Source organism: Kutzneria kofuensis (assembly GCF_014203355.1).
Taxonomy (GTDB): domain Bacteria; phylum Actinomycetota; class Actinomycetes; order Mycobacteriales; family Pseudonocardiaceae; genus Kutzneria; species Kutzneria kofuensis.
The window spans coordinates 5547767-5603243 of record NZ_JACHIR010000001.1; the positions used below are offsets into that span (position 1 = coordinate 5547767).

Sequence of the window (55477 nt, forward strand, 5' to 3'; positions counted from 1 at the left end):
CGCTGGGCGGCGGCGATCACCTGCCGCACGTCCCAACCGGCGCCGGCGGCCTGGGCGGCGGCCAGCGCCGCGTACCCGAGGCTCATGCTGATCGCCGAGGTGTCCACGACGTGCACGGGCACGCTGGCCTGTGCCGCCGCCTGTCTGGCCACCTCGCACGTCTGCGACATCTTCTCCGAGATGTGCAGCGACACCACGGCATCCACGCCCTGCGCGGCGGCGTCCTGGTAGGTCCAGAAGAACGCGCCGGGATCCGGTGGCGAGGTGGACACCGCCCTCCCGGCCTGCATGGCCTTGATCAAGTCCTCTGGCGCGACCCACGCCTCCTCGTCGAACCGATCTCCCACCTGGAGCTGTAACTGAACAACGGCCACTCCCGATGTAGCAGCCAGTTGCGGCGGAAGACAGGCGCTGGAGTCGGTCACGACGGCTACACGACGCCTCATGGGCTAGCAGGCTATCCGGGCTCACGCATGCCTGCATATGGGTGACGTCCGTTCGGACGTGTCGCCGTTCCCCGCGCACGCCCGTGTAGTGCGAGGATGCGCGTGAGAACTCTCACGCCACCGGAGTGCTTGCCCGCGTTTGCACCTGTGCTACCCGTCGGTAACATTCTGGGGGTTGAACAGCCCAGCGCTCAGGAGGTCGAAGGAGACCGATGAACATCGTCGTCCTGGTCAAGCAGGTGCCCGACACCTACTCCGAGCGCAAGCTCGCCGACTCCGACCACACCCTGGACCGCGAGTCGGCCGACGCGGTGCTCGACGAGATCAACGAGCGCGCCGTCGAAGAGGCGCTGCAGCTCCAGTCCGCGCACGGCGGCGAGGTCACCGTCGTCAGCGTCGGCCCGGACCGCGCCACCGACGCCATCCGCAAGGCGCTGTCCATGGGCGCCGACAAGGCCGTCCACGTCAGCGACGAGGCGCTGCACGGCACCGACGCGATCGGCACCGCCAAGGTGCTGGCCAAGGCCGTCGGCACGATCGAGGGCGTCGACCTGGTGCTGGCCGGCAACGAGGCGACCGACGGCCGCGTCGGCGCGGTGCCGGCGATGGTCGCCGAGCTGCTCGGCCTGCCCGCGCTCACCCACGCCCGCAAGGTCGAGGTGGACGGCGCAGTCGTCAAGGTCGAGCGCGAGACCGACGAGGGCGTGCTGCACCTGCAGGCCTCCCTGCCCGCGGTGATCAGCGTCAACGAGAAGATCAACGAGCCGCGCTACCCGTCCTTCAAGGGCATCATGGCCGCCAAGAAGAAGCCGGTCAGCACGCTGACCGTCGCCGACCTCGGGGTGGACACCGCCGACCTGGGCATCGACGGCGCCTGGACCAAGGTGCTGGAGTCCGCGCCGAAGCCGCCGCGCTCGGCCGGCCAGCGCGTCGAGGACGAGGGCGACGGCGGCACGAAGGTCGCCGAGTACCTCGTCGGCCAGAAGCTGATCTGACGAGACTGACGAGGAGGAAACAGACATGGCAGAGGTCCTGGTCCTCGTCGACCACGTCGACGGCGAGGTCAAGAAGGTCACCAACGAGCTGCTCACCGCCGCCCGCCGCATCGGCGAGGCCAGCGCGGTCGTCGTCGGCGCCCCCGGCACCGCGGCGAAGCTGAAGGACGCCCTGGCCGCGCACGGCGCCGCCAAGGTGTACGTCGCCGAGTCCGAGGACGCGGCCAACCAGCTCGTCACCCCCGAGGTGGACGTGCTCGCCGCGCTGGTGGCGCAGGCGTCGCCGGCGGCCGTGCTGGTCGCCGCGTCGGCCACCGGCAAGGAGATCGCCGGCCGGCTGGCCATCCGCGTCGGCTCCGGCGTGCTCGTGGACGCCACCGAGGTCAACGCCGACGGCACCGTCGGCCAGTCCATCTTCGGCGGCGCGTACAACGTCAAGGCGCAGGCCAGCAAGGGCGTGCCGGTGATCTCGGTGCGGCCGGGCGCGATCGAGGCGGAGAACGTCGAGGGCGCGGCGGCCGAGGAGGCCGTGGCGGTGCCGGCGGCGGCCAACGCGGCCGCGGTCGTCACGATCACCAGCCGCGAGCCGCTGGCCGCGGGCGACCGCCCCGAGCTGACCGAGGCCTCGGTGGTCGTCTCCGGCGGCCGCGGCGTGGCCAGCGCGGAGAACTTCGCTGTGGTGGAGAAGCTGGCCGACGCCCTGGGCGGCGCGGTCGGCGCGTCCCGCGCGGCCGTCGACTCCGGCTACTACCCGCACCAGTTCCAGGTCGGCCAGACCGGCAAGACGGTGTCCCCGCAGCTGTACATCGCGCTGGGCATCTCCGGCGCCATCCAGCACCGGGCCGGCATGCAGACGTCCAAGACGATCGTCGCGGTGAACAAGGACCCGGAGGCGCCGATCTTCGAGATCGCCGACTTCGGCGTGGTCGGCGACCTGTTCAAGGTCGCCCCGCAGCTCACCGAGGAAGTCGCCAAGCGTAAGGGCTGAGATGTTTTCCGAGTCGGGGGCGGTTCCCATTAACACGGGAATTGCCGGGCTCTGGGCGACGTGTGTCCGCGGAACACGCGGACCACGTCGCCCGTTCACTCAACTGGGGGACGACCCCCAGACCCCCGAGATTCATATCTGCTTCACGCTGAATTCACGTCGACCGGCAATTAGCGCAACCGTCATTTTCGTGTAAACGGACATACCCTTCGGAGTAGGGGGCGCCCCGGGTACACCAGAACCCATGACGCGGTCGCAACTGCTGGTCAGCAGCCCGGAAACGGCTCCGGGCACGCCTCGTTACTCCCTTCTCGTGGCACGCGACAACGAGGAGGTGCGCGCCGCACAACGGCTGCGGCACCTGGTTTTCGCCGAGGAAATGGGCGCCACGCTGCATTCCATCGCCGACGGAGTGGACGCCGACGAGTTCGACGAGCGCTGCGACCACCTGGTCGTCCGCGAGGACGAGACCGGCGAGATCGTCGGCACCTACCGGATGCTGCCGCCGGAGTACGCCGACGGCGGCCTGTACTCCGAGACCGAGTTCGACCTGCGCAACCTGGCCGCGCTGCGGCCGGCTCTGGTCGAGACCGGTCGCTCCTGCGTGCACCCGGACCACCGCAACGGCTCGGTGGTCGGCCTGGTCTGGGCCGGCATCGCCCGCTACATGCTGCTCTCCGGCCACAAGTGGCTCGCCGGCTGCGCCTCGGTGCCGCTGGCCGACGGCGGCTCGTACGCCGCGGGCGTCTGGACCGCGGTCTCCGCGAAGTACATCTCGCCGGAGGAGTACCGCGTCAGGCCGCTCAACCCGTGGGACCCGGAGTCGGTCGAGGCCCCGCAGCGCACGGTGATTCCGCCGCTGCTGAAGGGCTACCTGCGGCTGGGCGCCTGGATCTGCGGCCGCCCCGCCCACGACCCGGACTTCGGCGTCGCCGACCTGTTCGTGCTGCTCTCCATGGAGCGCGTCGACCAGCGGTACCTCAAGTTCTTCCTGGGCCAGACGGCATGAGCGCGCACCCCTGGATGCCGCAGTCGCCGTGCGGCCCGAGCTGTGTCACCGGCGGGCAGTTCCGCCGGGTGTCGATCGTGCGCGTGGCGCTGCGCGTGCTGTCGGCATTGGCGGTGCTGTTGTCCGGGCTGCTGGTCGTCGCGGCGAAGCCGGTGCTGCGGGCCAACACCCGGCTCGTCGTGCGCCGCTGGTTCGCCTCGCTGGTGCGGGCCTTCGGCGTCCGCATCGAGGTGCACGGCGAGCCGAAGTTCCAGGCCACGCCCGGCCGTGGCGTGCTGGTGGTCAGCAACCACGTGTCCTGGCTGGACTCGCTGGTGCTCAACGCCGTGCAGCCGATGGCGATGGTGGCCAAGCTGGACATCAAGGGCTGGCCGCTGCTCGGCGGCCTGATCTCCGCCGCCGGTTCGGTGTTCATCGACCGGGAACGGCTGTCCCGGCTGCCGCGCACGGTGTCGGAGCTGAGCGAGGCGCTGCGGGCCGGCCTGGCCATCGGCGCCAACCCCGAGGGCACCACCTGGTGCGGCATCTCGTCGGGACGGTTCCGTCCGGCGCTGCTGCAGTCCGCCTTGGACGCCGGCGTTCCCGTGCGCCCGGTGGCGATCCGCTACCGCGTCGTCGACGGCACGACCGCCCGTCCCGCGGCTTTTGTCGGAACCGAGGACCTCGTGACCGCCATGCGACGGGCGCTCAGGCTCCGTGGGCTGGTCGTCGAGGTGCACGTGCTGCCGGAGATCGCCCCCGGCCGCGCGGACAATCGGCGTGACCTGGCCGGACTGGCCGAGGCCGAGGTGGCGGGGGCGCTCGGCACCACAGTTGCCTCGCACACCGTGCCTGTTGGAAATGGACTGGACTTTCAGCGTGCTTGAGGTTGCACAGTAGACGGGTGACCGTTGTAGGGGAGACGACGAAGAAGCCGAGCGTGCTGTGGGCGCCGGACCGTCGAGCAGCCACCACCGGCCTGCTGTTGCTGGTGACGCTGGCCGCATTCGAGCAGATGGGCGTGAGCACGGCTCTGCCGACGCTGGTGCACGACCTGCACGGCGAGTCGCTGTACTCGTGGCCGTTCACCATGTTCCTGGCGACCGAGGTGGTCGGGAACGTGCTGGGCGGCCGCTTGTGCGACCGCCGTGGGCCGGCGCTGGTGCTGATGACCGGGCCGCTGTTGTTCGCGCTGGGACTGGTGGTGGCCGGCAGCGCGCAGGAGATGACGCAGCTGCTGATCGGCCGTGCGTTGCAGGGCGTGGGCGGCGGGGCGCAGGTCGTCGCGCTGTACGTGATGATCGCGATGGTGTTCCCGGAGCGCGACCGGCCGGTCGCCTTCGGCGCGCTGTCCGCGGCCTGGGTGGTGCCGTCGCTGGTGGGGCCGACCATCGCCGGCCTGATCACCCAGTACCTGAACTGGCGGTGGATCTTCCTCGGCCTGGCGCCGCTGGTGCTGATCGGCTGGGGACTGGTGGTGCTCGTGCTGCGCCGGCTGCCGGCGTTCGAACCGGCGGAATCGGGGCGGCGCCGCCGCGGGCTGACCCTCGCCGCCGTGGCCGCCGCGATCGGACTGGCCGTGCTGAGCTGGGCCGGCGACCACCCGAACGCCGTCGGCATCGTGGTTGTCGTGCTGGGGCTGGCCCTGCTCGTGCCGGCGCTGCTGGTGCTGCTGCCGAAGGGGACGCTGGTCGTCCGCGCCGGCCTGCCCAGCGTGGTGCTGGCCCGGAGCCTGCTGTCCGGCGCGTTCTTCGGCAGCCAGATCTTCCTGCCGCTGGTGTTGCAGCAGGTGCACGGCTTCACGCCGGCACTGGCCGGCGTGCCGCTGACGGTCTCGGCACTGGGCTGGTCGGCGGCATCGTGGTGGCAGGCCCGGCACCCGGACCTGTTCCGGCCGCTGCTGATGCGACGCGGGTTCCTGCTCATCACTCTGGGGCTGGTGCTGGTGACGTTCGTCGCACCCGTTTGGGGGCCGCCGTGGCTGGCCGCGCCGGCCTGGGTGTTCGCCGGCATGGGCATGGGGCTGGCCGTGTCCAGCGCGTCCGTGCTGGTGCTGGGTCTGTCAGCGGAGGCCGACCGCGGCTTCAACTCGGCGGCGCTGCAGCTGTCCGACCTGTTCGGGCAGTCCGTGTTCGTCGGGCTCGGCGGCGTGCTGGTGGCGCTGCTGGGACCGACCCTGGGCTGGTCGCCGCTGAACGCCGTGCTGGCCGCGTGCACTCTGTTCGGGGCGCTGGTGGTGAGCCGTCGGGCCGCAAGCCATTCGTGAACAGTCACGCGGACGGGCTACCCTGGTGACCGCGATGGCTTATCTCGACCATGCCGCCACCACTCCCATGCTTCCGCAGGCAGTGGCGGCGATGACCGAGGCGTTGTCCACCCTGGGCAACGCCTCGTCGCTGCACACCTCCGGCCGCCGCGCCCGGCGCGCCGTCGAGGAGGCCCGGGAGGACATCGCCGACGCGCTGGGCGCCCGGCCGTCCGAGGTGATCTTCACCGCCGGCGGCACCGAGAGCGACAACCTGGCTGTCAAGGGCATCTACTGGGCCCGGGAGAAGCCCCGTGTGCTGGCCTCGACCGTGGAGCACCACGCGGTGCTGGACGCCGTGCAGTGGCTCGGCGAGGACGCAGTCGGGTGGCTCGAGGTCGACTCGGTCGGCCGGGTGCAGCCCTCGGTTCTGGAGGCGGCGCTGGACGACGGCGTGGGTCTCGTGACGGTGATGTGGGCCAACAACGAGGTCGGCACCGTCAACCCGATCCCCGAGCTGGCCGAGATCGCCGCCGGCCGTGGCGTGCCGCTGCACACCGACGCCGTGCAGGCGGTCGGGTCGGTGCCGGTGAACTTCGCCGAGTCGGGGGCGTCCGCGCTGACGCTGACCGGGCACAAGCTGGGCGGCCCGTACGGGGTCGGCGCGCTGCTGCTGAAGCGGGACGTCAAGTGCACGCCGCTGCTGCACGGCGGCGGGCAGGAGCGGGACGTGCACTCCGGGACGTTGAACGTGCCGGCGATCGTCGGTTTCGCCGCCGCGGTGCGGGCGTCGGTCGAGGACGACTCGGCTCGGGTTCGGGCGTTGCGGGACGAGCTGATCGCGGCCGTGCGGCAGGTCGTGCCCGACGCCGTGCTGAACGGCGACCCGGTGAACCGGCTGCCCGGCAACGCGCACTTCACGTTCCCCGGCTGCGAGGGCGACAGTCTGCTGATGTTGTTGGACGCCAAGGGAATCGAGTGTTCCACTGGTTCGGCGTGCACGGCCGGTGTCGCGCAGCCCAGCCACGTGCTGCTGGCGATGGGCGTGGACCCCGCGGCCGCCCGTGGCTCCTTGCGGTTCTCCCTCGGGCACACCTCGACCGCCGCCGATGTCGCCGCTCTGGCGGAGGCGATCGGACCGGCGGTGGAGCGGGCCCGGAACGCGGGGATCGCCGGCATGCGGCGGCGTGCCACGGCTTCCAGGGTGAGGATGTGACGATGCGGGTACTTGCGGCGATGAGCGGCGGCGTGGATTCCGCCGTGGCCGCGGCGCGGGCCGTGGCCGCCGGGCACGAGGTCGTCGGCGTGCACCTGGCGCTGTCGGCCAAGCCGGGGACGCTGCGCACCGGCGCTCGGGGCTGCTGCACCGTCGAGGACGCCCACGACGCTCGGCGGGCCGCCGACGTGCTCGGGATTCCGTTCTACGTCTGGGACTTCGCCGAGCGGTTCACCGAGGACGTGATCGAGGACTTCGTCGCCGAGTACGCCGCCGGGCGGACGCCCAACCCGTGCCTGCGCTGCAACGAGAAGATCAAGTTCGAGGCGCTGCTGGACAAGGCCATCGCCCTGGGCTTCGACGCCGTCTGCACCGGCCACTACGCCCAGCTGTCCACTGTGGATGGCCGACCGGAGCTGCGTCGGGCCGTCGACGCCGGCAAGGACCAGTCGTACGTGCTGGCGTCCCTGACCGAGGACCAGTTGGCGCACGCCATGTTCCCGCTCGGCGACACCGTCAAGGAACAGGTCCGGGAAGAGGCCGCCGCTCGCGGGCTGGCCGTCGCCGCCAAGCCCGACAGCCACGACATCTGCTTCATTCCCGACGGCGACACCCGGTCGTTCCTGACCAAGCGCCTAGGTGAGCAGGCCGGCGAGCTCGTCGACGCCGAGACCGGCGCCGTGCTCGGTCGGCACACCGGCGTGCACGGTTTCACCGTCGGACAGCGGCACGGTCTCGGCATCGACGCCCCCGCCCCCGACGGCCGGCCCCGCTATGTGCTGTCCCTGGAGCCCGTCAGCGGCACCGTCCGTGTCGGCTCCTCCGACAAGCTCGCCGTGACGGGGATCGACGCCTCCCGCCCGGTCGTTCACGCCCCTTGGTCCGGCCTCGTCGAGTGCACCGCCCAGGTCCGCGCCCATGGCGGCGTCGCCCCCGCTGTCGCCGAGTTCGTCGACGGTTCCGTGCAGGTCACCCTCCGGGAGCCCCTCCGCGGCGTCGCCCCCGGCCAGGCCGTCGTGCTCTACCGCGACGATGTCGTTCTCGCCAGCGCCACCATCACCAGGACCCACTGATGCGCCGCATCTGCTTCCTCCTCCGCGTCCGCCCCGACCGGCTGGCGGAGTACCGCGAACGCCACGCCAACGTCTGGCCCGAGATGCGCCAGGCCCTTCGCGAGACCGGGTGGGGCAACTACACCCTGTTCCTCGCCGAGGACGGCCTCCTCGTCGGCTACCTCGAGACCGACGACTTCGACGCCGCCCGCGCCGGCATGGAAGCCCGCGAGGTCAACGCCCGCTGGCAAGCCGAAATGGCCGAGTTCTTCGTGGCGCTGGACGGCTCCCGCCCCGACGAGGCCATGAAGCCGCTGGACGAGGTCTTCCACCTCGACTGAGTTTTCGGCGCGCGTTCCGCGCGCGGCTCGGCCTCGCGACTCCGACTCACCGGGCATCTCCTCGGCTCAGCCAGTAGCCCACTTCTCCCAGGTCTCCAGCCACACCTTGGTGTCCTCGGCCCGGCCGTCCAGGGTCACCCGTTCCCACGCCAGCTGGGCGTCCCGGCTGGACACCGGCTGGTTGAGCACCGAATACCGGATGGTCTCGTCGACGGCGAGGTCGGCCAGCCGCTTGTCGGCGAACCACTCCGCCCGGTCGGCGAGCCGGGTCAGCTGGTTGACCATGGAGGTCACGGTCCGGTTGGCGGCCTCCCGGCTGAGCCGGCCGGTCCGCTCCAGCTCCCGCACGGCCCGCTGCCACATCGGCCCGTACAGCCGGCCGTCGCCGACGCGGCGGCGGGGCAGCCGGCCCTCGCGGGCGGCCTCCCGGTGCCGGGACTGGAAGCCGAGAAGCTCTCCGATCAGCGACCGGTACACGTCGAGGCCGGTGGCGGCCGGCAGCTCGGGCACGGGGCGGCGGCGGTGCGCCTCGATCAGCCGGGCGATCCACTCGCTACGCCGTTCGAGGTACGGCCGAAGGTCACCGACGGTGGCCAGGCGCAGGGAGGTGGGCTCCACGCCGCGGGCGACGACGGTGACGACGACGTCGGAGACGGTGAACCGGGCGGTCCACAGCGGACCCTCCCGGTAGATGGGGCCGGTGAGCTCGACGCCGTCGACGGTGGTGATGGTGTCCGACAGCTCGGCGGGCACGTCGTCGGGGTCCTCGACGCCGGCGTGGTCGACGATCCGGTTGTGCTCGTCGTCGAGCATCCGGCGCAGCGCCCCGGCGGCCTCCTCGTCGACCGGCAGCGCGGTGTTGATCGACAGGTGCGGCCCGCCCTGGGCCAGCGGGTCGCCGTAGGCGAGGGTGATCTCCTCGGCGGACGAGTCGCTCAGCGAGGTCAGCACGCCGAGGCCGAGCTCCGGCTCGGCCAGGCCGAACACGGGGAAGGACGGTCTCGGCGCGATCTCCTCGGCATCTCGCAGTGCCGTGCGCCGCAGCCGTGCGATCCACTCCTCGTCCGACTCCATGCGTCCATCCAACACGCAGGACCGGCCATCTCGCGACGAAAAAGTGGCAATCGTTCGCTTCATCCGCCGAACGGACGCCGGATCGGACCGTCGGACACGAGAGCGTCACGATGTGTAAGTCACTCGAGCAAGGTGCTCCCGCCGGACTGTGAGGGGCGTTACGGTCACTGGTCTGGACCGGGTCGGGGCCGGTTCAACCAGGACCAACCGTCCACCTGACCAGCAGGGGGAAGATCCAATGCCTAACCCATCGGGTTCCGAAATCTCCCGTCGACAGCTGCTTCAGCGTGCCGCCGCGCTCGCGGTGCTGGCCGGCCCCGCGGCCGGTGTGCTCAGTGCCTGCGCGGGCGGCGGAGGCGGCGCCACCGGCCCGACCGGAACCAAGAGCGCGACCAACCCGTTCGGCGTCGCCGAGGACGCCCCGCTGGACGTGGTGATCTTCGACGGCGGCTTCGGCCAGGACTACGCCAAGTACGACATCAACCTGTACAAGAAGGCGTTCCCCAAGGCCAACGCGGCCTTCAAGGCCACCCAGAAGATCTCGGACACGCTGCAGCCCCGGTTCGCCAACGGCACGCCGCCGGACGTGATCGACGACTCCGGCGACAACCAGATCAAGCCGGGCACGCTGGTCAACAGCAGCGCCCTGACCGACCTGCAGCCGCTGCTGGACGCCCCCAGCTACGACGACCCGAACGTCAAGGTCAAGGACACGCTGCTGCCGGGCGTGCTGGACGTCGGCACCTACGACGGCAAGGTGTACCTGCTCAACTACGGCTACACCGTGTACGGCCTCTGGTACAACGCCAAGGTCTTCCGGGAGAAGAACTGGACCCCGCCGAAGACCTGGAACGACTTCAAGACGCTGGCCCCGCAGATCAAGGCCGCCGGCATCGCGCCGTGGGTGCACGCCGGCAAGTACCCGTACTACATGGGTGTGCCGATCATGGACTGGGTCGGCAAGCTCGGCGGTGACCAGGTCCTGATCGACATCGACAACCTGAAGCCGAACGCCTGGCGCGTGGACGCGGTGAAGGCCTCGCTCAACGCTGTGCTGGAGATGGTGCACAACGGCTGGGTCCTGCCGGGCGCCGAGGGCATGACGCACATCGAGTCGCAGCAGGCGTTCCTGGACGGCAAGGCCGCCTTCCTGCCGTGCGGCAGCTGGCTCGAGAACGAGATGCGCAAGACCACCCCGGCCGGCACCGAGCTGACGCTGCTGCCGATGCCGGACCTGACCGACAAGGACGCGAAGCCCTACGGGACGCTGCGGGCCGAGGCGGGCGAGCCGTTCATCGTGCCGGCCAAGGCCAAGAACCAGGCCGGTGGCCTGGAGTTCCTGCGCATCATGCTGAGCAAGGACGCGGCCAAGAACTTCGCGCAGGCCACCAGCTCGCTGTCCATCGTCAAGGGCTCGGCCGACAGCGTGACCAACTCGACCGCGCTGACCTCGGTGAACAAGGCGGCCGCGGCGGCGGGCGACAACCTGCTGCACTACCGCTCGGTCACCGACTGGTACCCGACCATGATCAACGAGTGGGAGGCCGCCACCGGTGAGCTGATGGCCGGCCGCTTCACCGCCGACCAGTGGATCGACAAGGTGCAGGCCGCCGCCGACAAGGTCGCCGCCGACAGCTCGATCCAGAAGTACCACCGGGACAAGTAACCGATGAAATCTCGCCAGTTGCCCTTCATCGCGGGCTTTTTGGTCGTGCCGCTGGTCCTGTACGTGATCTACGTCGTCTCGCCGTTCGTGCAGACGCTGTTCTACTCGTTCACGGACTGGGGCGGGCTGACCAACACCCAAAACTTCATCGGCGTCGGCAACTACGTGCGGCTGTTCCAGGACGACATCTTCCTGTCGGCCGTGCTGCACAACGCGTTCCTGCTGGTGTTGATGCCCGTGGTGACGATCCTGCTCGCGCTGTTCCTCGCGTTCATGCTCAACGTCGGTGGACGTGGGGACAGCGCGGGCATCCGGGGCGTGCGGGGTTCCAGCGTGTACAAGGTCGTGCTGTTCTTCCCGCAGGTGCTCTCGGTGGCCATCATCGTGGTGCTGTTCCAGTCGGTGTTCCGCACCGACGGGCGCGGGCTGCTCAACGCCGTGCTGATCGCGGTCGGCCTGGTCGACCCGAACAGGCCGGTGCAGTGGTTCAACTCCCCCGACCTGGTGCTGTGGTGCCTGCTCGCGGTGATGGTGTGGAGCGGGGTCGGCTTCTACATGGTGCTGTTCTCGGCGGCCATGCAGTCGATCCCGAAGGAGATCTACGAGGCGGCGCTGCTGGACGGCGCCACCCGCGGGCCGACGTTCTTCCGCATCACGCTGCCGCTGCTGTGGGAGAACATCTCGGTGGCCTGGGTGTACCTGGGCTTCATCGCGCTGGACGGCTTCGCCCTGGTCACCGGCCTGACCCCGGACTCGGGCGGCGGCGGTCCCGACCACGCCAGCGAGCTGATCTCCAACGTGCTGTACCGGACCGCGTTCACGCAGGGCAAGTTCGGCCTCGCCTGCGCGATGGGTGTGGCCCTGACGGTGTTCTCGCTGCTGCTGGCGATCGTGCAGTTGCGGATCACCCGGCGCGACCGCATCGAGTTCTGAGGGAGGCTGTCGAAATGACCCAGCTCGTCACGGCCGCGCCGACGGCCCCGGAGGAGCAGCCCGAGCAGGCGAAGCCGCCGCGCGGCCAGTTCGGCGTGGTGAACTTCTTCTCGCAGGGCTTCCTGCTGCTGTGGGCGGCGATGGTGGTGCTGCCGCTGCTGTGGGCGGTGATGTCGTCGTTCAAGACCGACAGCGAGATCCTGTCCAGCCCGTGGTCGCTGCCGGCGACCCCGCGGTTCGACAACTTCGCCCGGGCCTGGAGCACCGGCCACATCGGCACGTTCTTCCTGAACACGGTGATCGTGTTGGCCGGCGGCGTCACGATCACCATGGTGGTCGGGTCGATGGCGGCCTACGTGCTGGCCCGGTACTCGTTCCCGGGCAACCGGATCATCTACTACGCGTTCGTCGCCGGGCTGACGCTGCCGATCTTCCTGGCCCTGGTGCCGCTGTTCAAGATCGTCGGCAATCTCGGCAACATCCCGGTGATCGGCCCGTACCTCGGGCTGAACTCCTACGCCGGGCTGATCCTGGTGTACGTGGCGTTCTCGCTGCCGTTCACCGTGTTCTTCCTGCACTCGTTCTTCCGCACGCTCCCGACGGAGATCGCGGAGGCCGGGCTGCTGGACGGCGCCTCGCACACGACGCTGTTCGCCAAGGTGATGCTGCCGATGGCCCGGCCGGGCCTGATCAGCATCGGCATCTTCAACGTGATCGGCCAGTGGAACCAGTACCTGCTGCCGTTGGTGCTGCTCCAGCCGCAGTCCAGCTTCGACACCGACCACTCGGTGCTCGCGGAGGGCCTGCTCAACCTGGCCGTCGCGCAGGGCTACAAGTCGGACTGGTCGGGCCTGTTCGCCGGCATGACCATCGCCATGCTGCCGATGCTGGTGGTGTACGTGATCTTCCAGCGGCAGGTGCAGGCCGGTCTCACGGCTGGAACGCTCAAGTAGCTGCAACCACTGTCTGATGCAACCACAGGGGCTGCCCGCACCGTCCTGGGGACATGCGGGCAGCCTTTGTGGTTCTAGCGATGTCAGCGATCCTCGTCGCCGGCTGTGGCTCGCGTGTGCAGCCGTCCGCGCCGCCGGCGGCGACGACAACCTCCCCGGCGCGGCCGTGTCCGTCGCCGCACCAGCTCACCATGGCGGACAACGGCCAGACCGTGTGCGTCGCCGTCGGTGACAAGTTCACCGTGAAGCTGCTGGACGACGGCAAGGGGCACTGGAGCGCCGTCACCAGCGACTCGGACGCGGTGGACGTGCTGCTGCTCACCGGCTCGCCGCCGATCAGCGGCACCCAGGCGGACTTCGTGGCCCGGCACAAGGGAACCGCGAAGCTCACCTCGACCCGGCCGGTGTGCCCGTCCGCGTCGCCGGGCGGCGTGACCTGTCAGGCCATGCAGGCCTTCACAGTGACGGTCACCGTGCCGTAGCCCAGGCGCTGTTGGCGCCGCAGAGCACGATGCACGGCAGCTCGGCCGGCACCCGGTCGGCGAGCCAGGCGGCGAGCGGTGCCGCGGCGGCGGGCTCGACCGCGAGCCGGAACTCCTCCCACAGAAGTTCTTGTGCGGCAAGGATCTCGGCGTCGGACACCAGCACCGACCGGGTTCGCGGCGAGTTGAGGACGGCGAACGGCAGGTCACCGACCCGGGTCGCGCCGAGGGCCGACGCGGCGACGGAGTCCAGCACCTCCGTGTCGACGGGGCGGCCGGCCTTGAGCGCCGCGTGCAGGGCGTCGCAGCCCTCGGGTTCCACCGCCACGGTCGTCCGGTCGCCGATCGCCAGCGCGGTGCCGGCGGCCAGCCCGCCACCGCCGACGGCGACCAGCACGGCGTCCACCTCGGGCGCATCGGCGACGATCTCGGCGCCCATCGTGCCCTGGCCGGCGATGACGTCCGGGTGGTCGTACGCCGGCAGGTAGCGGTCCTGTGCCGTCACCGCAGCCAAGGCCGCCTTCGCGGCCTCCGCGTAGGTGCCGCCGTGTCGGACCAGCGTCGCCCCGATCGCCTCGATCCGCCGGGTCTTCGACTCTGGGGCGGACTCCGGCACGTACACGGTCGCGGGGAGGCCGAGCAGCGTGGCAGCGGTGGCCACGGCGAGCCCGTGGTTGCCGCCGGAGGCCGTCACGACCCGAACCGGCCGGTCGCCCCGGGACAGGGCGTTCACCGCGCCGCGCAGCTTGAACGAGCCGGCGAGCTGCAGATGTTCGAGCTTGAACACGACTTCCCGGCCGCCGACCGACGTGCGCATGACGGGCGTGCGCCGGGCGTAGGGGCGGATCGTCTCGGCCGCGGCGGCCACGTCGGCGGCGGTCGGCAGGCCCACGAACGTTGTCATGCGGCCAACCATCGCCCCGCCGGGCCATAATCGCCAGCGAGGATTCGAGAGCCGACTTTAGGAGCGCTTAATGCTCGACCCGGCCCGGCTACGCGTGCTGGTGGAGATCGGGCACGCCGGCTCGATCACCGCCGCGGCCGCCCGGCTGGCCTTCACGCCGTCGGCGCTGTCGCAGCAACTGGCCAAGCTGGAACGGGAACTGGGCTGCCGGCTGGTCGAACGCGGACCGACCGGCGTCACCCTCACGCGGCAGGGCGAAGTCCTGTTGCGACACGGCGAACGCGTGCTCGGCGAGCTGCGTGACGCCGAACGTGCCGTCAAGGCGTCGATCGAGGCCGAACCGGAGTCGCTGGCCATCGGCACGTTCTCCTCCGCCGGCAAGGTCCTCGTGCCGGAAGCCCTTGCCGCGTTGCGGGAACGGCATCCGCGCGCCCGGCTGTCCCTGGTGGACATCGAGCCGCCCGGCGGCTACGGCCTGGTCACCGCCCGCGACCTGGACGTGCTGATCACGCACCGCTATCCGGGCGGAACCCTGCCGTCCGACAACGGATTGCACCGCCGGCGGCTGCTCGCCGACCCGCTCCGGCTGGTGCTGCCGGCCGATCATCCCAAGGCCGACGGCAAGATCAGCCTGCGGGAGCTCAAGGACGAGGACTGGATCTCCGGCGCGCACGGCGTGCCGAACCGGATCTGCCTGGAACACCTGTTCGCGCAGGCCGACATCCGCCCGCACGTGGCCTACGAGACGCGGGACTACGAGGTGACGCTGGCGCTGGTGGGGGCCGGCCTGGGCATCTCGCTGGTGCCGATGACCCTGCTCGGCGACGTGGACTGCGACCGGCTGGCGGTGCGGGTGCTGCCGGGCGTCCGGCCGGCCCGGGAGATCTTCGTCGTGCACCGCAAGCGCCCGCCGCGGCTGGTGGCGGAGCTGGTCGGGCTCCTCACGCCGGGTCGAGCAGGCTGACCACCCGGTTGCGGCCGCCGCGTTTCGCCTCGTACAGGGCGGAATCCGCGGCCAGCAGCACCTGCTCCAGCACCGCGCCGGCCATCGGGTGCACCGACACGCCGATGGACGCCGACAGCGCGGAGACGGCCGCGCCGCCCTCGGTCACGGTCAGATCCTCGATGGCGGTCCGGATCCGCTCCGCGACGCGGATGGCGTCGGGCAGCCCGGCCCCCGGTAACAGCACCACGAACTCCTCGCCGCCGAACCGGCCGACCGCGTCCACCTCCCGGACCTGGTCGCACACGGTGTCCGCGACCTCCCGCAGCACCGCGTCGCCGACCAGGTGCCCGTGCGTGTCGTTGACCCGCTTGAAGTGGTCGAGGTCGATCATCAGCACGCCGAACTCGGCGCCCCGGTCCAGCTCGCGGGCGGCGGCGTCGTGCCAGGCCACCGAGTTGAGCACGCCGGTCTTGTGGTCGGTGGTGGCCGCCTCCTGGAACTGTCGCATCAGGACGCCGCGGTGCAGCACCACGATCGGCACCACCACCAGCGGCACCAGGTAGACGTGTGCCATCAGCACGACCGCGGTCAGCGCGCCCAGGCACAGCGTGGCCAGCTCCAGCGCGTTGACGTCCCAGCCGCCGAACAGCTCCCGGACCGTCAGGTCCGGATAGCGCAGCTTCAGCGCGATCGTCACGAGCGCACTGTTCGTGACGAAAAACGCGGCCATGGCCGCCGCGATGGCGACCAGGCCGCGCAGGTCATGGTCGAGGAAGGGAAGGGCCCCGCCGACCGCCGCCAGCACGGGCCGCACCGGCAGCACGGACAGGACGGCCGTGGTGGCGGTGTAGATCACCCGGTGCGCCGGTCGGCTGGCCAGCTGCCGCCAGATCCGTTCCCACAGATGGCCGAACAGCAGCACGGTCAGCGCGACGGCCAACCCCGGCGTCAGGTCCACGGCGCCGGCGAAGATCCACACCGACGTCATGTTCACGTGCACGGTGCTGGCCAGGAACCGGCGCATCCGCTCGGTCCGCCGGGACAGCTCGGCCTGCGCGACCCCGACCACCAGCAGCACCCCGAAGCGCAGCCAGTCGCCGCCGGTCGCGGGCCGCCCGGGTAAGAGGAACGGCAGGGTCACCGCCACCAGCTCCACCAGCACGGTGAAGGCGATGAGCGCGGGCGACAGCCGCCGGATGGCCCACTCCGCCGGCCGCACCAGCAACGCCCGCCACCCCCTCGCCGTGTCCCGGCAGTATCGACCGGGAGCGGCCGGGTCTGCCAGCGCCGAACGTGCTCAACCGGCCAGGAGAACGAACAGCAGCGCCAGCGCACCGGGCACCACCTGCACGAACAGGATGCGCTTGGTGGCGGTCAGCGCGCCGTAGATACCGGCGATGATCACGCAGATCAGGAAGAAGATCTCGGCCGGCCGGCTGCCGATCAGGCCCCAGATCAGCCCGGCGGCCAGGAAGCCGTTGTAGAGGCCCTGGTTGGCGGCGAGCGCCTTGGTCTGCTCGGCGAACTCGGCGGACAGGCCGAAGGCGGCCCTGGTGCGTGGCGCCGTCCACAGGAACATCTCCAGCACGAGGATGTAGGCGTGGATCAGGGCAACCAGGGCGACCAGGACATCGGCGACGATCAGCATCGGGTCAGTCTGCTGGATCACGTTGCCCGAACGCGCGGCAGTGACACGATGGTGGGTGGACGAGAGGACTTCCATGCACGAGCTGCCCCCGGCCGCGGTCGAGCGACTGAACAGGGCCAAGCGCTCCGGCGTGCGGACCTCGCTGCTGTCCGCCCCGTCCGCCGCCGGCATCGAGGCCGTCGGGCTGGAGCCGGTCGGCGAGGTGATGGGCTGCGTCGTGCAGAGCATGGTCTCCCGCTACCAGACGTACGCGCCGGTCTACAGCTACAACGTCAGCGGCGTCGCGATGCCGTACCTCGAGGCGCTGCAGAGCGGCTACTCCACCGCCCTGGCGCGGCTGCGCGAGGAGGCCACCACGCTCGGCGCGGACGGCGTCGTCGACATCCGGCTGAGCACGAACTCGCTGGGCGGCGGCGAGGAGTTCCTGGCCATGGGCACCGCCGTCCGCGCCCGGTCCACGACCCGGCCGACGTCGCTGTTCACCACCGAGCTGTCCGGCAGCGACGTGGCCAAGCTGATGCTGGCCGGCTGGGTGCCCGTGCAGGTCGAGTGGGCCGGCGCCGCCAACGCCGTGTTCACGGGCTACGCCACGCAGGCGCAGACCTCGTTCTACGCCGGCAACACCGAGGTCGACTCGTACACCGCCTTGATCAACCGGGTGCGGGCCGACGCCCGTCGCCGGTTCCACGACATGGTGCGGTCCGTCGGCGCCGACGGCGGCATCGTGTCCCGGATGGCACTGTCCACCTGGGAGCCCGGCGAGCAGGTCGTGGCCGCGCTCGCGTCCGTGTACGGCACCGCCGTCGCCAAGTTCCACCGGGGCGGACCCGCCCCGGCCCGCACGCTGACCGTCATGCCGCTGCGCCGGCAGGGGGAGTGAGATGACCACCGTCGACGGGATCCCCGAGGACGCGATGCGTCGACTGGCCGAGATGAAACCCGGCCAGAAGACCACGCTGTTCACCTCGGACCTGAGCGTCAACGAGTTCCTGCTGGTGCGGGAGGCCGGGTTCCGGCCACTGGGCATGGTGCTCGGCTCCAGCATCTACCACGTCGGCTTCCAGTTCGGCCGGTGGAGCAAGAACCAGGAGCTGGAGGTCCTGTCCAACGCGATGTACCACGCCCGCGAGCTGGCCATGACCCGGATGGAGGCCGAGGCGGACGTGCTCGGCGCGGACGGGATCGTCGGCGTGCGGCTGGACATCGAGTTCAAGGAGTTCGGCAGCGACCTGGCCGAGTTCATCGCCGTCGGCACCGCGGTCAAGGCCGACGAGCCGGGGCAGTGGCGCAACAACACCGGCAAGCCGTTCACGTCCGATCTGTCCGGACAGGACTTCTGGACGCTGGTGCAGGCCGGCTACGCGCCGCTGGGCATGGTGATGGGCTCGTGCGTCTACCACGTCGCCCACCAGCGATTCTGGCAGGCGCTGGGCAATGTCGGGCAGAACGTGGAGATCCCGCAGTTCACCGAGGCGTTGTACGACGCGCGCGAGCTGGCGATGAGCCGGATGCAGGCGGAGGCGGAGTCGTTGCAGGCCGAGGGCATCGTCGGCGTGCAGCTGCTGTCGCTGCCGCACCGGTGGGGCGGGCACACCACCGAGTTCTTCGCCATCGGCACCGCGGTCAAGCCGCTGCGCGCCGACCACAGCATCGCCAAGCCGCAGCTCGTGCTGCCGTTGGTGGACTGACATGGCCGACAACATGTGGGACACGCACCTGGTCGTCGCCGCGTTGAAGGCCGACCGGGCGGATGTCGAGTCGTACACCCGGGTGCTGACCGAGACGCTGGGCGACGCGCTGCCCGAGGGCATGGTCGAGGTGGAGCGCAAGCGCGGCCTGTTCGGCCGCGGCGGGCAGGTGACGTCGGTGGTGGTTCGTGCCCCCGACAAGCACCTGGAACTGCGTGCCGGCAAGCACGGCGGCGTGGAGGCGGAGATCCGGCAGGTGGTGCGGGGCGTGGTGATCAGCCGCAAGCAGGTCGGGGTGGACGAGTGGCTGGCGGTGTTCGCCGAGGTGCTGGGCGGCGTCGCCGCCCAGGACGCCGCCGCCCGCGAGGCGCTGACCAGACTGTTCGGGACGTGACCTTTGGAAGGGGGCATTCCTGGCGTTCAACGCCAGGAATGCCCCCTTCACCGCATCAGCCGTTGAATCCCTTGTAGAGGTTGGTGAAGTCGTACAGGCCCTGGGCGATGCCGCTGCACGTCGGCGAGACGCCGCCGCTCGCGCAGTTGCCGTTGTCCCGGCCGACCGACCAGAACGCCAGCCGTCCGATGTGGTTGGACTGGGCGAAGCTCAGCACCGCCTGCGCCGCCGCCTTGGTCGTCACCATGCCGCTGTCGTTGACGCCGATCATCGGCGTCAGGCCGAGCATCGCCTTGATCTGCGCGTCCGACTTCGACGGCCAGATGGTCTTCATCTGGCCCAGGGTGGCGTTGGCCGCCGACACCATGGCCTGACCCCAGTCGCCGGTGTAGCCGAAGTCCATGACCATGGGGTTGACCAGCACGTTGAGCCCGCGTGCCGCGGCGTCCTGGAGGATGGACACGGAGAACGGGTCGACGCCGTAGTCCTGGCCCTGCACCCGCAGCGTGTAGCTGACGGTGGTGCCGCGGGCCTGCTGCACGGCCAGCAGCGCCTGGTTGACCGTGGCTGTCGGGATGGACGCCTCGATGTCCACGTCCAGGCTGTTGCTGCCGACGGCGTCCAGGGCCTTCTCGTACGCGGCGGTGAGCGCCTGCACCGAGCCGCAGGTGTTCTCCAGGTACGGCCCGGCCGCGCCGCCGGTGGACACCGTCACCGAGCCGCCAAGGGCCTTCAGGTCGTTGACCTCGCCGATGACCCGGGGGTCGTTGAGCGGGATCGTGCCGCCCCAGGACACGTTGCAGCCCGTGGAGTCGGCCAGCGCGAAGGCGAGGTTGAAACTCTTCTGACCGGTCGCCCGGGCCACGTCCGCCAGCGTGGGCGTTGCCGCCGTGATGTCGATGTACGGCGAGAACTTCGCGCCTACGCCGGTCGGCGGCGTCGTGGTTGTCGTCGTTGTCGTGGTGGTTGTGGTGGTGCTGGTCGGCGGGGTGGTCCCGCCGCCGCACGGCTGGCCGTTCAGCTTGCAGTTGGTCGGCATGCCGTTGCCGCTGACCAGGAAGCCGAAGCTGGTGCTCGCGCCGGCGGCCAGCGACCCGTTGTACTCACGGTTGGTGAACACCTGGTGCTGCGCGCTGGGCGTGTCCACGGCGTCCCAGTAGGAGCCCATGGTGGAGCCGGCCGGCAGGTCGAACTCGACCTTCCAACTCGTGATCGGCGAGCTGCCGGCGGTGATCGTCACCTTCTCCTGGTAGCCGCCGGACCACGAGGAGTCGGTGGAGATCACCGCGCTGGGCGCGGTGGCCGCCTCCGTCAGGCCGGCGGCCACGAGCAGGCCGACGACCGGCAGGGCGGCCGCCAGGGCGATTGCGGCTTTCATCAGCTCACCACCAGGTTCAGTCGTTGGATGCCCCAGTCGTTGGCCTGGTTGCCGGGCAGCCACACGTCGACGATGTCGTCCTTGATCCAGCTGCCGATGTCGGCGGCGTAGCAGCTGCCGTAGCCGGGCACGGTGAACCTGGTGCCCCACGGGATGTTGCGGGCGTCGACCGCGCAGAAGCCGGAGCCGGCGTTGTAGCCCAGCGCGGTCTGGCCGGTGTCGTTGTACGAGGTGACGCGGTAGTTGAGGACCGTGCCCTTGGGCAGCGACCACGGCGCCAGCTTGCCGTCGGAGCCGACGCGGTAGGCGGTGGAGATCTGGCCGATGGACGGCTCCGAGCCGGACGGGTCGCTCATCGCGTAGAGCTGGTAGTTCGCGTTCTGGCAGGGGTTGTTGTCGGTGACGGTCAGCGTCGGCTGGCCCCAGTCGCTGATCCACTGCAGCGCCTGGCCGTTGCGGAAGGCCCGGTAGGCGACCGCGCCGGCCACCCGCTTGAACGTGAAGGTGACGGTGCTGCCGGAGATGCCGCCGCTGACGCCGCCCGGGGCGGAGAGTCTGCCGCTGACGTCGACCGGCGGGACGAGGGTTCCCGGACCGTGTCCGCCGGTCACCGGTCGGTCCGGGATCGGTCCGGTGTAGAAGTGCTGACAGGCTGGAAAGGACGGGGCCGCCTGGGCGGGCACGGCGACCACCGTGCCGGAGATGATCATCAGGGCGGCGGCGAGCAGGACGGAGGAGCGCATGGCTGTGGCCTCTCTGCGGCAGGGGAGCGGAGAGTGGTGCACGCGCAACGGGGTGGTGTGGGGGCGAGGGCGCGTCACGCCCCCACACCACGGCTGTCGCCCACTGGGGGTGACCCTCCGCACTACGCGGCGGGTGGCCCGGTGGGTTCACGTCGCCCCTCGACCGTAAGTGGCCTAGACCACAACGTCAATGGGTCTAGACCTTTTTCGAGCAGTTCACCAAATGACGAGAGAGTGGTGTTGTGGAGAACTCACCCTGGGCAACCGCCGTCGCGACCGGCATCGGGTCGCTGCCCGGAACCGATCCCGGCGAGGCCAACCGGGTGGTCGTCGGCGAGCTGCCCGACCTGCCGCACCTGGCCGAGCTGCCGGCGCGGGGCGTCGGCGCCGACATGATCGGCCGCACCGCCGGGCTGCTCGTCGACCTCGCCGTCGAGGTCGTGCCCTCCGGCTACCGTGTGGCTCCCCGGCCCGGCCGCGACCACCGCCGGGCCGTCGACCTCATGCGCTTCGACCTCGACGCCTTCCAGGACGCCGTCGAGTCGACCAAGCCGTCCGTGGTGAAGGTGCAGCTCACCGGCCCGTGGACCCTCACGTCTCTGGTCGAGCTCCCTCGCGGGCACCGGGTCCTGACCGACCCCGGCGCACTTCGCGAGTTCGCCGCTTCCCTGTCCGAGGGGCTCGCCGCACATGTCGCCGAGGTGTCCAAGCGAACGGGCGCAAACGTTGTCGTGCAGTTGGACGAGCCGATGCTGCCGTCGGTCCTTCGGGGCCTGCTGCCCACCCCGTCCAAGCTCGGCTTCGTCGCTCCCGTCCCCGAACCCGAGGTCCGCGAGCTCCTCTCCGGCGTCATCGAGTCGGCCCGCCGGGCCACCGGCCAGCCCGTCATCGTCCACTGCTGCGCCGACCGGCCGCCGCTGTCCCTGCTCCGTTCCGCCGGCGCCGACGCCCTCGCCTTCGACCTGACGTTGCTCCGCAACGCCCCCGCCCAGGTCCTCGACCAGATCGGCGAAACCTGGGACGACGGCGCCGTCCTCTTCCTCGGCCTGGTTCCCACCGTCGACCCCGGCAAGCCCGTGCCGCTGAAGTCCCTCGCCCAGCCCGCCTTGGACCTCGTCGACAAGCTCGGCTTCGCCCGGTCGTTGTTGACGGAACGCGCGGTGCCGACGCCGACCTGCGGCCTGGCCGGCGCCGACCATGCCTGGGCCCGCAAGGCCATGTCGCTGGCCCGGGACCTGGGCAAGGCCTTCGCCGAGCCACCCGAGAACTGGTGAGCTGTTCCCACCGCCGCCACTGCCGCCAGCACCCGCCCCGCCCCCGCCCCAGCCCCCGCCTCCCCCCACCTTCGATGCACGTGAGTGGCTCACTTGACTCAAGGGGGCAAGCGAGCCACTCATGTGGTGGCGGGTGGCGGGTGGCGGGTGTGCGGATGCGGGGAGCGGGCGTGGGCGCGGGGCGCGTGCTGTCGAACGGTCTCGATTCAGGTGGCATTCGTCCGGAAGATCCCCTTGACCACGGGCACGGCTGTGACGTAGCTTTCATTTCAACAAATTAGGAAACTTTCTTTACCGTTTGGGCTCCCGCCGCCGCCGGCCCCTGCACCGGAGGACCCCATGCGAGTTGGAACAGTGGCGATCGCGTCCCTGGCCGCGATCGCCTCGGTGAGCTTCGCCGTGCCCGCGGCGGCCGCCACCACCGCCCAGATCAGGGTCGACCAGGTCGGATACGCGACCGGGGAGACCAAGGCCGCCTACCTGATGGGCACGACGTCGAACGCGGGAGCATCGTTCTCCGTGGTCGACTCGGCCGGGAAGTCGGTGCTGAGCGGCAAGGTGGGCGCCAGCACGGGCAAGTGGAGCACGGCCTACACAGCCGTCTACCCGATCGACATCTCGGCCCTGAAGACGGCCGGCACCTACCAGATCAAGGTCGGCAGCACGGTGTCACCGTCGTTCAAGGTGGACAGCGCCAACGCGCTGTTCTCGCCGATCGCCGACGACGTGGTGAAGTTCTTCCAGGCCCAGCGGGACGGCGCGGACGTCATCTCGGGCGTGCTCAACCGCAAGCCGAGCCACCTCACGGACAAGTCGGCGTCGGTCTACAACGTGCCGACCTTCACCGGCGACGACACGATCAGCAGCAAGATGTCCAAGACGGGCGCCACGATCGACGCCTCGGGCGGCTGGTTCGACGCGGGCGACTTCCTCAAGTTCACGGTGACGACCTCGTACGCGGTGACCAACCTGCTGCTGTCGGAGCGGTCCCGGCCGAGCACCTCGCTGACCGCGGAGGCGCAGTACGGCCTGGACTTCCTGAGCAAGATGTGGGACGCCAAGAACGGGGTGCTGTACGCGCAGGTCGGCGTCGGCGGCGGTAGCAGCAAGGAGAACTTCGTCGGCGACCACGACGTGTGGCGGCTGCCGGAGGCCGACGACAAACTGAACGTCAAGGCCGGCGACGAGAACTACTACATCAAGTACCGCCCGGTCTTCGCGGCCAACAAGGCGGGCCAGAAGATCAGTCCGAACCTGGCCGGCCGTGTCGCGGCGGCGTTCGCCGTGGCGGCGCAGAACCTGGCGGCCACCGACAGGACGAAGGCCACGCAGTACCTGTCCACCGCGGCAGCGATCTACGGTCTGGCCAACACTGCGGGCGGCAGCATCGTCTCCGCCTACCCGCACGGCTACTACCCCGAGTCGTCCTATCTGGACGACCTGGAGCTGGGCGCCGCGGAGCTGGCGCTGGCCGCGAACGCGCTGGGCGACAACCGCGCCGGCACCTGGACGACCGACGCCGGCAAGTGGGCCAAGGCGTACCTGGCCAGTAGTGACCAGGGCACGCTCAACGTCTACGACACCAGCGCGCTCGGCCACGCCGACCTGGTCAAGCTGCTGCGCCTGAAGAACTCCCCGAAGGTTGACGTCACCGAGGCGCAGCTCACCGGCGACCTGGCCCGCCAGCTGTCCGACGGTGTCGCCGAGGCGGCCAAGAGCCCGTTCCGCACCGGCGCCTCCGTCACCGACTTCGACGTGGCCAGCCACAGCTTCGGCTTCGTGGCCACGGCCCTGCTCTACGGCCAGCTGACCGGCAAGCACGACTACGACGCGTTCGCCACCCAGCAGCGCGACTTCGCGCTCGGCTCCAACGCCTGGGGCACCTCCCTCGTGGTCGGTGTGGGCAGCACCTTCCCACACTGCATGCAGCACCAGGTGGCCAACCTGGCCGGCAGCCTCACCGGCGGCGCCAAGGTGGCGGTCGGCGCGGTGGTGAACGGCCCGAACAAGGCCAGCCTGTTCAAGGAGATCGACAGCCTGCCGGACGGCGGCAAGTCCTGCGGCGTCTCCTCGTTCAAGACCTACGACTCCACCGCGTCGCGCTACATGGATGACGTGCGGACGTGGCAGAGCTCGGAGCCGGCGATCGACTTCACCTCGACCGCCGCGCTCGCGTTCAGCCTGACTGCGGCAGGCTGAGGCAGGGAGAGAAGGGCCGCCCGAACCCCCATCGGGCGGCCCTTCGCCCGGTCAGCACACGGCCGTGGGCGGCTTCGCCGTCAGGAAGTACTGGTCCACCAACGGGATCACGCAGGTGTTGCCGATGGCGTAGAGCTCGTGGCCCCCGCCGTCGTGGTAGACCGAGCCGCTGCCCGGCACCTGGGACACGACCCGGTTGGTCGCCGGGAAGTCGGTCCAGCTGCCGACGCCCAGCAGCGGCGGCAGGTCATGCGGCAACGGCCGCGGCGGATCGTTGACGGTGCCCGGCCAGTCGACGCACATCAGCGTGAACGGCACCACCGTGCCGGCCGCGCCCAGCGCCGGGTCGATCCGGGCCAGCCGGTCGATGCTGGCGTGCAGCTCGGCGAAGCTGTGCGGCGCCGGCCACTCGTGGCACTCGGACACCGGATAACCCACGCTGGGGTTGGGAAACGCCGACCTGTCACCCTGTTCGGCCTTGGCCAGGTCGGCCGCCAGCTGGGCGAAGTCCTTGCGGTCGCCGCGGACCAGCCGGCCGGCCATGGCCAGCTTGGCCGGCCAGTCCAGCGCCGCGGCGACGACCGCCGGCACGTCCCGGCCGTGCAGCGCGCAGTCGGCTTCGGCCGCGCACCACGCGGAGAACCGCTGTAGGCGAACCACGTTGTCCCGGGCGATGGCGTCCTGGGTCCGGTCGAAGTCACGGCTGTGGTCGCCGCCGCCGTCGATCACCATGGTCCGGACCCGGTCCGGGTACAGGTCGGCGTAGGTCTGGCCGTACACGCTGCCGTAGGAACCCATGTAGAGGTTCAGCCGGGCCACGCCGAGCGCCCGACGGATGGCTTCCATGTCGCGGGCGTTGGTCAGCGTGTCCATGTGGTCGAACAGCGCGGGATCCTGTTGTCGACACACGTTCGCGGCGGTGCGGCTGTCGGCCGCGAGCCGGGTGAACTCCGCCGGCGAGGTCGGCAGCGGCGGCATTCCGTGCCATGGCACCGACTTCAGGCACGACCAGTCCATGACCGGCGTGGACCTGCTGTTCATCAGGCCATAGCCGCGCGGATCCCACGTGACGATGTCCATGTGTTGCCGCAGCTGGTCGAACGGCTGCTTGCCCGGCGACAGCATGCCGCTGCCCATGACCGTGATCCCGGCGGCGCCGGGGCCGCCGTAGTTCACCAGGACCGTGCCCTGCGACGGGCCGGTCGCCTTCAGCCGGCCCAGCGCGAGCGTGACCTTGCGGCCGTCGGGATGCTGCCAGTCCAACGGGACCGTGAGCGTGGTGCATTCCATGCCACCGTCGCACGGCCCCCAGGCCAGCGCGGCCGGCGCCGCCGGTGTCAGCGGCACTGCGGCCACAGTGAGTGCGAGGATCAGCGATTTCATACCGCGACGATGCCGGGGCCGGCCCGGGTCCCGCGTCTGCCTGGCGACCCGTTCGCATCTCTGTCCCGAGACAGATGTGCGGCCCCCACGCGTCCACTAGCGTTGCGCCGATGGGCTCACGACGGAGGCTCGTGCTGGGGGACTGCGGGATCGCGGTCGCCTACGTCGCGCTGCTGCTGTCGGCCACCGGTGTGCACGCGGCCGCTCCGGCGTGGTTGCGGGTGCTGATGCTGCTCGGAACCGTGCTGCCGGCCGGATCGCGTCGGCTGTGGCCGCTGCCGGTGTTCGCGTTCGTGCTGACGATGACGTGGCTGTCGGTACTGCTCGGCGCCATGGTGGATCCTTTTCTGGCGGCCGGGTTCTGCCTGTACCCGGTCGCGGTGGGCGAGATCGGCCCACGCCGGATCCCGGTGCTGGCCATGGTCCTGCTCGGAGCGGTCGGCGTGCTGGTCGGACGGGGCGTGGCTGGTCCGTTCTGGGCGTTCTCCGGAGTCGGCACTGTCCTGTTCGGCGCGCTGGTGCTCGGCGGGGCGTGGGCGATCGGCCGGGCCGTGCGCCGAAGTCGTTGCTACGCCGAGAGACTGGCCGAGCAGGCGGTGATGGCGGAGCGGCTGCGCATCGCCCGCGAGCTGCACGACGTGGTGGCGCACAGCCTCGGCGTCATCGCGGTGAAGGCCGGGGTGGCCAACCACCTGCCGGAGTCCGCGCCGGATGCGTTGCGAGTCATCGAATCCACCAGCCGGGAAGCGTTGGCGGAGATGCGTCGCATGCTGGGCGTGCTCCGGGCCGAGGAGCCGCTGAGCCCGGCGCCGGGCCTGACGCAGCTGCCGCAACTTGCCGCCGTGGCCCGGGAAATGGGGGTGGAGACGAATGTGGACGTGCGCGGTGGGCCGCTGCCGGAAGGGGTCGACCTCGCGGTGTACCGGATCGTGCAGGAGGCCCTCACCAACGTGGTCAAGCACGCCGCCCCGACGAGTTGCCGGGTGCTGGTGGACGTGACCGACACCGAGGTGCGGGTGGACGTCACCAACCAGGGCCGGCACAGCGGGCTGCGCGGCATGCGGGAACGGGTCGCGATGTTCGACGGCGCTCTCACCGCCGGCCCGCGCCCCGGCGGCGGGTTTGCCGTCTCCGCAAGGCTTCCGTATGACTAGCGTGCTCATCGCCGACGACCAGGCGTTGCTGCGCGGCACGTTCCGGCTGCTGATCGACAGCGACCCGGAGCTGGAGACGGTCGGCGAGGCGGGCAACGGCGCCGAGGCGGTCGAACTGGCCCGGGAGCACAGGCCCGACGTGGTGCTGATGGACATCCGGATGCCGGTACTGGACGGTGTCGAGGCGACCCGCCGGATTTGCGCCGAGCTGGCCACCAAGGTGCTCGTGCTGACCATGTTCGACCTGGACCGGTACGTGTTCGCCGCGCTGCGGGCCGGGGCGAGCGGCTTCCTGCTCAAGGACACGCCGCCGGCCGAGCTGCTGTCCGCGATCCGCATCGTCGCCGCGGGCGACGCGCTGCTGTCGCCGTCGGTCACCCGGCGGCTGATCGCCGAGTTCGGCCGGACGCCCGCGTTGGCGCGCCCGACGCTGGCCGGCGTCACCCAGCGGGAGCAGGACGTGCTGCGGCTGGTCGGGCGCGGGCTGTCCAACGCGGAGATCGCCGGCCGGCTGCACCTGGGCGTCGGGACCGTGAAGACGCACGTGAGCCACCTGCTCGCCAAGTTCGCCGTGCGGGACCGCGCACAACTGGTCGTCATCGCCTACGAATCCGGCCTGATCACCCCGAATTCCGGTTCACTATGATCATGCCGATCACCCTTCAGGGCGATTCATCCCGATTCACCATTGGCCGTGAAGGGCGTGAAAACCGCCGCCGAGCTGCATGGATGTGATTTGGTTCACGGGTGGCCCGGAACCGACCCTGGCAATCCGGACAGGCAACTCTTAAGGTCTTCACGGTTTCCTCTTCAGCTTCTCCGCAGGTCGATACCCGAGGCTTGTCGCATGGGTCGAAATTCCCGGCCGGCGTGGACGCGCCACCGAGTGCTGGTGATGCTCGCGGCCGTTGTCGCCGGCGCCGGGCTGGCTGCCGTCGTGGTCGGCGTGGACGGCAGCGTCGCCGCGTCCCCGGTGGCGGGCACGCCCCAGCCCAAGGCCCGGTCCGCGGCCGCCACCGGCACGCTGACCAAGACCGCCGCCCCGACGGCGTCCGTCGACGCCACCTCCGTCCCCGTGACGGATCCGACCGCGGCGCTCGCCGCCGCCATGGCCCCGCTGAACGCGGACAAGAGCGGCGACTTCTCGGTGGCCGTGCTCAACCAGGACACCGGCGTCACCGCCAGCTACAACGCCGACGAGAAGTACCCGACCGCCAGCATCGTCAAGGCCGACATCCTCGCCGTGCTGCTGTACCAGTCGCAGCAGCAGGGCACGCCGCTCACCGACGACGAGGACCAGGCCGCCACCAAGATGATCGAGGCCAGCGACAACGACTCCGCCACGACGCTGTGGGACGACGTGGGCAGCGCCGCCGGCATGGCGACGGCCAACGCCGCCTTCGGCCTGCGCAACACGGTGCCCGGCGCGGACGACTACTGGGGCCTGACCACCACGACCGTCGCCGACCAGCTCACCGTGATGAACGTGCTCACGTCGGGCAAGTCGCCGCTGGACGAGGCCTCCCGCAAGTACGCCGCCGACCTCATGCACGAGGTCGAGCCCGACCAGGTGTGGGGCGTGTCGGCCGCCGCGGACCCCGGCACCACGCCGGCGTTGAAGAACGGCTGGCTGCCCATCGACTCCGACGACGACCTGTGGGCGATCAACAGCATCGGCCAGGTCAGCCACGGCGGCCACAGCTACCTGGTGGCGTTCCTGTCCAGTTCACAGCCCGACGAGCAGACCGGCATCGACCAGGCGTCGGCCGTCTGCAAGGCCGCCGTCGCGGCGGTGGCCGGCCGCTGACGAACGCGAATGTGGTTCAGATATCGGCCGGAACCGGTCGCGAATGGCCGCAATCACTGCGCCGAACGGCCCCAACAGGGCAGACAAACCCGCGCCGAGGCGGACAATGGCGGGATGAAGTGGTTCCCGTGGCGGCGCCGTCACGCCGAGCACGACACGCCCGTCGTCGAGCCCGACTCCGACCAGGTGGCGGAGTGGCTGGAACCTGCAACGGAGAACCCGCGGGCCCGGGCCGAGCGGTTCTGGGCGCGCTGGTACGAGCTGTTGCCGCAGATCAACTCCGCCCTCGGCGACAGCGAGCCGAAGCGGATCGAGCACCTGCTGTGCGAGGAGGTCGCGGCGATCCACCCGGAGCTGCACTTCTCGGTGGAACGCGGCCAGCGCGCCGTCTACGCCCTCGTCGTCACCGGGCAGGAGCGCCCCGACCTGCGTCCGTTCACCGACGCGTGGCAGGCGGCCGCGCCGCCGGAGGACATGATCTGGGAGTACCACGACTCGGTGCCGCCCGTGCCGGACCCGACCGAGGTCACCGTCAACATCGGCGACCACCGGCTGCGCCTGGCCGACGTGCGCGTCGTGGCACAGGTGGACCGGGACGCCGGCGTCGTCGACGTCGCCGTGCACCATCCGGAACTGGGGTCGCTGACCGACGAGGCCCGCACCGCGATGACCTTCCTGCCGCTCGACGCCACCCTCGGCGAGCGCCTCGCGGCCGAGCGGCTGCGGCGCGTGGAGACGGCGGAGTCCGCCCCGGATCACGGCATCACGCTGCTGGAGCTGCGGACGATCGTGCGCGGGCTGGCGGGCCAGGACGCCGACGGCAATCCGATCGAGCACACCACCCCCAGCGGTGACGCCTGACGGCCGGAAACTGTCGGGGGTCACCGCTAATCTAGGCCCGTGACCAGCACCGAAGACGTTCCCGACGACATTCGCGCGCATTACGGCGAGCTCGCCGAGCAGATCCGCGGCCACCAGTTCCGCTACTACGTCCTGGACTCGCCGACGATCACCGACGGCGAGTTCGACGTGCTGCTGCGCGAACTCCAGGGCATCGAGGACTCCTACCCGAGCCTGGTCACGCCCGACTCGCCGACGCAGCGGGTGGGCGGCAGCTTCTCCACCGACTTCACCGCGGTCGACCACCTGGAGCGGCTGCTCAGCCTGGACAACGTCTTCAACACCGACGACCTGCGGGCCTGGGCCGACCGGGTGCACAAGGAGATCGGCGAGGACTCGCACTTCCTGTGCGAGCTCAAGATCGACGGCCTCGCGCTGAACCTGCTCTACCAGGACGGCCGGCTGGTGCGGGCGCTGACCCGTGGCGACGGTCGCACCGGCGAGGACGTCACGCTGAACGTCCGCACCATCAACGACATCCCGGAGCGGCTGACCGGCACCGACGAGTTCCCGGTGCCCGAGCTGGTCGAGGTGCGCGGCGAGGTGTTCTTCCGGGTGGAGGACTTCGAGGAGCTCAACGCCGGCCTGGTCGAGGCCGGCAAGCCGCCGTTCGCCAACCCGCGCAACTCGGCCGCCGGCTCGCTGCGGCAGAAGGACCCGAAGGTCACCGCCGGCCGTCCGCTGCGCTTCATCTGCCACGGCCTCGGCAAGCGCGAGGGCTTCGAGCCGCAGCGGCAGTCCGACGCCTACCGCGCGCTGGCGGCCTGGGGCCTGCCGGTGTCCCCGCACACCAAGCTGGTCAAGGGCATCGACGAGGTCGAGGCGCACGTCGCGTACTGGGGTGAGCACCGGCACGACGCCGAGCACGAGATCGACGGCATCGTCGTCAAGGTCGACGAGGTGGCGCTGCAGCGGCGGCTGGGCTCCACGTCGAGGGCCCCGCGCTGGGCGATCGCGTACAAGTACGCGCCCGAGGAGGCCACCACCACGCTGCTGGACATCCAGGTCGGCGTCGGCCGCACCGGCCGGGTCACGCCGTTCGCGGTGACCAAGCCGGTGCTGGTGGCCGGTTCCACGGTGGCGCGGGCGACGCTGCACAACGCGTCCGAGGTCAAGCGCAAGGGCGTGCTGATCGGCGACACGATCGTCATCCGCAAGGCCGGCGACGTCATCCCGGAGGTGCTCGGTCCGGTGGTCGACGCCCGCACCGGTGACGAGCGCGAGTTCGTGATGCCGGTGGACTGCCCGGAGTGCGGCACCACGCTGCGCTACGAGAAGGAAGGCGACGCCGACATCCGCTGCCCCAACCAGCAGTCCTGCCCGGCGCAGCTGCGGGAGCGGCTGTTCTACCTGGCCAGCCGCAACGCGCTGGACATCGAGGTGCTCGGCTACGAGGCGGCGACCGCGCTGCTGGAGGCCGGCGTGATCGAGGACGAGGGCGACGTGTTCGACCTCGACGCCCGGAAGCTGCTGCGCACCGACCTGTTCCGGGCCCAGGACAAGAAGTCCGAACTCGGCTACAAGCTGTCCGCCAACGGTGCGCGGCTGCTGGCCAACCTGGACGCGGCCAAGCAGCGGGACCTGTGGCGGGTGCTGGTGTCCCTGTCCATTCGGCATGTCGGGCCGTCGGCGGCGCGGGCGCTGGCCGTCACGTTCGGCTCCATCGACCGGATCTTCGCCGCCAGCGAGGAGGAACTGGCCGCCGCCGACGGCGTGGGCCCGACGATCGCCGCGGCCGTGCGCGAGTGGTACGAGTGGGAGTGGCGGCGGGACATCATCGAGAAGTGGCGCGCAGCCGGCGTTCGGATGGAGGAGGAGCAGGATTCCTCGACGCCGCGCGTGCTCGAGGGGCTGTCCATCGTGGTGACGGGGACGCTGCCGAACTTCTCGCGGGACGAGGCCAAGGAGGCGATCATCGTGCGCGGCGGCAAGGCCGTCGGCTCGGTGTCGAAGAAGACGTCGTTCGTGGTGGTGGGGGAGAACCCGGGATCCAAGTACGACAAGGCCATTCAGCTCAAGGTGCCGGTGCTCGACGAGGACGGCTTCCGTGTGCTGCTGGCCCAGGGCTCGGACGCGGCGATCGAGGTCGCCACCATCGGCGCCGAGGAGGAGACCTCAGCGCCCTGAGCGGACGAACAGGTCGAAGACGTTGCCGGCCATGGACGGCCACTCGCTCATCATCTCGGCGGCGGGGTCACGCGTCGTGGTCGAGGGCAGCAGGTCCCTCGGCTGCGGCGTGGACTTCGGCCCGGCGCTGGTCGACGCCGGCGGCGCCGGCACCTCCTTGGTCACCACCAGCACCTTCGTCTGCGGCGCGGGCTGCTGCACGATGATCGTGGTCGGCGGCTGCGGCGTCGGCGTGGCCGAGGTGGTGGTCGGTGTGGGCACCGGGGTCTGGCCGGCGTTGCGGATGTCGGTGGCCTGCTCGCTGGCGTGCTGCACGGCCATGACGGCGACCACCGCCGCGAAGGTGATGCCGGTGATGCCGGCCGAGACCGCGAGGGCCGCCTCGGGGTGCACCACCCGGTGATGGCCTCGCATCACTTCTCCTCGCTTCGTGCCGAGCCCACGCCCTGGCCGAACCGGAACGTACTGGAGGAGTCGCGGACAGTCCAAGCCGTTGTCGGCCAACCATGACAGTCTTAGCTCGATCGAATGAATCGGCCCCATTGCCGTTGCGGCTGCGTCAGGGCACGGTCGAAGCATGCTGCAAGCCTGTCTGAACGGGAGTCGGGCGCGGGACGAGCATCCCGCGCTGCCGGTCACGCCCCAGGAGTTGGCCGCCGACGCGGCGGCCGTCGCCGAACTCGGAGTGACCGCGCTGCACGTGCATCCGCGTGATACCGCGGGTGAAGAGGTGCTCGCCGGGCCGGAGGTGGCCACCGCCGTCTCGGTGGTGCGGGCCGCGGTGCCGGGGCTGGAGATCAGCGTGACCACCGGGGCGTGGATCCAGCCGGATCCGGTGCGGCGCGCGGAACTTGTCGCCGGCTGGGCCGTGCTGGCCGCCGGCCGTCCCGACACCGCTTCCGTGAACGTGCACGAGGACGGCTGGCAGCAGGTCTGCGCCGCGTTGCACTCCGCCGGGGTCGGCATCGAACTCGGCGTGTTCCACGTGCAAGCCGCACAGACGTTGCGCGCCAACGGGTTCCCGCCCGGCTCCGTCCGAGTCTTGGCCGAAGTCCAGCCGGGGGACGCGCCGGAGCCGTTGCTGGACGCCCTTTCCTGGTCGAACCTGCCGATTCTGTTGCACGGTCAGGACGACGACGCGTGGTCGGTGTTCGGCGAGGCCGTGCGGCTCGGGCTGTCCACCAGGATGGGACTGGAGGACGCCTTGTGCCGCCCCGACGGCACGCCGGCCCTCGGCAACGCCGACCTGATCGCGGCGGCGCGAGGGATGCTCAGGACCATGTGACGATTCGTGCTGACTGGCGTGGGTCAATTGCCGTGCATGGCAATGGAAATTGGGGCCGGCGTCGGCTGCTCAGTCCGGCAGCACGACCGCGACGATCCCGGCCAGGTGCGCCAGCCTCGCCAACTCCGCCGCCCGGAACATCGGCCCGCCCGGCCTCCCGACCAGCAGCACCCGCTCCGGCTTGCCCAGCGGCGTGGCGGCGAGCTCCGTGCCCAGCTCCTGCCAGGTCTCCGGCACCCAGTCCTCTTCGCCGTCCAGAATCGTCGCCCGCGGCAGCGGCATCCACGGCACGGCGACCATCCGCGTCTCCGGCGCCGCGGTGCTCGCGGCCAGCCGGCGCACGCCGTCGCCGTCGTGCGTGATGACCAGCGCCCAGCCGGCGCGCACGATGCGCGGCACGCCCTCGGCGAAGATGGCCAGCCCCTGGTCGGGCTGCGCGGCGATCTCCTCGACCAGTTCGAGCTCGCGGTGCGTGTTCAGCACGCCCGCGTACGGGCGGACGGCGTCCACCTCGACGCCCTCGACCGACTCGGCGGCGGTGATCAGCGCGTCCGGCAGCCGGCCGGACGGCAGCTCCACCACCAGGTCGTCGATCGCCAGGCCCGGCGCGCGCTCCACCACGTCCACGCTGAGGATGTCAGCCCCGATCTCGCCGAGCGCGGTCGCCACCGCGCCCAGGGTGCCGGGTCGGTCCGGGAGCTGCACCCGGATCAGGAAGGACACCGCGGAACGCCTCCATGCCTAACTCGTGCGCGGGACCTCGTCGCCCGCACTCGGCCGCCGATTGTCGCAGACCGGCGACCGTGATGAGGATCGTCGTCCGCTCCGACGAGACGCGGGCCATCCGCTTCGCGGGATCGTGCGGCCCCGATACCCGCTCGGAGCTGCGCGGTCGCGCGTCCTAGACTCGATCGGTCATGCACGTTAGCCCCGCTCACGCTTGGAGGAGCACCTCCGCATGCCCAGCATCTCCCGAGACGAGGTCGCGCACCTCGCCCGGCTGGCCAGGTTGGCCGTGACAGACGACGAGCTGGACCTGTTCGCCGGCCAGTTGGACGCCATCCTGAACGCGGTGGCCCAGGTCAGCGAGGTTTCCCAGCAGGACGTGCCGCCGACCTCGCACGCCGTGCCGCTGACCAACGTGTTCCGCGAGGACGTCGTCCGCCCGAGCCTGACCCAGCAGCAGGCGCTGTCCGGCGCGCCGGCCGCCGAGGAGGGCCGCTTCCGCGTGCCCCGCATCCTGGGGGAGGAGCAGTGAACGAGCTTGCCGAGTTCACCATTCAGCGCAGCGAGCTTCTGCTCGCGACTCCGACGAGCTCTGCGAGGAGGATGTCGTGAGCGAGCTCATCAGGCTGTCGGCTGCCGACCTGGCCGACAAGATCCACAAGCGTGAGGTCTCCGCGGTCGAGGTGACGCAGGCCCACCTGGACCGGATCGCCGAGGTCGACGGGGCCGTGCACGCCTTCCTGCACGTCAACACCGAAGGCGCGCTGGCCGCCGCGGCCAAGGTCGACGAGCGGATCGCCGTCGGCGAGGTCGCGTCCCCGCTGGCCGGCGTGCCGCTGGCGCTCAAGGACGTGCTGACCACGGTCGACGAGCCCACCACCGTCGGCTCCAAGATCCTCGAGAACTGGCTGCCGCCGTACGACGCCACCGTCACCGAGCGGCTGCGGGCCGCCGGCGTCGTCATCCTCGGCAAGACCAACATGGACGAGTTCGCGATGGGCTCCTCCACCGAGAACTCCGCGTACGGGCCGACCCGCAACCCGTGGGACCTGGAGCGCATCCCCGGCGGCTCCGGCGGCGGCTCGTCCGCGTCGCTGGCCGCCTTCGAGGCGCCACTGGCCATCGGCACCGACACCGGCGGCTCGATCCGCCAGCCCGGCGCGGTCACCGGCACCGTCGGCGTGAAGCCGACCTACGGCACCGTGTCCCGCTACGGCCTGGTGGCCTTCTCCTCGTCGCTGGACCAGGCCGGGCCGTGCGCGCGCACCGTGCTCGACGCCGCCCTGCTGCACGAGGTGATCGCCGGCTACGACCCGATGGACTCCACCTCCATCAACGAGCCGGTGCGCCCCGTCGTCGAGGCCGCCCGCCAGGGCGCGACCGGCGACCTCAAGGGCGTCAGGGTCGGAGTGGTGCGGGAGTTCCGCGGCGAGGGCTACCAGCAGGGCGTCATCGACTGCTTCGACGCCGCCGTGCAGCAGCTGCGCGACCTCGGAGCCGAGGTCGTCGAGGTCTCCTGCCCGCACTTCGAGTACGCGCTCGGCGCGTACTACCTGATCGCGCCGAGCGAGGCCTCGTCCAACCTGGCCCGCTTCGACGCCATGCGCTACGGCCTGCGGGTCAGCGGCGAGGGCGAGCTGTCCGCCGAGCAGGTCATGTCGCTGACCCGGGAGGCCGGTTTCGGGCCCGAGGTGAAGCGGCGCATCATCCTCGGCACGTACGCGCTGTCCGCCGGCTACTACGACGCCTACTACGGCTCGGCGCAGAAGGTCCGCACGCTCATCTCGCGCGACTTCTCCTCGGCGTTCGAGCAGGTGGACGTGCTGGTCGCGCCGACGACGCCGACCACGGCGTTCAAGATCGGCGAGCGGATCGACGACCCGCTCGCGATGTACCTCAACGACCTGTGCACCATCCCGTCCAACCTGGCCGGCAACGCCGCGCTGAGCGTGCCGTCCGGGCTGGCCGCCGAGGACGGCCTGCCGACCGGCCTCCAGGTGATGGCGCCCGCGCTGGCCGACGAGCGGATGTACCGCGTCGCCGCCGCGTACGAGGTCGCCCGCGACGCCGCGCAGGGCGGTCCGCTGATCAACCGCGTGCCCGAACTGGAGGCGATCTCGCGATGAACGTCAACAAGATCCGCCTGGTCATCACCGTCGTCGGCTCGGCCGTCGGCGTGGTCGCGGCCGGCGCGCAGGTGCGCAAGGCCGTGCAGAAGGGCGACAAGCTGTCCCTGGTGAACGCGCTCGCCAGCGTGCTGGTGGCCGTCACCGGTGGGGCGCTCGCGATCCGTGGGGCACGAAAGGACGAGGAAGCGTGACCGCCGTGGCCGAGGTGATGGACTACGACGAGGTCCTCGAACGGTTCGACCCGGTGCTCGGGCTCGAGGTGCATGTCGAGCTGAACACCAACACGAAGATGTTCTGCGGCTGCGCCAACGTGTTCGGCGGCGAGCCCAACACCCACGTCTGCCCGGTGTGCCTGGGCATGCCCGGCGCGCTGCCCGCCGTGAACGGCAAGGCCGTCGAGTCCGCCATGCGGATCGGCCTGGCCTTGAACTGCGAGATCGCGCAGTGGTGCCGGTTCGCCCGGAAGAACTACTTCTACCCGGACATGCCGAAGAACTTCCAGACGTCGCAGTACGACGAGCCGATCGCCTTCAACGGCTGGCTCGACGTCGAGCTGGACGACGGCAGCATCTTCCGGGTGGAGATCGAGCGGGCGCACATGGAGGAGGACACCGGCAAGTCGCTGCACGTCGGCGGCGCCACCGGCCGCATCCACGGCGCCGACTACTCGCTGCTGGACTACAACCGGGCGGGCGTGCCGCTGATCGAGATCGTCACCAAGCCGATCACCGGCACCGGAGCCCGCGCGCCCGAGGTCGCCCGCGCCTACGTCGCCGCGCTGCGGGACCTGCTGCGTGGCCTGGACGTCTCCGACGTGCGGATGGACCAGGGCTCGCTGCGCTGCGACGCCAACGTGTCGCTGATGGCCAAGGACGCCACCGAGTTCGGCACCCGCACCGAGACCAAGAACGTCAACTCGCTGCGCAGCGTCGAGCGGGCCGTGCGCTACGAGATGACCCGGCACGCCGCGGTCCTCGCCGGCGGCGGCAAGATCAAGCAGGAGACCCGGCACTTCGACGAGTCGACGGCGACCACGTCCGCCGGGCGTACCAAGGAGACAGCCGAGGACTACCGCTACTTCCCCGAGCCCGACCTGGTGCCGATCGCGCCGTCGCGGGAGTGGGTGGAGCAGCTGCGGGTCGGCCTGCCGCAGCCGCCGTGGGTGCGGCGCAAGCAGATCCAGGAGGAGTGGGGCCTCACCGACCTGGAGCTGCGGGACCTCGTCAACGCCGACGCCCTGGACCTGGTCGCCGCCACCGTCGACGCCGGGGCCAAGCCCGACGACGCGCGGTCGTGGTGGGTGTCGTACCTGTCGCAGCAGGCCAAGATCCTGAACAAGGAGCTGGCCGAGCTGCCCATCACCCCCGCTCAGGTCGCCCGGGTGTCCGCTCTGGTCGCCGACGGCAGCCTCACCAACAAGCTGGCCCGTGCCGTCGTCGACGGCGTGCTCGCCGGCGAGGGTGAGCCGGACGAGGTCGTGGAGAAGCGGGGGCTCAAGGTCGTCTCCGACGACTCGGCCCTGACCGCCGCCGTCGACGAGGCGCTGGCCGCCCAGCCCGACGTCGCCGAGAAGATCCGCAGCGGCAAGGTCGCCGCCGCCGGCGCGATCGTCGGCGCCGTGATGAAGGCCACCAAGGGCCAGGCCGACGCCAAGCGCGTCCGTGAGTTGATCATCGAACGGTGTAGCTGATCTCTCGTTGAAGAAGAGGGGCGCCCCCGACGGAGGCGCCCCTCTTCTGTCAGTCCTTGGGTCGGCCGCCGTTCGGCTTCGGGATGATGATCGCCCGGTCGTCGCTGGACACCGGCTTGCCGCCGTCCTTGTTCACGGTGCCGACGAGCAGCGTGTTCTGGTCGATCACGTCCATGGCGCCGATGAGGCCGTAGCCGCCCTGGCCGTCGAGGATCGTGCTGGGCTTGCCGTTGAAGCCGCCGGTCTTGGCCAGGGCCAGGACCTGGATGCCGACCTTGTGCACCGTCGCGACGCTGACCTCGTCCGTGAAGGCCGCGCAGCCCGCGACGCCCGGCTTGTCCGGCCACGACCAGGCCGGGCTGCCCAGCTGCGGCTGCCCCGGCGTGATCCGGTACAGCTGGTCGGCGGCGGCGGTCTGGTCCGTGACCCATGCCGCGCTGCCGTCGGCCGCCGTGCACATGCCGCCCGGGTCCTGCAGCCCGCCGATCACCACCGCCGACGACGGATTCGGGTTGCCCGGCGCCGGGTGCCCGAGGCCGTCGATGCGCAACACCTTGCCCGCCAACGAATTCGGGTCACCGGCGGCGGCCGCGTTCCCCGCGTCGCCGGTTGCGACCAGCAGCGCCCCGCTGCGGTCGACCGCCAGCACGCCCCGGTTGTGCGTCGGGCCCTTGGGGATTCCCGTCAGCACCGGCTTCGGTGTGTCGCCGACGGCGAACCGCATCACCCGGTTGTCCGTCGCCGTCGTGACATAGGCGTACACCAGTTGGTCCTGCTGGTACGTCGGCGACAACGCCAGCCCCGTCAGGCCGCCGTCCGTCGAGGCTTCCACCTCGATCGTCGCCACCGGCTTCGGGTCCTGGCCTCGCTGCACCGCCAGCACGCGGCCGGTGGTCCGCTCCGCCGCCAGGCCGCTCGCGCCGCCCGGCAGGGCCGCCACCGCCGCCAGCGGCGACATGCACGTGCCGATCACGTTCTGGTCGAAGTCCGTGCACCCCTGCGGCGGCGGCACCGGCTTCGCCGTGCCTCCCGGCCCCGGGATCGTGCCCCCGCCGTCCGCGCTCGAGCCGCCCGGCACGTTCGGCTCCGGCCCCGGCGCCTCGGTGAGCTTCGGCTGCGGCTGCCAGTTCTGCACGTTCGCGCCGTTGGACTGGTCGGGGAAGCTCGCGCACCCTGTGAGCAGCAGACCGAGCGCCACCGACGAGGCAACAACCCGGCTAGCTCTCCGCATGATGCCCGAGCGTAAGCGCGCCTGCGTGAACCCTGGGTGAGCACCCGCGCCGTTTCCCCACCCTGGGCGAGGAGCTGTGGAACGGACGCAGGCCGCACGTCGCCGAGCTGCGGGTCGACTGGGACTAGGGTCGTGGCGTGACCGATCACGACACGATCACCGTGCTGGTGCCCGACGAGCACGCGCTCGACGTGCTGTCCCCGATCGCGGGCGTCCGCCCGGTCCGCTACGACGTCGAGGGCGAGCTGCCGGCCGAGGCCGCCGAGGCCGAGGTGCTCATCCCGCCGTTCCTGGCCGGCAAGCGCGCGGTCCCGCTGGTCGAGAAGCTGCCCAAGCTGCGGCTGGTGCAGCTGCTCAGCGCCGGCGCCGAGGTGTGGCTCGGCCGGCTGCCCGATGGGGTGGCGCTGTCCACCTGCCGTGGCGCGCACGGCGGCAGCACCGCGGAGTGGGTCGTCGCCGTTCTGCTGTCCTTCTACCGTCACCTCCCGTTCTTCCTCGATGCCCAGCGGGCCGGCCGCTGGGACTACCAGGTCACCGACACGTTGCAGGACAAGCGGGTGCTGATCGTCGGCGCCGGCGACCTCGGCACCCAGCTGGTGCGGCGGCTGGAGCCGTTCGACGTGACGACCACCGTGGTCGGCCGCACCGCGCGGGAGGGGGTGCACGGGGTGGACGAGCTGCCTGAGCTGCTCGGCACGCACGACGCGGTTGTCCTGGTCGTGCCACTCACGTCCGACACCACCGGGATGGTCGACGCGGAGTTCCTGTCCCGCATGGCCGACGGCGCGATCCTCGTCAACGCCGCGCGGGGCCCGGTGGTCGACACCGATGCGCTGGTGGCGGAACTGCGGAAGGGCCGGATCCGGGCGGCGCTCGACGTCACCGAGCCGGAGCCGCTGCCCGAAGATCATCCACTGTGGAGCGTCGACGGCCTGTTGCTCACGCCGCACGTCGCCGGCAGCTGCACCGGCCGGGAGAAGCGGGCCTACGGCGTCGCCGCGGCCGAGGTCGCCCGCTTCGTCCGGGGCGAGGAGCCGCGCAACCTCGTGCGCGGCGAGTACTAGGGAATCAGCAGGACCCGGCCGAGGTTGGCACGCTCGTCCATGACCCGGTGGGCCTGTGCCGCCTCCGTCAAGGAGAACGAGGCATGCTGGGCGACCCGCAGCTCGCCGCCGACGATCAGCCGCGTCGCCTCGGCAACGTCGTCGCGAGCCTCCTCGGGCCGCGATTGCCGCCATGCGAACAAACCGAAGCCGGTGATCGTGCGCAGCCCGAACAGGCTGCGCACGTTCACGGACGCGATCTCGCCGCTGGCGGCCCCGTACATCACGGCCCGGCCGAGTGGGGCGAGTGCTTCGATGCCGCGCAGCAGGGTCGAACCGCCGACGGCGTCCGCGACGAGATCGACGCCGGTGGGCCACTCGCCGTCGGTCGTCACGACGTCGTCGGCGCCCAGGGAGCGAACGAAGTCCGCCTTGGTAGCGGATCCGACGACACCGACCACCTTGGCGTCGGACAACTTCGCCAACTGGACGGCGAGATGTCCGATGCCGCCGGCGGCCGACTGCACCAGCACGGTCTCGCCGGCGGTCAGCCGGCCCATCCGCAGCAGGCGCAAGGCGACGGGCGCGAGCATCGGCAACGCGGTGGCCGACGCCGCGTCCAGACCGGGTGGCACGACGGCGGCCCATGCGGCGTCGGCGAGGACGAAGTCCGCATACGCACCCTCCGCGACCAGGGCGGCGACCCGGTCGCCGACGGAAAACGACGTGACATCGGGCCCAACGGCGTCGACCACGCCGACGACGTCGCCGGTGGGGCTGCCCGGCAGCGGCCGGGCGAAGATCCCGTCGGCACCGGCGCGGATCTTGGTGTCGGCGAAGTTGAGACCGATGGCTTCGGCCCGGAGCAGCAGTTGGCCCGGCCCGGGCGCGGGCACCTCGGCCTCCTCGACCTGCAGCACCTCGGGCCCGCCGTGGGCATGGAAGCGAACGAGTCGCACGAGAGTCCCCCTTATTGTTGGTAACGCCAACGTTGGCATCACCAACGATAGCGTGAAAGGTACCGTGACGCCATGTCCGAACCGCACCGGCTCAGCGGCACCGCGATCTGGCTGCTGGGACGCGCGGCGCAGCGCGGCCACCAGCTCGCCCAGGAGCGGCTGGCGGCGGCGGGCATCCGCAAGTGGCACTACGCGGTGCTGGCGGCGGTTGCCGAGTACGGCGAGCAGTCCCAGGCCGACATCGGCCGCCGCCTGGGCCTCGACCGCAGCGACATGGTCGCGGTACTCAACGACCTGCAGGCCGACGGCTATGTCGGCCGCGAGCCCGATCCGGCCGATCGCAGGCGCAACATCGTCACCATCAGTGACGCCGGCCGGACGGCCCTGGCCGGCTTCGACCGGCTGATCGCCGAGGCGGACAGCTATCTGCTCGCCGACCTCTCCGCGACCGACCGGGCCCAGCTGGTGACCCTGTTGGAACGGATCGCGCACGTGTAGCTGCTCTGTTCGGCGGTCGTTCGGCCGCCGAAGGTTGCCTACCCTGCCGGCGGTGAGCACCTTCGAAACGGGGTTGCACCACCTCGACGACGACGAAGAAGAGCCCAACTACGGCAGCACGCTCGCGTACGAGGAACCGTCACGCCCAGTGGCGGCCTGGCACGGCGGGGCGGACCTGGGGCTGCTCGGCCTGCGGCTGATGCTGGGCGGCCTGGTCGGCGTGCACGGCGCGCAGCGGACGTTCGGCTGGTTCGGCGGTCACGGCCTCGGCGACTTCGCGAAATCCTTGCAGCAGGCCGGTTTCAAGTACACCGACATCCTCGCGCCGGCGCTGGGGTACGCCGAGTTCGGCGGCGCGGTGCTGATCGTCCTGGGCCTGTTCACGCCGCTCGCGGCGGCGGCCGTGCTCACCGTGGTGGGCAACACGATCATCCTGCAGTGGAACGGCGGCCTGTCCGAGTACGAGCTCGCGGCGGCGCTGGCCGGCGCGGCCTTCGCGGTGCTGTTCGCCGGCCCCGGCCGGATCTCGCTGGACCGTCCCACGCCGTGGTACCGGCACGCGCTGGCCTACGGCACCTCGCTGTTCTCGGTGGCGGTGATCGCGGTTGCCGCGCTGCAGCTGCTGCTGAGATAACTGACCCATGCTCTCCTTGCCGCTGGCCCCGGACGCCGAACTGACCACGCTCGAGCCCTGGCAGGCGGACGAGTTCGCCGAGCACATGGACCGGCACCGCGAACACCTCGCGCCGTGGATCCCGCTCGCCCACACCATCACCGACACCGAGAGCGCGCGGGAGCTGTTGCAGCGCTACGCCGACCGCCAGGCCAACGGGGCCGGGCGGCTGCTCGGCATCCGGCTGCGCGGCGAGCTGGTCGGCGCGATCCTGTTCCCGCAGTTCGACGCCGCCACCGGCAACTGCGAGCTGGGCGTCTGGCTCGCGCCGCACGCCCAGGGCCACGGGCTGATCACCAAGGCCGCCCAGCTGATGATCGACTGGGCGTTCGAGGTGCGGGGCATGCACCGCATCGAGTGGATCACCATGCCGGCCAACGAGCGCAGCAAGGCGGTGGCCAAGCGGCTGGGCATGACCCTGGACGGCGTCATGCGCGAGTCCTACCTGTTCGGCGGCCGCCGCCACGACGCCGAGATCTGGTCACTCCTGGTGACCGACCCGCGCCCCTGGACGTTGGGAACGGACCATTCCAAAACTCCGAGTTGAGGAATGGTCCGTTCCGAACACGTCAGCGACTACAGGCCGGGGTCGCGGACGGCGCCGGTGGCGGCCGAGGTGGTCAGCTTCGCGTAGGCGCGCAGCGCCAGCGTCACCGGGCGCTGCCGGTCCTTGGGCTGCCACGGCCGCTCGCTGGACTCCATCTTGGCCCGGCGCTCGGCCAGCACGGCCTCGTCCACCAGCAGCTCCAGCTTCCGCTCGTGCACGTCGATCAGGATCTGGTCACCGTTCTCGACCAGGCCGATCGTGCCGCCGTGCGCGGCCTCCGGCGAGATGTGCCCGACGGAGATGCCCGACGAGCCGCCGGAGAACCGGCCGTCGGTGATCAGCGCGCACTTCTTGCCCAGGCCGGAGCCCTTCAGGAACGCGGTGGGGTGCAGCATCTCCTGCATGCCGGGGCCGCCGGCCGGGCCCTCGTAGCGGACGACGATGACCTCGCCCGGCTGGACCTCCTTGTTGAGGATGACCGACACGGCCTCCTCCTGGCTCTCCACCACCCGCGCCGGGCCCTGGAAGCGCCACAGCTCTTCCTCGATGCCGGCGGACTTGATCACGGCGCCGTCCACGGACAGGTTGCCGCGCAGCACCGCGAGCCCACCGTCCTTCGTGTACGCGTGCGCGACGTCGCGGATGCAGCCGCCCTCGGCGTCGGTGTCCAAAGAGGACCACCGCGCGTCGGTGGAGAACGCCTGCGTGGTGCGGACCCCGCCGGGCGCCGCGTGGTACAGCTCAAGCGCTTCCTCGGACGGCGACTCGGCGCGAATGTCCCACGTGGACAGCCACTCCGAGAGCGACGGGCTGTGCACCGCGTGCACGTCCTCGTTGAGCAGCCCGCCCCGCCAGAGTTCGCCCAGCAGCGCGGGGATGCCGCCGGCCCGGTGCACGTCCTCCATGTGGTAGTCGGAGTTCGGCGACACCTTGGACAGGCAGGGCACGCGGCGGCCGATCGCGTCGATGTCGGCCAGCGTGAAGTCGATCTCGCCCTCCTGCGCGGCGGCGAGGATGTGCAGCACGGTGTTCGTGGAACCGCCCATGGCCATGTCCAGGGCCATGGCGTTCTCGAACGCCTTGCGGTTGGCGATGGAGCGCGGCAGCGCGGACTCGTCGTCCTGCTCGTACCAGCGCTTGGCCAGCTCGACGACCGTGGTGCCGGCCCGCTCGAACAGCGCCCGCCGGGCCGCGTGGGTGGCCAGGGTGGAGCCGTTGCCGGGCAGCGACAGGCCGAGCGCCTCGGTGAGGCAGTTCATCGAGTTGGCGGTGAACATGCCCGAGCAGGAGCCGCAGGTCGGGCAGGCGGAACGCTCGACGATCGCCAGCCCGTCGGCGTCCACGGCCTGGTTGGCCGACGCCGAGATGGCGGTGATCAGGTCGGTCGGGGCCTGCGCGACACCGTCGACGACAACCGCCTTGCCGGCCTCCATCGGGCCGCCGGACACGAACACCACCGGGATGTTCAGCCGCAGCGCCGCGTTCAGCATGCCGGGCGTGATCTTGTCGCAGTTGGAGATGCACACCAGCGCGTCGGCCTGGTGGGCGTTGACCATGTACTCGACCGAGTCGGCGATGATCTCGCGGGACGGCAGCGAGTAGAGCATGCCGCCGTGCCCCATCGCGATGCCGTCGTCGACCGCGATGGTGTGGAACTCCCGCGGCACGCCGCCGGCGGCGCGCACGCCCTCGGCCACGATGTCGCCGAGGTCGCGAAGGTGCACGTGGCCCGGCACGAACTGGGTGTAGGAGTTGGCGATCGCCACGATCGGCTTGCCGAAGTCGCCGTCGGTCATGCCGGTGGCCCGCCACAGCGCGCGGGCGCCCGCGGCGTTGCGTCCGTGGGTGGTGGTGCGGGAGCGCAGCTGGGGCACTGCTCCTCCAAAAACGAATTGGCCTTGCGGAAAAGTTGACGTGGACCGGGTCGCGGCTCGCAGACCAGGTTACTCCGCGTCCTCGGCGCCGGCGTTGGGATCGGACAGCCGGCCGCCGGACAGGGCCGCCAGCATCGGCAGGTGCCGGGTCCGCACGCCGGGCAGCGGGGCCAGCTCGTCCTCGGCGAGGACGGCGTTCACCCAGCCGCGGCGGGGCAGCTTGAGCGAGCGGATGTCGGCCCACGCCAGCGTCCGCGCGCCGAACAGGGTGCGGGTGCGCAGCTGCTCGGAGTCGACCACCGTCCGCGTCCGCAGGATCCACACCGCGAGCACGATCGGGACGAGGTAGAGCAGGGCGAACACCGGTCCGGCGGTGGCCACCACCGGCGTCTCGCAGATGGCCAGCAGACCCAGCGGGAGCAGGCCGGTGGTCGGCACCCGGAATATCACTCGTTGGACGGACGGAGAGGCGGACTCAGACACGCACGGATCCTCGCACCTGGGCTTTTCGTTCCACCATCCGGGAGCGTTTTCCCGCAGAGTTGACGCCTCGGGCGGGCCGGCAGTAACGTCCCGGGCATGCTGCGCAACACCGGCCTCGTACTTCCGAGGCGCGCCGACGCCTAGGGACCCTGAGTCCGCGTCGGCGCGCGACCCTCGTTCGACCACGTTCCCAGTGTGGTTGGCGGGGGTTTTTTCATGCTTGTTGGACCGTGAACTTTCCGCAGGACCACCGACCCCGAGGCAGCCCCGATGACCAGCGCACCCTCGCGACAAGCCCCGGTCCCCGGCGCGACACCGCCGCGCCCCGGCCCGCCCCCGAAACCCGCGCCGCCCGGCGGCGCCCCGGTCCGCGTGACCGGTTCCGCTGCGCTCGTTCGCTCGCTCGAGGCCGTCGGCTGCGAGGTCGTGTTCGGCATTCCCGGCGGCACGATCATGCCGGCCTACGACGCGCTGCTCGACTCGACGTCGCTGCGCCACGTGCTCGTCCGCCACGAGCAGGGCGCCGGCCACGCCGCCACCGGATACGCGCAGGCCACCGGCAAGGTCGGCGTGTGCATGGCCACCTCGGGTCCGGGCGCGACCAACCTGGTCACCCCGCTCGCCGACGCGTACATGGACTCGGTGCCGGTGGTCGCCATCACCGGCCAGCAGAGCCGGGCCCTGATCGGCACCGACGCGTTCCAGGAAGCCGACATCTGCGGCATCACCATGCCGATCACCAAGCACAACGTCCTGGTCACCGACCCGGCGGAGATCCCGCGGGCGATCGCCGAGGCGTTCCACATCGCCAGCACCGGCCGACCCGGCCCGGTCCTGGTCGACATCCCCAAGGACGTGCTGCAGGAGACCACCTCCTTCTCCTGGCCGCCGGAGCTGCGCCTGCCGGGCTACCGGCCGACGACGCGCCCGCACGGCAAGCAGGTCCGCGAGGCCGCCAAGCTGATCACCGCCGCGCATCGGCCGGTGCTCTACGTCGGCGGCGGCATCATCAAGGCCGGCGCCACCGCCGAGCTGCGCGAGCTGGCCGAGCTGACCGGCATCCCCGTCGTCACCACGCTGATGGCGCGCGGCGCGTTCCCCGACTCGCACCCGCAGCACCTCGGCATGCCCGGCATGCACGGCACCGTCGCGGCCGTCGCCGCCATGCAGAAGGCCGACCTGCTGATCGCGCTGGGCACGCGGTTCGACGACCGGGTCACCGGCAAGCTCGACTCGTTCGCGCCGGAGGCGCAGGTCGTGCACGCCGACATCGACCCGGCGGAGATCTCCAAGAACCGCCGCGCGGACGTGCCGATCGTCGGCGACTGCAAGGAGATCCTCGGCGACCTGATCGCGGCCGTGAAGGCCGAGCGGGAGCACACCAGGACCGCCGACCTGACGCAGTGGGTGAGCGACACCTCCGGCTGGCGCGAGACCTACCCGCTCGGCTACGACTGGCCGGCGGACGGGGCGCTGGCGCCGCAGTACGTGATCGAGCGCATCGGGCAGATCGCCGGCCCGGACGCGATCTACGCGGCGGGCGTCGGCCAGCACCAGATGTGGGCCGCGCAGTTCATCCGGTACGAGAAGCCGAGCACGTGGATCAACTCCGGCGGTCTCGGCACCATGGGCTTCGCCGTGCCGGCCGCGATGGGCGCGAAGTTCGGCGCGCCGGACAAGGTGGTGTGGGCCATCGACGGCGACGGCTGCTTCCAGATGACCAACCAGGAGCTGGCCACCTGCGCCATCGAGGGCGCGCCCATCAAGGTCGCCGTGATCAACAACGGCAACCTGGGCATGGTCCGGCAGTGGCAGAACCTGTTCTATTCGGAGCGGTACTCGCACACCGACCTCGGCACGCACAAGCACCGCATCCCCGACTTCAAGCTGCTCGCCGAGGCGCTGGGCTGCGTGGGGCTGCGGTGCGAGAGCAAGGAGGACGTGGACGCCACGATCCAGCAGGCGATGGAGATCAACGACCGCCCGGTCGTGATCGACTTCGTGGTCGGCAAGGACGCGCAGGTGTGGCCGATGGTGGCCGCCGGCACCGGCAACGACCAGATCATGGCCGCCCGCGGCATCCGGCCGCTGTTCGACGAGGACGTGTGATGAGCGAGCTTGCGAGCGAATCATTCAACACAGCGACCGCGGTCAGCGCCACTCCGAGCGCTAGCGAGGAGTGGTGATGACCATGACCAAGCACACCCTGTCCGTTCTCGTCGAGAACAAGCCCGGTGTCCTCGCCCGGGTCGCCGGCCTGTTCTCCCGGCGCGGCTTCAACATCGAGTCGCTCGCGGTCGGTCCCACCGAGCACCCGGACATCTCCCGGATGACCATCGTCGTCGGCGTCGACGAACTGCCCCTGGAGCAGGTCACCAAGCAGCTGAACAAGCTGGTGAACGTCATCAAGATCGTTGAGCTGGAGCCGACCTCGGCCGTGCAGCGGGAGTTGCTGCTGGTCAAGGTCCGCGCCGACGCCACCGTGCGCAGCCAGGTGCTGGAGACGGTGCAGCTGTTCCGCGCCAAGGTGGTCGACGTCTCGCCCGAGGCGCTGACCATCGAGGCAACCGGGACGGGCGACAAGCTCGACGCGCTGCTGCGGATGTTGGAGCCCTACGGTCTGCGTGAGATGGTGCAGTCCGGCATGGTCGCCATCGGACGCGGCGCCCGGTCCATCACCGCCACAGCGGCCCGCTGAAGTTTTCTCCCGGAAGGAACACAAGGAAAGTCATGAGTGTCGAGACCTTCTACGACGACGACGCCGACCTCGGCATCATCCAGGGCCGCAAGGTGGCCGTCATCGGCTACGGCAGCCAGGGCCACGCCCACGCGCTGAGCCTGCGGGACTCCGGTGTGGACGTTCGCATCGGCCTGCCGGAGGGCTCGAAGTCGCGTCCGAAGGCGGAGGAGGAGGGCCTGCGGGTGCTCACCCCGGCCGAGGCCGCCGCCGAGGCCGACCTGATCATGATCCTCGCGCCGGACACCAAGCAGCGCAAGATCTACGCCGACGACATCGCGCCCAACCTCAAGGACGGGGACGCGATCTTCTTCGGGCACGGCTTCAACATCCGCTACGGCCTGATCACCCCGCCGTCGAACGTCGACGTCGCGATGGTCGCGCCGAAGGGCCCCGGTCACCTGGTGCGCCGGCAGTTCGTGGACGGCAAGGGTGTGCCGTGCCTCATCGCCGTCGAGCAGGACGCCACCGGCAACGCGCAGGCGCTCGCCCTGTCCTACGCCAAGGGCATCGGCGGCTCGCGGGCCGGCGTCATCAAGACCACCTTCAAGGAGGAGACCGAGACCGACCTGTTCGGTGAGCAGGCCGTGCTCTGCGGCGGCGCCTCCGCGCTCGTGCAGACCGGTTTCGAGGTGCTCACTGAGGCCGGCTACGCCCCGGAGATCGCCTACTTCGAGGTGCTGCACGAGCTCAAGCTCATCGTCGACCTCATGTACGAGGGCGGCATCGCCAAGATGCGCTACTCGATCTCCGACACCGCCGAGTACGGCGACCTCACCCGCGGCCCGCGCGTCATCACGCCGTCGGTGAAGGAGGAGATGCGCAAGATCCTGGGCGAGATCCAGGACGGCACCTTCGCGCAGGAGTGGGTGGCCGAGGACGAGGCCGGCCGCCCCAACTTCACCAAGCTGCAGAACGAGGGCGCGGCGCACCCGATCGAGGAGGTCGGCAAGAAGCTGCGCGGCCTGATGTCCTGGGTGGACCGTCCGATCACCGAGACGGCCTGATCTTCATCTCCATGAACGGCCCCCGCTCCGCTGTCGGAGCGGGGGCCGTTCGCCGCTACCCTGCCTGCATGAGTGACGAGGCGGCGCCGATCTACGACGACAAGGCGCAGGTCCGCGGCAGCCTGGACCTGACGGATGCGCAGTGGCAGCGGGGCGACGGAGCGGAGGACGACGGGGAGCACGTCGAGGTGGCGTTCGTGCCGCACACGGACGGCGTCACCTATGTGGCGATGCGCAATTCCGCGCAGCCGCAGGGGCCGGTTCTGGTGTTCACTCCCGCAGAGTGGGACGCCTTCGTCAAGGGGGCGCGGGACGGTGAGTTCGATGAGCCCTGGTAGTTACGGGGACGTTAACATCACCCCTTCCATCAGGGCGGCCAACTCGTAGGATGCGACGAGGTCCAGCACAGCGTCGTGCCGGTGGGCCCGTCCGAGAAAGTCGCGTGCCGAAACCTGGAGCTGTGTCGTGACCAATGCCAGTCGTCCCGTCGTCCTGATCGCAGAGAAGCTCGCGCCGTCCGTCATCGAGGTGTTCGGGGACGAGGTGGAGATCCGCCACGTCGACGGCACCGACCGGCCCGCCCTGCTGTCCGCCGTCGCCGACGCGGACGCGCTGCTGGTCCGTTCCGCCACCCAGGTGAACGCCGAGGTGTTCGCGGCCACGAGCAAGCTCAAGGTGGTCGCCCGCGCCGGCGTCGGCCTCGACAACGTGGAGGTGCCGGCGGCGACCAAGCACGGCGTGCTGGTGGTCAACGCGCCGACGTCCAACATCACCTCGGCCGCGGAGCACGCGGTCGGCCTGCTGCTCGCGGTGGCCCGCCGCATCCCGGAGGCCTCGGCCAGCCTGCGCGGCGGCGCCTGGAAGCGCAGCTCGTTCTCGGGCGTGGAGCTGTCGGGCAAGACCATCGGCGTGGTCGGCCTGGGCAAGATCGGCCAGCTGTTCGCGGCCCGGCTCGCGGCCTTCAACACCACGCTGATCGCCTACGACCCGTACGTCGCGCCGGCGCGCGCCGCCCAGCTGGGCATCGAGCTGGTGAGCCTGGACGAGCTGCTGGAGCGCGCCGACGCGATCTCCATCCACCTGCCGAAGACCCCGGAGACCAAGGGCCTGATCGGCAAGGAGCAGCTGGCGAAGACCAAGAAGGGCGTCATCATCGTCAACGCCGCCCGCGGTGGCCTCGTCGACGAGACGGCGCTGGCGGAGTCCATTCGGGACGGTCACGTCGGCGGCGCCGGCATCGACGTCTTCGAGACCGAGCCGACCACCTCCTCGCCGCTGTTCGAGCTGCCGAACGTGGTGGTGACGCCGCACCTGGGCGCGTCGACCGCCGAGGCGCAGGACCGCGCCGGCACCGACGTCGCCCGCTCGGTGCGGCTGGCGCTGCGCGGCGACTTCGTGCCGGACGCGGTGAACGTGGCCAGCGGCGGCGTGGTCAACGACGAGGTCCGCCCGTACCTGCCGCTGACCCAGAAGCTGGGCGTCGTGCTGTCGGCGCTGGCCGGCAAGGCCCCGTCCTCGGTGACCGTCACGGTCCGCGGCGAACTGTCCAACGAGGACGTCTCGGTGCTGCCGCTGGCCGCGCTGCGCGGTGTCTTCTCCGGCATCGTCGACGAGCAGGTCACGTTCGTGAACGCGCCGGCGCTCGCCGAGACGCTGGGCGTGTCGGTGGACCTGGTCAAGGAGCCGGAGAGCGCCAACCACCGCAGCCTGGTCACCGTGAGCGCCGCGCTGCCGGACGGCACCGCGCTGCGCGTCTCGGGCACGCTGTCGGGCCTGGACAGCATCGAGAAGCTCGTCGAGGTCAACGGCCGCGGCTTCGACCTGCGGGCCGCCGGTGAGCTGGTGCTGCTGGAGTACCCGGACCGCCCGGGTGTGATGGGCACCGTCGGCACGCTGCTCGGCGAGGCCGGCGTCAACATCGAGGCGGCGCAGATCTCGCAGACCAAGGACGGCTCCGACGCCGTCATGCTGCTGCGCGCCGACCGTCCGGTGGACGCCGGCGTGCTGGAGCCGATCGGCGCCGCCGTGGGTGCGCACACCGTCCGGGCCATCTCGCTGATCTGACCGTTTTGTTCGGAAGGGGGCTTTCCTGGCGTTGAACGCCGGGAAAGCCCCCTTCACCGCATGTCGGGGCCGGTCAGGGGCTCGATGTCACCCGTACGGGTGGCGATTGCGCCATCCGGGTGTCCCGCACTTCGGGAGAGATCACCCCAGAAGCGTGTCCGGACTCCGATTAGTAGGGGAACTACGGGTAGCCTCACGCGAGAGATGGATGGTCCCGACCATGGGGACCGTACTCCGGGAGGTGTGTGGATGCGGCTCGCGGTGATCCCAGGTGACGGGATCGGGCCCGAGGTGGTTGCCGAGGCGTTGAAGGTGCTCGGCGAGGTGGTTCCGACGGCGGAGATCACCCGGTACGACCTTGGTGCGGCGCGGTGGCATGCCACCGGGGAGCTGCTGCCGGAGTCCGTGCTCGGCGAGCTGCGCCAGCATGACGCGATCCTGCTCGGCGCGGTCGGCGACCCGTCGGTGCCCAGCGGCATTCTGGAGCGGGGGCTGCTGCTGCGGCTGCGCTTCGAACTCGATCATCACGTCAACCTGAGGCCGGCTCGGCTGTACCCGGGCGTGCGCAGCCCGATCGCCGACCCGCCCGACATCGACATGGTCGTCGTGCGTGAGGGCACCGAGGGCCTGTACGCCGGCAACGGCGGCCTGCTGCGCAAGGACACCCCGCACGAGATCGCCACCGAGGTCAGCATCAACACCTCGTTCGGCGTCGACCGGGTGGTTCGGGACGCCTTCGCCCGCGCCGCCGCGCGGCCGCGCAAGCACCTGACCCTCGTGCACAAGACCAACGTGCTCACCCACGCCGGTTCGCTGTGGTCCCGCGTGGTGGAGGAGGTGTCGCTGCTGCACCCCGACGTGACCGTCAACTACCAGCACGTCGACTCCGCCACCATTCACATGGTCACCGACCCGGGGCGGTTCGACGTCATCGTCACCGACAACCTGTTCGGCGACATCCTCACCGACCTGGCCGCCGCCGTCACCGGCGGCATCGGCCTGGCGGCCAGCGGCAACCTCGACGTCACCCGCCGCAACCCCAGCATGTTCGAGCCGGTCCACGGCAGCGCTCCGGACATCGCCGGCCAGGGCATCGCCGACCCCACCGCCGCCGTGCTGTCGGTGGCCCTGATGCTCGACCACCTCGGCGAGCACGAGGCCGCCCGGCGCATCGAGGCCTCCGTGGCCTTCGACCTCGCCACCCGCGACCACTCCTCGCCCGGCGCCACCTACGCCATCGGCGACCGCCTCGCGGCCCTGGTGTCGTCGAACACCCGCACCACCGCCTGACCCACGGCACCCCCGCGAGTCACGCTCTGGGACACACCGAATGTAGATCTCCGGCATGCCCGAGATCTACATTCGGAGTGCCTGAGAGCGTGACTCGCGGCGTTTCAGGGGGAGCCGGTGATGAGGTGGTGGAGTTCGTCGGCGGCGTCCGTGGCGAAGGCGGCGTCGTCGCAGACGATGTGGGGAACGTCGTAGTCGGCGGCGGGGTCGGTGGAGATGACGCCGGCGAGGAAGCCGCTGTCCACAAGCGACGGCAGGGGGCGGCTGTCGGGCACGACGACGACGGCGTAGCCCCAGTGCTCCAGCCGCGGCCGGGTGGCGGGGACGGTGGTGGCGACGAGCGGCCGATGGTGGCGGGTGGGGTTGTGCCGCCCGGCGTGGTAGCTGCGGGCCATGCCGGTGATGGCGGCGGCGGCGTTGTCGAGGATTCGCTCGGACACCTGGTCGATGCCGACGATGTCGACCACGGAGTGCATGGTGGTCACGTCGGTGACGCCGCCGTGGGCGTGATGATCCCGGGCGGTTACGACCAGCTTGGGCACGCCGATGGGCAACGCCCGTAAGGCGGCGTAGGCGGGCGAGCCGCCGGTGGGGCCGCCGACGGCGAGGACCCCGTGCAGCCGCCCCTGTTCATGCAGCTTGACCAGCACGTCCGCGGCCCCGACGCCGTCGAGCGCGACCGGCTCGCAGCCCCCGACGCGGACGCGGTCCATCAGCCAGGCGTACTCGGCGCCTTCGGCGTTCGGCGCGCCCAGCAGGACGACAGTGACCACGCAGCCTTCTCCCTTCGACGAAGGCGGCTACGACAAGGCTGCTCCCAAACACGAAATTGGACCAGTCCAATCTTGGCCAGGTGGACCGGTCATGGGCTGTCTCGGTGAAATTTCCCGAGTGGTGGGATTTTTCGTCCGATGCTTGGTCGGTACGGCGCACGTGTGGCAGCATGCCGGTGTGGCTCTCCACACCGTGATCATCATTCCGGAGCGCGCCGGGTAGTGCCCCTAGGCACCCGGCGCGCAGACCTCTTGCATCAGCAGGGGGTCTTTTTGCTTTTCAGGGCCACGTCAGTCACCCCCTCGCAAGGAGCAGACCGTTGAGCAGGACAGCACCGGCCGGAACGCCACTGGGCGACGGCTTCCACGTCTTCGACACCACCCTGCGGGACGGCGCCCAGCGCGAGGGCATCACCTACTCGGTGACGGACAAGCTGGCGGTGGCCCGCCTGCTCGACGGCATCGGCGTCGGCTTCATCGAGGGCGGCTGGCCGGGCGCCCTGCCCAAGGACACGGAGTTCTTCGCCCGCGCGGCGGCCGGCGAGCTGGAGCTCAAGCACGCCGCCCTGGTCGCCTTCGGTTCGACCCGCAAGGCGGGCGTGAACGTCGAGGACGACCAGCAGGTGCGGGCACTTCTGGACTCGAAGGCCCCGGTCGTCACGCTGGTGGCCAAGTCCGACCGCCGGCACATCGAACGCGCGCTGCGCACCGACGTCGACGAGAACTGCGCCATGGTCGCGGACACTGTCCGGTACCTGGTGGCCCAGGGCCGCCGCGTGTTCGTCGACGCGGAGCACTTCTTCGACGGCTACGCCTACGACCCGGAGTGTTCGCTGCGCGTGCTGCAGGCCGCGGGCGAGGCGGGGGCCGACGTGGTGGTGCTGTGCGACACCAACGGCGGCCAGCTGCCGGTGCAGCTCGGGCAGACCGTCACCGAGGTGATGGCCCGCACCGGGCTGCGCGTCGGCATCCACTGCCAGGACGACACGTCCTGCGCGGTGGCCAACACCATCGCGGCGGTCCAGGCCGGCGCGACGCACGTGCAGTGCACGGCCAACGGCTACGGCGAGCGGGCCGGCAACGCCGACCTGTTCGCCGTCATCGGGAACCTCGTGACCAAGCTCGGGATGCCGGTGGTACCCGCCGACTCCGTCGCCGAGCTGACCCGCGTGTCCCATGCCCTCGCCGAGATCGCGAACATCGCCCCCGACACCCACCAGGCCTATGTCGGGGCGTCGGCCTTCGCCCACAAGGCGGGGCTGCACGCGAGCGCGATCAAGGTGGATCCGGATCTGTACAACCACATCGATCCGGTCACCGTCGGCAACGGCATGCGGGTCCTGGTCACCGAGATGGCCGGCCGGGCGAGTCTTGAGCTCAAGGGACGAGAGCTCGGGCTCGACCTGGCCGGCCGGCCCGACGCCGTCGGCAACGCGGTGCAGAAGGTCAAGGACCTGGAGGCCAGGGGCTGGTCGTTCGAGGCCGCCGACGCCTCGCTGGAACTGCTGCTGCGCAACGAGCTGTCCGAATTGGACGAGCCGCCGTTCACGCTGGAGTCCTATCGGGTGCTGCTGGATCACCGGCAGGACGGCGCGATCGTGTCCGAGGCGACGGTCAAGGTGCACGTCGGCGGCGAACGCGTGATCGCCACCGCCGAAGGGAACGGCCCCGTGCACGCGCTGGACGCCGCGCTGCGCCAGGCACTTCGGCCGCATTTGTCCTGGATGGACAGTGTGGAGCTGGCCGACTACAAGGTGCGCATACTGACCGACCACCCCGGCACCGACGCGATCACCCGGGTGCTGGTGGAGTCCACGGACGGCGAGCACGAGTGGACGACGGTGGGCGTGCACAACAACATCGTCGAGGCCAGCTGGCTCGCCCTCTGCGACGCCCTGGCCCACAAGGCGATGCGGGTCCGCGCGCTGGCCTGACTGGGTAGAGCGGCCCGCCAACGCAGGAGAGTCGCTCGGCCCCGCCGGTGCTTCGCCCGGTTGCCGGATTTCGCCCGCCGCCACCCAACGCACCCGCCACTCAGCCGACGCGGCGGGCTAAATCCGGCAAGGGCGAGGCGCCGGCTTGGAGGGGGCCGAGCCGCCCCGCCGAAGGCGGGGCAAAATAACACCGTGCGCTTCGCTCGGATCTCTCACTCGGAAGGGGCGTCCTTCGTCGCCATCGGCGGCGAGCCGGACAGCCTGATCGCTGCGGAACTGTCGACCTCGGTGTTCGAGGACCCGAAGTTCACCGGCCGGACCTGGCCGCTGGCCTCGGTCCAGCTGCTGGCCCCGATCCGCCCGTCCAAGGTGGTGTGCATCGGCAAGAACTACGCCGACCACGCCCGCGAGATGGGCGGCGAGCCGCCGGCCGACCCCGTCATCTTCATCAAGCCGTCGACGTCGGTGATCGGGCCGGACGCGACCATCGAGGTGCCGGCCGGCATCGGACGGGTGGACTTCGAGGGCGAGCTGGCGGTGGTCATCGGCGGCATGCCGGTGCGCCGGGTGAAGGCGGAGGACGCCGGCTCGGTCATCCTCGGCTACACCA

Annotated in this window: 55 protein-coding genes (2 of these 55 cut by a window edge); 40 read left to right on the forward strand and 15 right to left on the reverse strand. The window is 70.7% G+C overall.

Annotated features, from left to right (window positions below):
- Positions 1–446: the 5' portion of a DegV family protein gene (locus BJ998_RS25710; RefSeq protein ID WP_184865637.1), read on the reverse strand. Its footprint begins 397 nt before the window's first position; only the first 446 of its 843 coding nucleotides appear in the window; it begins with the start codon at positions 444–446; its stop codon lies beyond the left edge, outside the window.
- 212 nt (positions 447–658) lie between these two features.
- Here BJ998_RS25710 and BJ998_RS25715 point away from each other — a divergent pair, with 212 nt between their 5' ends.
- The 8 genes from BJ998_RS25715 (at position 659) to BJ998_RS25750 (ending at position 8271) form a co-directional block, all read left to right on the forward strand.
- The gene (locus BJ998_RS25715; protein ID WP_184865638.1) at positions 659–1441 is read left to right on the forward strand and encodes an electron transfer flavoprotein subunit beta/FixA family protein; all 783 of its coding nucleotides are present in this window, start codon (positions 659–661) and stop codon (positions 1439–1441) included.
- Positions 1442–1466: 25 nt separating this feature from the next.
- The gene (locus BJ998_RS25720; protein WP_184865640.1) at positions 1467–2429 is read left to right on the forward strand and encodes an electron transfer flavoprotein subunit alpha/FixB family protein; all 963 of its coding nucleotides are present in this window, start codon (positions 1467–1469) and stop codon (positions 2427–2429) included.
- Positions 2430–2673: 244 nt separating this feature from the next.
- Positions 2674–3438 (forward strand): GNAT family N-acetyltransferase, encoded by a 765-nt coding sequence (locus tag BJ998_RS25725; protein ID WP_184865642.1) that lies wholly within the window; start codon positions 2674–2676, stop codon positions 3436–3438.
- Entirely contained in the window at positions 3435–4304 is an 870-nt protein-coding gene (locus BJ998_RS25730; RefSeq protein WP_184865645.1) for a lysophospholipid acyltransferase family protein, read from the forward strand. Before BJ998_RS25725 ends, BJ998_RS25730 begins: the two co-directional genes overlap by 4 nt.
- A gap of 17 nt (positions 4305–4321) precedes the next feature.
- Positions 4322–5683, forward strand: coding sequence for an MFS transporter (locus BJ998_RS25735; protein ID WP_312890328.1), 1362 nt, complete (start codon positions 4322–4324; stop codon positions 5681–5683).
- A gap of 34 nt (positions 5684–5717) precedes the next feature.
- Complete coding sequence (locus tag BJ998_RS25740) at positions 5718–6878, forward strand: cysteine desulfurase family protein (RefSeq protein ID WP_184865647.1); 1161 nt, start codon at positions 5718–5720, stop codon at positions 6876–6878.
- Between the two features lie 2 nt (positions 6879–6880).
- On the forward strand, positions 6881–7951 hold the full coding sequence (gene mnmA / locus BJ998_RS25745; protein WP_184865649.1) for a tRNA 2-thiouridine(34) synthase MnmA: 1071 nt from the start codon (positions 6881–6883) through the stop codon (positions 7949–7951).
- Positions 7951–8271, forward strand: coding sequence for an L-rhamnose mutarotase (locus BJ998_RS25750; RefSeq protein WP_184865652.1), 321 nt, complete (start codon positions 7951–7953; stop codon positions 8269–8271). The genes mnmA and BJ998_RS25750 overlap by 1 nt, the downstream gene beginning before the upstream one ends.
- A 66-nt stretch (positions 8272–8337) precedes the next feature.
- Here the strand turns inward: BJ998_RS25750 and BJ998_RS25755 are convergent, their stop codons facing one another.
- Entirely contained in the window at positions 8338–9345 is a 1008-nt protein-coding gene (locus BJ998_RS25755) for a hypothetical protein (protein ID WP_184865655.1), read from the reverse strand.
- Positions 9346–9583: 238 nt separating this feature from the next.
- Here BJ998_RS25755 and ngcE point away from each other — a divergent pair, with 238 nt between their 5' ends.
- The 4 genes from ngcE (at position 9584) to BJ998_RS25775 (ending at position 13379) form a co-directional block, all read left to right on the forward strand.
- Positions 9584–11011 (forward strand): N-acetylglucosamine/diacetylchitobiose ABC transporter substrate-binding protein, encoded by a 1428-nt coding sequence (gene ngcE / locus BJ998_RS25760; RefSeq protein ID WP_184865657.1) that lies wholly within the window; start codon positions 9584–9586, stop codon positions 11009–11011.
- Positions 11012–11014: 3 nt separating this feature from the next.
- Positions 11015–11944 (forward strand): carbohydrate ABC transporter permease, encoded by a 930-nt coding sequence (locus BJ998_RS25765; protein WP_184865660.1) that lies wholly within the window; start codon positions 11015–11017, stop codon positions 11942–11944.
- A 14-nt stretch (positions 11945–11958) separates the two neighbouring features.
- Positions 11959–12897, forward strand: a complete 939-nt coding sequence (locus BJ998_RS25770; RefSeq protein ID WP_184865662.1) for a carbohydrate ABC transporter permease — start codon at positions 11959–11961, stop codon at positions 12895–12897.
- Positions 12898–12977: 80 nt separating this feature from the next.
- Positions 12978–13379, forward strand: coding sequence for a hypothetical protein (locus BJ998_RS25775; RefSeq protein WP_184865664.1), 402 nt, complete (start codon positions 12978–12980; stop codon positions 13377–13379).
- On the opposite strand, the gene BJ998_RS25780 is transcribed toward BJ998_RS25775, so the two are convergent.
- Positions 13366–14283 (reverse strand): serine/threonine dehydratase, encoded by a 918-nt coding sequence (locus tag BJ998_RS25780; RefSeq protein ID WP_221338125.1) that lies wholly within the window; start codon positions 14281–14283, stop codon positions 13366–13368. The genes BJ998_RS25775 and BJ998_RS25780 overlap by 14 nt on opposite strands.
- Positions 14284–14353: 70 nt before the next feature.
- Here BJ998_RS25780 and BJ998_RS25785 point away from each other — a divergent pair, with 70 nt between their 5' ends.
- Positions 14354–15247, forward strand: a complete 894-nt coding sequence (locus tag BJ998_RS25785; protein WP_184865669.1) for a LysR family transcriptional regulator — start codon at positions 14354–14356, stop codon at positions 15245–15247.
- Here BJ998_RS25785 and BJ998_RS25790 read toward each other — a convergent pair.
- Together BJ998_RS25790 and BJ998_RS25795 are read right to left on the reverse strand one after the other, a co-directional pair.
- Positions 15225–16448, reverse strand: coding sequence for a GGDEF domain-containing protein (locus BJ998_RS25790; protein ID WP_184868933.1), 1224 nt, complete (start codon positions 16446–16448; stop codon positions 15225–15227). The genes BJ998_RS25785 and BJ998_RS25790 overlap by 23 nt on opposite strands.
- A 78-nt stretch (positions 16449–16526) precedes the next feature.
- A complete protein-coding gene (locus BJ998_RS25795; RefSeq protein WP_184865671.1) occupies positions 16527–16877 on the reverse strand; it encodes a DUF1304 domain-containing protein in 351 nt (116 codons plus the stop codon).
- 73 nt (positions 16878–16950) lie between these two features.
- On the opposite strand from BJ998_RS25795, the gene BJ998_RS25800 reads away from it, so the two are divergent.
- Genes BJ998_RS25800 through BJ998_RS25810 form a run of 3 tightly spaced genes read left to right on the forward strand, consistent with a single transcriptional unit; the run spans position 16951 to position 18959 of the window.
- Entirely contained in the window at positions 16951–17757 is an 807-nt protein-coding gene (locus BJ998_RS25800; protein ID WP_184865674.1) for a heavy metal-binding domain-containing protein, read from the forward strand.
- Between the two features lies 1 nt (position 17758).
- A complete protein-coding gene (locus tag BJ998_RS25805; RefSeq protein WP_246488651.1) occupies positions 17759–18565 on the forward strand; it encodes a heavy metal-binding domain-containing protein in 807 nt (268 codons plus the stop codon).
- 1 nt (position 18566) lies between these two features.
- Positions 18567–18959 (forward strand): hypothetical protein, encoded by a 393-nt coding sequence (locus tag BJ998_RS25810; RefSeq protein ID WP_246488652.1) that lies wholly within the window; start codon positions 18567–18569, stop codon positions 18957–18959.
- Between the two features lie 55 nt (positions 18960–19014).
- On the opposite strand, the gene BJ998_RS25815 is transcribed toward BJ998_RS25810, so the two are convergent.
- Entirely contained in the window at positions 19015–20337 is a 1323-nt protein-coding gene (locus BJ998_RS25815) for a cellulose binding domain-containing protein (RefSeq protein WP_184865676.1), read from the reverse strand.
- Positions 20337–21080 carry a 3D domain-containing protein gene (locus BJ998_RS25820; RefSeq protein ID WP_184865678.1) on the reverse strand — a complete coding sequence of 248 codons (744 nt, stop codon included), beginning with the start codon at positions 21078–21080 and terminating at the stop codon, positions 20337–20339. Before BJ998_RS25820 ends, BJ998_RS25815 begins: the two co-directional genes overlap by 1 nt.
- 242 nt (positions 21081–21322) lie before the next feature.
- Here BJ998_RS25820 and BJ998_RS25825 point away from each other — a divergent pair, with 242 nt between their 5' ends.
- Both BJ998_RS25825 and BJ998_RS25830 read left to right on the forward strand, forming a co-directional pair.
- Entirely contained in the window at positions 21323–22354 is a 1032-nt protein-coding gene (locus tag BJ998_RS25825; RefSeq protein ID WP_184865680.1) for a methionine synthase, read from the forward strand.
- Positions 22355–22693: 339 nt separating this feature from the next.
- On the forward strand, positions 22694–24553 hold the full coding sequence (locus BJ998_RS25830) for a glycoside hydrolase family 9 protein (RefSeq protein WP_184865683.1): 1860 nt from the start codon (positions 22694–22696) through the stop codon (positions 24551–24553).
- 51 nt (positions 24554–24604) lie between these two features.
- On the opposite strand, the gene BJ998_RS25835 is transcribed toward BJ998_RS25830, so the two are convergent.
- Positions 24605–25936, reverse strand: a complete 1332-nt coding sequence (locus BJ998_RS25835; protein WP_184865686.1) for an alpha/beta fold hydrolase — start codon at positions 25934–25936, stop codon at positions 24605–24607.
- Between the two features lie 110 nt (positions 25937–26046).
- Between BJ998_RS25835 and BJ998_RS25840 the strand changes: the two genes are divergently transcribed.
- From BJ998_RS25840 to ligA, 5 genes are all read left to right on the forward strand, one after another.
- Positions 26047–27090, forward strand: a complete 1044-nt coding sequence (locus BJ998_RS25840) for a sensor histidine kinase (protein ID WP_184865689.1) — start codon at positions 26047–26049, stop codon at positions 27088–27090.
- A complete protein-coding gene (locus BJ998_RS25845) occupies positions 27083–27736 on the forward strand; it encodes a response regulator (protein WP_184865692.1) in 654 nt (217 codons plus the stop codon). The genes BJ998_RS25840 and BJ998_RS25845 overlap by 8 nt, the downstream gene beginning before the upstream one ends.
- A gap of 201 nt (positions 27737–27937) precedes the next feature.
- Complete coding sequence (locus BJ998_RS25850) at positions 27938–28897, forward strand: serine hydrolase (RefSeq protein WP_184865695.1); 960 nt, start codon at positions 27938–27940, stop codon at positions 28895–28897.
- A 114-nt stretch (positions 28898–29011) separates the two neighbouring features.
- Positions 29012–29758 (forward strand): hypothetical protein, encoded by a 747-nt coding sequence (locus tag BJ998_RS25855; RefSeq protein ID WP_184865698.1) that lies wholly within the window; start codon positions 29012–29014, stop codon positions 29756–29758.
- Positions 29759–29797: 39 nt separating this feature from the next.
- The gene (gene ligA / locus BJ998_RS25860) at positions 29798–31924 is read left to right on the forward strand and encodes an NAD-dependent DNA ligase LigA (protein WP_184865700.1); all 2127 of its coding nucleotides are present in this window, start codon (positions 29798–29800) and stop codon (positions 31922–31924) included.
- Here the strand turns inward: ligA and BJ998_RS25865 are convergent.
- A complete protein-coding gene (locus BJ998_RS25865) occupies positions 31913–32338 on the reverse strand; it encodes a hypothetical protein (protein WP_184865703.1) in 426 nt (141 codons plus the stop codon). The genes ligA and BJ998_RS25865 overlap by 12 nt on opposite strands.
- Before the next feature lie 163 nt (positions 32339–32501).
- Between BJ998_RS25865 and BJ998_RS25870 the strand changes: the two genes are divergently transcribed.
- Positions 32502–33209 carry a 3-keto-5-aminohexanoate cleavage protein gene (locus BJ998_RS25870; protein ID WP_184865705.1) on the forward strand — a complete coding sequence of 236 codons (708 nt, stop codon included), beginning with the start codon at positions 32502–32504 and terminating at the stop codon, positions 33207–33209.
- Positions 33210–33278: 69 nt separating this feature from the next.
- Here BJ998_RS25870 and BJ998_RS25875 read toward each other — a convergent pair whose 3' ends face one another.
- Positions 33279–33932 (reverse strand): ACT domain-containing protein, encoded by a 654-nt coding sequence (locus BJ998_RS25875; protein WP_184865708.1) that lies wholly within the window; start codon positions 33930–33932, stop codon positions 33279–33281.
- Between the two features lie 235 nt (positions 33933–34167).
- Here BJ998_RS25875 and gatC point away from each other — a divergent pair, with 235 nt between their 5' ends.
- The 4 genes from gatC to gatB all read left to right on the forward strand — a co-directional run bounded on the left by gatC (position 34168) and on the right by gatB (position 37754).
- Positions 34168–34467, forward strand: a complete 300-nt coding sequence (gatC, locus tag BJ998_RS25880) for an Asp-tRNA(Asn)/Glu-tRNA(Gln) amidotransferase subunit GatC (RefSeq protein ID WP_184865710.1) — start codon at positions 34168–34170, stop codon at positions 34465–34467.
- A gap of 76 nt (positions 34468–34543) precedes the next feature.
- Positions 34544–36061, forward strand: a complete 1518-nt coding sequence (gene gatA, locus BJ998_RS25885; RefSeq protein WP_184865713.1) for an Asp-tRNA(Asn)/Glu-tRNA(Gln) amidotransferase subunit GatA — start codon at positions 34544–34546, stop codon at positions 36059–36061.
- The gene (locus BJ998_RS25890) at positions 36058–36255 is read left to right on the forward strand and encodes a hypothetical protein (protein WP_184865715.1); all 198 of its coding nucleotides are present in this window, start codon (positions 36058–36060) and stop codon (positions 36253–36255) included. Before gatA ends, BJ998_RS25890 begins: the two co-directional genes overlap by 4 nt.
- Entirely contained in the window at positions 36252–37754 is a 1503-nt protein-coding gene (gene gatB, locus BJ998_RS25895) for an Asp-tRNA(Asn)/Glu-tRNA(Gln) amidotransferase subunit GatB (protein ID WP_184865717.1), read from the forward strand. Before BJ998_RS25890 ends, gatB begins: the two co-directional genes overlap by 4 nt.
- A gap of 49 nt (positions 37755–37803) precedes the next feature.
- On the opposite strand, the gene BJ998_RS25900 is transcribed toward gatB, so the two are convergent.
- On the reverse strand, positions 37804–38985 hold the full coding sequence (locus BJ998_RS25900) for a PQQ-dependent sugar dehydrogenase (RefSeq protein ID WP_184865719.1): 1182 nt from the start codon (positions 38983–38985) through the stop codon (positions 37804–37806).
- Positions 38986–39122: 137 nt separating this feature from the next.
- On the opposite strand from BJ998_RS25900, the gene BJ998_RS25905 reads away from it, so the two are divergent.
- A complete protein-coding gene (locus BJ998_RS25905; protein WP_312890329.1) occupies positions 39123–40049 on the forward strand; it encodes a 2-hydroxyacid dehydrogenase in 927 nt (308 codons plus the stop codon).
- On the opposite strand, the gene BJ998_RS25910 is transcribed toward BJ998_RS25905, so the two are convergent.
- Entirely contained in the window at positions 40046–40987 is a 942-nt protein-coding gene (locus tag BJ998_RS25910; RefSeq protein ID WP_184865720.1) for a quinone oxidoreductase family protein, read from the reverse strand. The genes BJ998_RS25905 and BJ998_RS25910 overlap by 4 nt on opposite strands.
- A gap of 72 nt (positions 40988–41059) precedes the next feature.
- Between BJ998_RS25910 and BJ998_RS25915 the strand changes: the two genes are divergently transcribed.
- From BJ998_RS25915 to BJ998_RS25925, 3 genes are read left to right on the forward strand one after another with little or no spacing between them, the layout of a single operon-like run.
- Positions 41060–41485, forward strand: a complete 426-nt coding sequence (locus BJ998_RS25915; protein WP_184865722.1) for a MarR family winged helix-turn-helix transcriptional regulator — start codon at positions 41060–41062, stop codon at positions 41483–41485.
- A 52-nt stretch (positions 41486–41537) separates the two neighbouring features.
- Entirely contained in the window at positions 41538–42119 is a 582-nt protein-coding gene (locus BJ998_RS25920) for a DoxX family protein (RefSeq protein ID WP_184865724.1), read from the forward strand.
- A gap of 7 nt (positions 42120–42126) precedes the next feature.
- Entirely contained in the window at positions 42127–42705 is a 579-nt protein-coding gene (locus tag BJ998_RS25925) for a GNAT family N-acetyltransferase (protein WP_184865726.1), read from the forward strand.
- A 29-nt stretch (positions 42706–42734) separates the two neighbouring features.
- On the opposite strand, the gene ilvD is transcribed toward BJ998_RS25925, so the two are convergent.
- Positions 42735–44579: a dihydroxy-acid dehydratase gene (ilvD, locus tag BJ998_RS25930; protein ID WP_184865728.1), complete on the reverse strand. Its 1845-nt coding sequence runs from the start codon at positions 44577–44579 to the stop codon at positions 42735–42737.
- Between the two features lie 69 nt (positions 44580–44648).
- Positions 44649–45062, reverse strand: a complete 414-nt coding sequence (locus tag BJ998_RS49240; RefSeq protein ID WP_184865730.1) for a PH domain-containing protein — start codon at positions 45060–45062, stop codon at positions 44649–44651.
- 270 nt (positions 45063–45332) lie between these two features.
- Here BJ998_RS49240 and BJ998_RS25940 point away from each other — a divergent pair, with 270 nt between their 5' ends.
- From BJ998_RS25940 to BJ998_RS25965, 6 genes are all read left to right on the forward strand, one after another.
- Complete coding sequence (locus tag BJ998_RS25940; RefSeq protein ID WP_184865732.1) at positions 45333–47171, forward strand: acetolactate synthase large subunit; 1839 nt, start codon at positions 45333–45335, stop codon at positions 47169–47171.
- Positions 47172–47253: 82 nt separating this feature from the next.
- A complete protein-coding gene (ilvN, locus tag BJ998_RS25945) occupies positions 47254–47760 on the forward strand; it encodes an acetolactate synthase small subunit (RefSeq protein ID WP_184865734.1) in 507 nt (168 codons plus the stop codon).
- Positions 47761–47792: 32 nt separating this feature from the next.
- Positions 47793–48806 (forward strand): ketol-acid reductoisomerase, encoded by a 1014-nt coding sequence (gene ilvC / locus BJ998_RS25950; RefSeq protein ID WP_184865736.1) that lies wholly within the window; start codon positions 47793–47795, stop codon positions 48804–48806.
- A 68-nt stretch (positions 48807–48874) separates the two neighbouring features.
- A complete protein-coding gene (locus BJ998_RS25955) occupies positions 48875–49144 on the forward strand; it encodes a DUF397 domain-containing protein (protein WP_184865737.1) in 270 nt (89 codons plus the stop codon).
- Between the two features lie 127 nt (positions 49145–49271).
- Positions 49272–50870, forward strand: coding sequence for a phosphoglycerate dehydrogenase (gene serA, locus BJ998_RS25960; RefSeq protein ID WP_184865739.1), 1599 nt, complete (start codon positions 49272–49274; stop codon positions 50868–50870).
- Positions 50871–51119: 249 nt separating this feature from the next.
- The gene (locus BJ998_RS25965) at positions 51120–52160 is read left to right on the forward strand and encodes a 3-isopropylmalate dehydrogenase (protein ID WP_184865741.1); all 1041 of its coding nucleotides are present in this window, start codon (positions 51120–51122) and stop codon (positions 52158–52160) included.
- 104 nt (positions 52161–52264) lie between these two features.
- On the opposite strand, the gene BJ998_RS25970 is transcribed toward BJ998_RS25965, so the two are convergent.
- The gene (locus BJ998_RS25970) at positions 52265–52933 is read right to left on the reverse strand and encodes a Tm-1-like ATP-binding domain-containing protein (protein WP_184865743.1); all 669 of its coding nucleotides are present in this window, start codon (positions 52931–52933) and stop codon (positions 52265–52267) included.
- 320 nt (positions 52934–53253) lie between these two features.
- Between BJ998_RS25970 and cimA the strand changes: the two genes are divergently transcribed.
- On the forward strand, positions 53254–54867 hold the full coding sequence (gene cimA, locus BJ998_RS25975; protein ID WP_184865745.1) for a citramalate synthase: 1614 nt from the start codon (positions 53254–53256) through the stop codon (positions 54865–54867).
- Positions 54868–55059: 192 nt separating this feature from the next.
- Positions 55060–55477, forward strand: the 5' portion of a protein-coding gene (locus tag BJ998_RS25980) for a fumarylacetoacetate hydrolase family protein (protein WP_184865747.1). The gene runs 356 nt beyond the window's last position; only the first 418 of its 774 coding nucleotides appear in the window; the start codon lies at positions 55060–55062; its stop codon lies beyond the right edge, outside the window.

Bases quoted from the DNA above. Each gene is read 5' to 3' on its own strand.
- BJ998_RS25845 (WP_184865692.1), top strand. From the start codon at position 27,083: ATGACTAGCGTGCTCATCGCCGACGACCAGGCGTTGCTGCGCGGCACG.
- BJ998_RS25850 (WP_184865695.1), top strand. From the start codon at position 27,938: ATGGGTCGAAATTCCCGGCCGGCGTGGACGCGCCACCGAGTGCTGGTG.
- BJ998_RS25955 (WP_184865737.1), top strand. From the start codon at position 48,875: ATGAGTGACGAGGCGGCGCCGATCTACGACGACAAGGCGCAGGTCCGC.
- BJ998_RS25865 (WP_184865703.1), bottom strand. From the start codon at position 32,338: ATGCGAGGCCATCACCGGGTGGTGCACCCCGAGGCGGCCCTCGCGGTC.
- BJ998_RS25720 (WP_184865640.1), top strand. From the start codon at position 1,467: ATGGCAGAGGTCCTGGTCCTCGTCGACCACGTCGACGGCGAGGTCAAG.
- BJ998_RS25915 (WP_184865722.1), top strand. From the start codon at position 41,060: ATGTCCGAACCGCACCGGCTCAGCGGCACCGCGATCTGGCTGCTGGGA.
- BJ998_RS25815 (WP_184865676.1), bottom strand. From the start codon at position 20,337: ATGAAAGCCGCAATCGCCCTGGCGGCCGCCCTGCCGGTCGTCGGCCTG.
- BJ998_RS25740 (WP_184865647.1), top strand. From the start codon at position 5,718: ATGGCTTATCTCGACCATGCCGCCACCACTCCCATGCTTCCGCAGGCA.
- BJ998_RS25810 (WP_246488652.1), top strand. From the start codon at position 18,567: ATGGCCGACAACATGTGGGACACGCACCTGGTCGTCGCCGCGTTGAAG.
- BJ998_RS25795 (WP_184865671.1), bottom strand. From the start codon at position 16,877: ATGCTGATCGTCGCCGATGTCCTGGTCGCCCTGGTTGCCCTGATCCAC.
- BJ998_RS25765 (WP_184865660.1), top strand. From the start codon at position 11,015: ATGAAATCTCGCCAGTTGCCCTTCATCGCGGGCTTTTTGGTCGTGCCG.
- ngcE (WP_184865657.1), top strand. From the start codon at position 9,584: ATGCCTAACCCATCGGGTTCCGAAATCTCCCGTCGACAGCTGCTTCAG.
- ilvC (WP_184865736.1), top strand. From the start codon at position 47,793: ATGAGTGTCGAGACCTTCTACGACGACGACGCCGACCTCGGCATCATC.
- BJ998_RS25785 (WP_184865669.1), top strand. From the start codon at position 14,354: ATGCTCGACCCGGCCCGGCTACGCGTGCTGGTGGAGATCGGGCACGCC.
- mnmA (WP_184865649.1), top strand. From the start codon at position 6,881: ATGCGGGTACTTGCGGCGATGAGCGGCGGCGTGGATTCCGCCGTGGCC.
- BJ998_RS25835 (WP_184865686.1), bottom strand. From the start codon at position 25,936: ATGAAATCGCTGATCCTCGCACTCACTGTGGCCGCAGTGCCGCTGACA.
- BJ998_RS25770 (WP_184865662.1), top strand. From the start codon at position 11,959: ATGACCCAGCTCGTCACGGCCGCGCCGACGGCCCCGGAGGAGCAGCCC.
- BJ998_RS25900 (WP_184865719.1), bottom strand. From the start codon at position 38,985: ATGCGGAGAGCTAGCCGGGTTGTTGCCTCGTCGGTGGCGCTCGGTCTG.
- BJ998_RS25855 (WP_184865698.1), top strand. From the start codon at position 29,012: ATGAAGTGGTTCCCGTGGCGGCGCCGTCACGCCGAGCACGACACGCCC.
- BJ998_RS25800 (WP_184865674.1), top strand. From the start codon at position 16,951: ATGCACGAGCTGCCCCCGGCCGCGGTCGAGCGACTGAACAGGGCCAAG.
- BJ998_RS25940 (WP_184865732.1), top strand. From the start codon at position 45,333: ATGACCAGCGCACCCTCGCGACAAGCCCCGGTCCCCGGCGCGACACCG.
- BJ998_RS25715 (WP_184865638.1), top strand. From the start codon at position 659: ATGAACATCGTCGTCCTGGTCAAGCAGGTGCCCGACACCTACTCCGAG.
- BJ998_RS25840 (WP_184865689.1), top strand. From the start codon at position 26,047: ATGGGCTCACGACGGAGGCTCGTGCTGGGGGACTGCGGGATCGCGGTC.
- BJ998_RS25820 (WP_184865678.1), bottom strand. From the start codon at position 21,080: ATGCGCTCCTCCGTCCTGCTCGCCGCCGCCCTGATGATCATCTCCGGC.
- BJ998_RS25890 (WP_184865715.1), top strand. From the start codon at position 36,058: ATGAACGTCAACAAGATCCGCCTGGTCATCACCGTCGTCGGCTCGGCC.
- BJ998_RS25755 (WP_184865655.1), bottom strand. From the start codon at position 9,345: ATGGAGTCGGACGAGGAGTGGATCGCACGGCTGCGGCGCACGGCACTG.
- BJ998_RS25870 (WP_184865705.1), top strand. From the start codon at position 32,502: ATGCTGCAAGCCTGTCTGAACGGGAGTCGGGCGCGGGACGAGCATCCC.
- BJ998_RS25775 (WP_184865664.1), top strand. From the start codon at position 12,978: ATGTCAGCGATCCTCGTCGCCGGCTGTGGCTCGCGTGTGCAGCCGTCC.
- BJ998_RS25965 (WP_184865741.1), top strand. From the start codon at position 51,120: ATGCGGCTCGCGGTGATCCCAGGTGACGGGATCGGGCCCGAGGTGGTT.
- BJ998_RS25925 (WP_184865726.1), top strand. From the start codon at position 42,127: ATGCTCTCCTTGCCGCTGGCCCCGGACGCCGAACTGACCACGCTCGAG.
- BJ998_RS25730 (WP_184865645.1), top strand. From the start codon at position 3,435: ATGAGCGCGCACCCCTGGATGCCGCAGTCGCCGTGCGGCCCGAGCTGT.
- gatC (WP_184865710.1), top strand. From the start codon at position 34,168: ATGCCCAGCATCTCCCGAGACGAGGTCGCGCACCTCGCCCGGCTGGCC.
- BJ998_RS25750 (WP_184865652.1), top strand. From the start codon at position 7,951: ATGCGCCGCATCTGCTTCCTCCTCCGCGTCCGCCCCGACCGGCTGGCG.
- BJ998_RS25780 (WP_221338125.1), bottom strand. From the start codon at position 14,283: ATGACAACGTTCGTGGGCCTGCCGACCGCCGCCGACGTGGCCGCCGCG.
- BJ998_RS25725 (WP_184865642.1), top strand. From the start codon at position 2,674: ATGACGCGGTCGCAACTGCTGGTCAGCAGCCCGGAAACGGCTCCGGGC.
- BJ998_RS25805 (WP_246488651.1), top strand. From the start codon at position 17,759: ATGACCACCGTCGACGGGATCCCCGAGGACGCGATGCGTCGACTGGCC.
- ilvN (WP_184865734.1), top strand. From the start codon at position 47,254: ATGACCAAGCACACCCTGTCCGTTCTCGTCGAGAACAAGCCCGGTGTC.
- BJ998_RS25830 (WP_184865683.1), top strand. From the start codon at position 22,694: ATGCGAGTTGGAACAGTGGCGATCGCGTCCCTGGCCGCGATCGCCTCG.